Below are 57,518 nucleotides of genomic sequence, written 5' to 3'. Positions count from 1 at the left end.
CGGCGCTGCTCATCATCCGGTCGTCGGCGGCGCCGAGCAGGTCGAGGCTGCGCCGCCAGTCGCGCACCGAGTCCTCGAACTCGCTGCACCGCAGGTTGATCAGCGCCTCCACGTAGTAGGTCATGGCGTGCCACCAGCCGTGGTCCTGGCCGCCCAGGTCCTCGCGGCTGCGCCGGATCAGCGCCCGGTGCTCCTCGGGGTCGCCGCCGTACTGCCCCTCGAAGGCCACGATGATGCGGGAGACGGCGGCCTCGTGGCCGAGGCCGAGGGCGGTGAACAAGGCCAGGCTCTCGCGGGCGGCGGCCCGTGACTCGGGCGTGGGGTAGTAGACGTACAGCAGCGCCAGCCCTTGCAGCGCACGGGCCCGGGCGACGTCCGATCCGCCGCGCTCCAGCAGCGCGGTGATGGCGCGGACGCCCTCGTAGCGGGGGCCGTAGTTCCAGAACGGGACGAGGGCGGCGGCCAGGCGCAGGCCGGGCTCCGGCGGCTCGGCGGTGCGCTCGATGCAGAACTCGATGGCGGCGCGCAGGTTGTCCTGGTCCTCCACCAGGCGGTCCCACGCCGGGCCGGTGTAGCGCACGAGCGGGCCGTGCTCCTCGGCCATCGCGATGTAGTGCGCGAGGTGCCGCCGCCGGCAGTCGTCCTCCTCGCCGGCCTCGCGCAGCTTCATCCACGCGTACTCGCGGATCGTGACCAGCAGCCGGAACCGGCCGGTGCCCGGGTCGGCGGTCACCAGGGACTGGTCGACGAGGCGGAACAGCAGGTCCGCGATGTCGGCCGGCGCGCTGCCACCGAATCCGCACACCTGCTCGGCCGCGTCCAGCGTCCAGCCGCCGCGGAACACGGCCAGCCGGCGCAGCAGGCGCCGCTCGCCCTCCGGCAGCAGGTCGTGACTCCAGTCGATGGTCGCGCGCAGCGTGCGGTGCCGCGCCTCGCTGCTGCGCGGCCCGGCGGTCAGCAGCGCGAACCGGTCCCGGAGCCGGTCCGCGATCTCGGCCGGGGGCAGCGCCTTGGCCCGGGCCGCGGCCAGCTCGATCGCCAGCGGCATGCCGTCGAGCCGGCGGCAGATGGACGCGACGGCCCGCGCGGCGCCGGCGTCCAGCTCCAGGCCGGGGCGCACGCTGCGGGCGCGGTCCAGGAACAGGCGGACGGCGGGGGAGGCGGCGATGTCGTCCGGGGCGGCGGTCTCGTCCGGCACGGCGAGCGGGCCCACGGCGACCTGGGTCTCGCCGGCGACGGCCAGGGCCTCCCGGCTGGTGGCCAGCACCCGGACGCCGGTGGCGGCCTGCAGCAGGTGGTCGACGACGGTGGCGGCGGCGTCCACGACGTGTTCGCAGTTGTCCACCACCAGCAGCGCCCGCCGGTGCTGGAGGTGCTCGGCAACGGCCTCGGCGGCGAGTGCGCCGGGGCCCGGGGTCTGCACGCCGAGCTGGGCGGCGAACGCCTCGGCCACGTCGGCGTCCGGGGCGAGGGCGGCGAGCCGGATGATGTGCACCGTGTCGGCGATCGCGGGCTCGACGAGCCGCGCGGTCTCCAAGGACAGGGTGGTCTTGCCGACGCCGCCCGGGCCGGTGAGCGTGACCAGGCGGGTGGCGCGCAGCTCCTGGAGGGTCGTGCGGAGGTCCGCGTCGCGGCCGAGGAAGGACGCCAGGCGGGCGGGCACGGCCACCGACGGGGCCGGGGTCGCCGAAGTGGCCGGCATTGCCGGCGCCGCCGGGGGCGCGGACGGAATCTGCTGGCGCAGGATGGCTTCGGTCAGCGCCCGCAGGTCCGGTGACGGGTCGATGCCGAGCTCCTCGGCGAGCCGGCGCCGCAGCCGCTGCTCGACGGCGAGCGCGTCGGCCTGCCGGCCGGCCCGGTACAGCGCCAGCATCAGCAGCCGGTGCAGCCGCTCGCGCAGCGGATGCTCCGCGACCATCGACTCCAGCTCGCCCACGACCGTGGCGTGCCGCCCGGTGTCCACCAGCAGCTCCAGCCGGTCCTCCAGCGCGGCGAGCCGCAGCTCCTCCAGGCGCAGCCGCTCGGCGCGGACCCAGTCCGTCTCGCCCACGTCGGCGAGCGCCGGCCCGCGCCACAGGCCCAGCGCCTCGTCGTACGCGGCGAGCGCGGCGTCCCGGTCGGCGGCCGTCCGGGCCCGGGCGACCGCCTTGTCGAAGCGGTGCGCGTCCACCGCCTCCGGCGGCAGGGTGAGCTGGTAGCCCGGGGCGCGGGTGGTGAGCACGGACGCGTCGAGCCCGGCGGACGCCAGCACGCGGCGCAGCTTCGACACGCGGATCTGCAGCGCGTTCGCCGCGTCGGCGGGCAGCTCCTCGCCCCACAGGGCGTCGGTGAGGGCGTCCGCTGACATCACCCGCCCCGGCGATCCGGCGAGCCGGGCGAGCAGCGCGCGCACCGACGGCGCCGGGGACACCGCAGAACGGCCGGGTGCCTGGACCTCGACCGGTCCGAGCACCCGGATCAGCAGTTCTGACATGTCGCACCCATGGTGCCGACGATCATACGTGCGGCGGCGGGTCAGCCGGTTCGTACAGCAGCCCGGTCGTGCCCGGCCGCGGCGGCGGCGTGCCCGGCGATGAACTCGGCGTCGCGGCCGACCCAGCCGAGCACGGCCGAGCCGCGGGCCCGCTGCCACGGCAGCCCGACGAAGTACAGGCCGGGCCGGTCGGTCACGCCGCCGCGGTGCACCGGGGCGCCGCGGCCGTCGAGGACCGGCACGTGCAGCCACGGGTAGCTCGGCCGGAACCCGGTGGCCCACACGACCGCGGCGGCGGGGTGCCGGGTGCCGTCGGCGGCCACCAGCGCGTCCGCCTCCGCGTCGACGACCCGTCCGGTACGGCGAACGGTGCGCAGCAGCCCCCGCACGTCCGTGCCGATGATGGGGTTCTGCGCCCGGATCCGTGCGCCGATCCCGCGCTCCCCGGACAGGCCCATCGTGCCCAGCCGGGAGAACCACCAGAAGATGTCGCGGCCGAGCAGCCGCTGCGGCAACGCCGGGCCCAGCTCGTCGTAGGCGATGGTGACGCGCCGGCCGGCCGCGGCGAGCTCGGCGGCGATCTGCACGCCGGTGTTGCCGGCCCCGACGACCACGACGTCACCGTCCGGGATCCCGGCGGGGTTGCGGTACGCGCTGCTGTGCAGCTGGACGACCGACGGGGCGAGCCGGGCGGCGAGCGCCGGCACGCTCGGCGTGTGGAAGGCGCCGCCGGCCACCACGACCTGCCGCGCCGTCCACTCGCCGGTGCCCGTCTCCGCGACGAACCCGCCGTCCGCGGCCGGCCGGAGCGCGGTCACCGCGCAGCCGGTGTGCACCGGCAGCGCGAAGTGCTCGGCGTAGCCGGCCAGGTAGTCGGCGACCTCATCCTTGCCGGGGTGGCCGTCCGGGTCGCCGGGGAACGCCAGGCCGGGCAGCGCGTCGAACCGGCGCGGGGTGAACAGGGTCAGCGAGTCCCAGCGCCGCCGCCAGGCGTCGCCGACCCGCGGGTGGGCGTCGAGGACGGCGCAGTCGATCCCGGCCCGGCGCAGGTGGTAGCCCGTCGCCAGGCCCGCCTGGCCGCCGCCGACGACCAGCGTGTGCACGTCGGTGGTCATCGGGCGGCCTCGTAGCCGGCCTCGGCGATGGCGGCACGGATCGCGCCGTCCTCGCCGCCGGTGACCCGGACGGTCCTGCCGGGGATGTCGACGTCGACGTGGCAGACGCCGGGCACCGCCGCGACCTCCTGGCGGATGGCGGTGGCGCAGTGGCCGCAGGTGATGCCGGGCACGGAGAACAGCTGCTCGGTCATGGTGGCTCCTCTCGGGTGGCGCTCCGTGGCGGGGCGCCGGACGTGCCATCACCGTGCGGGCCGCCGCTGTCCGCCGGCTGTCCGTCCGCGCCCCGGTCCTGTCCAGCGCGGCCAGAGCGCGGACAGCGCGCCCCGGCAACGTCTGCGGCATCGGCCCGCGCGGCGGGCCCGACGAGGGAGGACGACATGACGACACCGACGGCGGTCTCGTGCCGGCTCGACATCGGTGGCATGACCTGCGCCTCGTGCGTGGGCCGGGTGGAGAAGGCGCTGATCCGCCTCGACGGTGTCGAGGCGGCGGCGGTGAACCTGGCGACCGAGGTCGCCACCGTCACCTACGACCCGGCCCGCGTCGGCACGCAGGACCTGGCCGAGGCGGTCCGGGCGGCCGGGTACACCGCGGCGCCACCCGCGGCGCGGCGGCCGGCCCATCAGCCGGCCCCGCGCGCCGAGGAGCCGGTCGACGACCGGGACCGGGAGCTGGCCGGGCTGCGGCGGCGCTGGCAGGTCGCGCTGCCGGTGGGCCTGGCGATGATGGTGCTGATGTACGTGCCGCTGCCCATCGACACGATGGACTGGCTGATGCCGCTGCTGCTGGTCATCGCGTCGGTCGTGCAGGTCTGGGCCGGCGGGCCGCTGTTCGCCGCCGCGTGGGCCGCCGCGAGGCACCGCGCGGTCACCATGAACACCCTGGTGGCGCTGGGCACCACGGTCGCGTACGGCTACAGCGCGTTCGTCACCCTGTGGCCCGCGACCGCGGAGCGGGCCGGCCTGCCGCTGCACGTGTACTTCGAGATCTCCGTGGTGGTGCTCGCGCTGGTGCTGATGGGCCGGTGGATGGAGGCGCGGGCGATGCGCCGGGCGGGCGCGGCGATCCGGGCGTTGATGGACCTGCAACCGCCGACCGCCCGGGTGGTCCGCGGCGGCGCCGACACGCAGGTGCCGCTCGCCGAGGTCGTGGTCGGTGACCTCGTGCGGGTCCGCCCCGGCGAGAAGGTGCCGGTCGACGGCGTCGTGACCGACGGTGCGTCCGCGGTCGACGAGAGCGTGGTCACCGGGGAGAGCCTGCCGGTCGACAAGACCGCGGGGGACCGGCTGATCGGCGCCAGCATGAACGGCACCGGATCGCTGCTGATGCGGGCCACCGCGGTCGGCGCGGACACCACCCTCGCGCAGATCGTCCAGCTGGTCGAGCGGGCGCAGGGTGCCAAGGCGCCGATGCAGCGGCTGGTCGACCGGGTGTCGGCCTGGTTCGTCCCCGCGGTCATCGCCACGGCGCTGCTCACGTTCGCCGGCTGGGCGGTGTTCGGCCCGGACGGCGAGGCGCTCACGCTGGGCCTGGGCACGGCGATCGCGGTGCTGATCATCGCCTGCCCGTGCGCGCTGGGCCTGGCGACCCCGACCGCCACCATGGTGGGCACCGGCAAGGCGGCCGAGCTGGGCATCCTGCTCTCCGGCGGGGAGGCGCTGGAGCAGGCCCGGCGGTTGACGACGGTGGTGCTGGACAAGACCGGCACGATCACCCGCGGCCGTCCGGCCGTCACCCGGATCCGCACCGCCGGCGCGCTCACGGCCGACGAGCTGCTCGCCCTCGCCGCGGCGGCCGAGACGGGATCCGAACATCCGCTGGGCGAGGCCATCGTCGCGCACGCGCGGCAGCGGGGCGGCACCGTGCCCGCGGCGCGGTCGTTCACCGCGTTGCCGGGCCACGGCGTCGAGGCACGCGTCGGGGACCGGGCCGTCCTGATCGGCAACGCCGCGCTGATGCGCCGCGACGGGATCGCGGTCGCGGCGCTGACCGCCGAGGCGGACCGGATCGCCGCCGAGGGCGGCACCCCGATGTACGTGGCGGTCGACGGCGACCTGGCCGGGCTGATCGCCGTCGCCGACACCGTCAAGCCGGAGTCCCGGGAGGCGGTCGCCCAGCTCCGGGCGCACGGCCTCGACGTGTGGATGCTCACCGGGGACAACCCGCTGACCGCCGCGGCGGTCGCCCGCGAGGTCGGCATCGAGCACGTCATCGCGGACGTGCGGCCCGAGGACAAGGCCGCGCACATCGCCCGGCTGCAGGACCGGGGCTCCGTGGTGGCGATGGTCGGCGACGGCATCAACGACGCGCCGGCGCTGGCCCGGGCCGACCTGGGCATCGCGATCGGCACCGGCACCGACGTGGCGATCGCGGCGAGCGACATCACCCTCGTCGGCGGCGACCTGCGCGGCATCGTCGCGGCGATCGCGCTGTCCCGGCGCACGGTCGCCACGATCAAGCAGGGCCTGGTGTGGGCGTTCGCCTACAACGTGCTGCTGATCCCGATCGCCGCGGGTCTGCTGTACCCGGTCACCGGGACCCTGCTCGACCCGTCGCTGGCGGCCGCCGCGATGGCGATGAGCTCGGTCAGCGTCATCACGAACGCGGCCCGGCTGCGCGGCTTCGACGCCGCCCGCACCGGCCTGTGGACCCGGCTCGGCGACTACGCCTACCTCGCCGGGATCGCCGTGCTCGCGGTGAGCCTGGGCGCCGGGCTGACCGTGCTGAGCCGCTCCGAGGCCGCCGGCCGCGGCATGAACGGCGTGCTCGCCTGGGCGCAGAACACCGGCATGCCGATGCGGCCCGCGATGAGCGTCATGATGACCACCGACACCCCGCCGCGGCCGGTGGCCGAGGACGACGTCCGGGTGCTGGTGGACGTGCCGGCCGGCACGCAGCCGGGCCGGCCCGCCACCGCGCGGATCCGGATCACCGACGCCGTGACCGGACGGCCGGTCACCGACGTCGGGCGCAGCCACGAGGCGTGGATGCACTTCATCGTCACCCGCGACGACCTGGGCACGTTCCTGCACATCCACCCGGAGCCGACCGGGACGCCCGGCGAGTTCCGGACCGAGCTGACGTTCCCCACCGCCGGCCGCTACCTGATCCACACCGAGTTCCGCCGCCGAGGGGCGATGGCCGACCTGATCGACCGGCACGAGGTCGTGGTGGACGGTGCCCGGCCGGAGCCGGCCGGGCCGGCCGGGCCGTCGCCGCGCACCCAGGTCGTCGGCGGGCTGCGGGTCACCCTGGACGGCGACGCGAAGCTGGGCGGGAACACGTTCACCTACAGGTTCGCCGACGCCGCGACCGGCGCCCCGGTGACCGGGCTGCGCCCGTTCCTGGCCGCGGCCGGGCACGTCGTGGTGATGCCGCTGGACGGCTCCGGCTTCGCCCACGAGCACGCCGAGGCCACCGACGAGCGGGGCGATCCGGTGTTCGCACTGCCGTCGGCGCGGTTCGGCCCGGACCTGACGGTGCACGCGGACCTGCCCCGGCCGGGCCTGTACCGGATGTGGGGACAGTTCCGGGACGCCTCGGGCACGGTCCGGACGACCACGTTCACGGTCGAGGTCGGGCAGTAGGTCCGACAGGCGAGGCCCTCCGGGATCCCGGAGGGCCTCGCGCGGTCGCCGCGGGCTCAGTCCGCCGGCATCAGGATGGTGCTCAGCAGCCGGCGGGTGCGGCCTTCCGGTGGCAGCTCCGCCCGCCGGGCGGCCGCCTCGCGCTGCTCGGCGATCAGGTCGGTGAGCTCCTCGTCGGTCAGGTGCAGCGCCAGCTGCCGGTAGCCGACCAGGTCGCGGCCCAGGTCGACGTCGCTGCGGGCGAGGTAGCGGTCGAAGTCGGCGAGCAGGCCGGCGGTGAAGGCGGCGAACGCGGCGCGGTGCTGCTCGACGGTCAGCCGCGTGGCCGCCTCGGGACCGACGACCATGGCCTCGCTGTGCAGCCGGTAGGTGCGCTCGGCGGCGCCGCGCACCCGGCGCTCCTCGACCACCTCCAGCACGCCGGCCTCGGCCAGGGTGGCCACCTGCCGGTAGAGGGTCGCGGTCGCCACGTCGGGGAGCAGCTCGCGCCGGCCTCCGCGGCGACGTGACCATCCCGCTCACCGCGATCACCGCCGTCGAGGTCGTGCCGGACGCCCTCGCCGCCGGGCGCGGGCTGCGCGCCCCGGGCCTGGCGGTGCCCGGCCTGCGGAAGATCGGCACCTGGCGCACGAGGGACGGCGCCGAGTTCGTCGTCGCCGGCCGCGGCCAGGCCGGGGTGCGGCTCACGCTGACCGGCCACCGGCTCGCCTCGGTGCTGCTCGGCGACGACGACGCCGAGTCCCTGGCCGAGCGGATCCGGGCCGCCCGATGACCACCCCAGTGCGCGAGGTCGAGCTGCGCTTCCCCGACGCGGACCGGGACCTCGCGGGCGCGCTGATCCTGCCCGGCGGTGCCGGGCCGTTCCCCGCGGCGGTGCCGGTCAGCGGGTCAGGGCCGGTCGACCGCGACTCGAACGCCCCGAGGCTGGCGATCGACTCCACCCGGCAGCAGGCGCACGCCCTGGCCCGCGCCGGCATCGCCACGCTGCGCTACGACAAGCGCGGCGTGGGCGGGAGCCGGCTGCTGCGCGACGGCACCGTCGAGGGCAAGGACGGCTGGATGCGGGCCGGGCTGTTCGACAACGCCGACGACGTGGTCGCCGCGTTCACCGCACTCGCGGAGCGCCCCGACACCGACGCCGGGCGGCTGTTCCTCGTCGGGCACAGCGAGGGCTCGACCCTGGTGACCATCGCCGCCGCCCGCACGTCGCACGCGCCGGCCGGCCCGCGCCCGGCCGCGGTGGTGCTGCTGGCCGGCGCCGCCCGGCCCGGCGACGCCGTGCTGCGCTGGCAGGCGGGCATGCTCGCCCCCACCCTGCCGTCCCCGTCCGCGGCCTGCTCAAGCTGCTGCGCACCGACCTGGTCCGCCAGGTCAGCCGCAACCACGACAAGATCCGCGCCACCGGCACCGACATCGCGCGCATCGGCGGCGCCCGGCTGGCCGGCCGACCAGGGCGCGGCCGCGGACAGTCACTGAACGCCGGGGCGGGGGGACAGGTGGGCGCGCTCACCCTGGGGGCCGAACATGGTGAGCAGCTCCGCGGGGTGGGGGCCGGCGCTGCCGATCCAGTGGGGGGTGCGGGTGTCGAACTCGGCGGCCTCGCCCGGGCCGAGCCGCAGGTCCTGCGTGCCGAGCACGAGCCGGACGTGGCCGTTGAGGACGTAGAACCACTCGTGGCCGTCGTGGGTCTGGAGCTTCACGGTGCGGGAGCGGCCCGCCGGCGGATAGATCACCTTGTACGTTTGGACGCCGCCGGGGCGGTTGGTCAGGGGGATCACCGTCATGCCGAAGCGGCGGACGGGGCGCAGGTGGATGCGGGGGTCGCCGGTGGGCGGCGCGGCGACCAGGTCGTCGAGCGGGACGCCGTGGGCGCGGGCCAGGGGCAGCAGCTGCTCGAGGGTGGGGCGGAGCTTGCCGGTCTCCAGCCGGGACAGGGTGCTCGCGGTCAGGCCGGTCTCGGCGGCCAGGCCGGCGAGGGTGGCGTTGCGGGAGCGGCGCAGCGCGCGCAGGCGCGGCCCGACCCCGGCGAGCACGTCGTCCTCGGCACCACCCATGCCCCCAGCATGCGGATCCGCAACAAGACTTGCAACCAGGGAACGGGCGCGGTGACGCTGGACGGCATGAGCGAGGCCGAACACTTCTGGGACGAGCACTACCGCACGCACAGCGCCCCCGGGCAGCGGGCCAACCCGCTGCTCGTCGAGACCGCCGGGCCGCGAACCCCCGGCGCCGCGCTGGACCTCGGCTGCGGTGCCGGCGGTGACACGTTCTGGCTCGCGCGGCACGGCTGGCGGGTCACCGCCGTCGACGTCTCAGGCACCGCCGTCGAGCGGATCCGGGCCCGCGCCGGCGACCTCGACGTGACCGCCGAGCGGCACGACCTGGCGACGAGCTTCCCGGCCGGGACGTTCGACCTGATCTCCGCGCAGTACCTGCAGACCCCGCTCCCGCTGGACCGCGCCCGGGTGCTGCGGACCGCGGCGGCGGCGCTGCGCCCCGGCGGGCTGCTGCTGGTCGTCGACCACGGCTCGATCGCGCCCTGGTCGTGGAACCAGGACCCGGCAACACGGTTCCCCACCCCGGACGAGGTCGCCGCCGACCTGGCGCTCGACCCGGCCCGATGGGTCAAGCGCCGGGCCGACATGCCGCAGCGGGTGGCGACCGGCCCCGGCGGGCAGACCGCCACCGTCACCGACAACGTCCTGCTGATCGAACGGACCTGCTAGCCACACGACCCGCCGGTCACATCTCGAAGTCGCCTCCGGGCGTCACTCGAGGTTGTCGCGCGACATCGGCGGGCCGATCCGCAGGTCGCGGAACGTCGCCTCGAGGCCGGCGCCCTCCGGCGAGCAGCACATGACGCCGACGTCCACCGTCTCGGGCAGGTCGAGGTGGCCGAGGCGCAGCAGCTGCCACGGCCCGTCGCCGGCGCGGCAGTGAACGGTCAGCGCGCTGCCGAAGCGGCTCACCCGCACGGCCGTCTCGGCGGCGGTACCGGCGACCGGCGCCATCGACACGTCGGAGCACCCGCGGGTGAACACGGTGCCGACGTGCAGGGCGCCCGACGTGAGCTCCACACCGGACTTCAACCAGGTGCGCTCGTCGGCGCGGACCATCATGCCGGCCTGGTCGAAGCGGGTCGTGTGCCGGGCGGACACCCGCACCTCGGCGGTGAAGTCGCCGGACACCGGCCGGTGGAAGAAGTGCCCGTTGTCGGTGGTCCAGCCGTAGAACGTCTCCCGCCAGAAGTCGGTGCGCGGGCCGGTGACGGCCCGCAGGACGCCGTCCTCGACCGACCAGCTCGGAGGCTCGTGCAGCCAGGTCATGGTGTCTAGCACAGCGACGAGCGTAACCGTCCCCCGTCGACGGCGAGGCCCCGGCGGGGAGTCACTCCTCGAGGTGGTCGCCGGAGCGCCGGGAACGGGGACGATTCAGGGCATGGGGAAGATCCTGTTCGTGATGACCGGGGCGAGCTACTGGACGCTCAGGGACGGCACCAGGCACCCGACCGGCTACTGGGCCGAGGAGTTCACGGCGCCGTACGCCGCGCTCACCGGCGCCGGGCACGAGATCGTCGTGGCGACGCCCGGCGGGGTCGTGCCGCACGTGGACGTGATGAGCCTGCGCCCGGCGATGGCCGGCGGCGAGCAGGTCGCCCTGGAGCAGGAGGGCGTGATCCGCCGGGCCGGGGAGCTGCGGCGGCCGGTCGCGCTCGCCACCGCCCGCCTCGAGGACTACGACGCGGTGTACTACCCCGGCGGGCACGGGCCGATGGAGGACCTGTGGCAGGACGCCGACTCGGGCCGGCTGCTGACCGCCGCCCTGGCCGCCGGCATGCCCCTCGCCGTGGTCTGCCACGCGCCGGTCGCCCTGCTCGCCACCCGGCGCGACGGGGTGTCGCCGTTCGCCGGGTACCGCGTCACGGCGTACACCAACGACGAGGAGGAAGCCGTCGGGCTGGCGAGCCGGGCGAGGTGGCTGGCCGAGGACGAGCTCGTCGCGATGGGTGTCGAGTTCAGCCGGGGCGAGGTCTGGAAGCCGTACACGGTCGTCGACCGCAACCTGTACACCGGCCAGAACCCCGCCTCCGCGGGACCGCTCGCGCGGCAGCTGCTCGACGGGCTTTCCTGAGCCGGTTGGAACGCCGGGGCGGCCGCTCAGCGGGCCGTCCTGAGCTTGACGAACGCCGACAGCGCCGCCGCCGTGAGGGTCGCCGCCGCCACACCGCTGGTGAGGCCGATCGCCGGGGCGGCGACCAACGCCGGCAGCAGCCGCACCGCGACCGCCCCGCCGAGCGCCCGGGTCGAGGCGCTCCACGCGAGGACCGTCGTCACCGTGCCCGGCGCGGCGTCGCGGGCGATGCGGGCGTCCATGCCGCCCTCGAACGCCGTCATCGACAGCCCCGACAGGAACTGCGCGAAGAACAGCCCGAGCAGGTGCGCCGGGGCGAGCAGCCAGCCGACCAGCATGCCGACGCCCCACAGCGGCCAGGTGACCTGGATCGGCAGCAGGAGCCGGTCGACGAGCGAGACCGCCGACGACGACAGCAGGCAGCCGGCGCTGAACGCGATCGCCGCGCCCGCCACCGCCGTGTGACCGTGCAGCTCGCTGGCGAGGGCCACGGACAACAGGGTGGGCCCGGCCGCGAGGAGCGTGACGAACCCGCCACCGGCGAGGACCGGCCACGGCAGCCGGGGGCGGCGCCGCCGGGCCCGCGTCCTCGCCGGCTCAGGACCGGCGTCGACGCCCCCCGAGTCGCGGACGCGCGCTCTGCGTGCGGTGAGGATCGTGGGGACGAGGCTCAGCCCGTACACGAGAAACACCGCCAGCTGGAAATGCCCCCGCAGCGGCAGCAGCGCCGCGACACCGGCACCCGCGGCCTCGACGGCGGCGATCGACAGCGCGTAGCGGGTCATCGCCTGCGGCCGGGCGTCGACGGCGGCGACCTCGGCGCGCATCGCGGCGAACCCGGCGTAGGCGGCGATGTGCATGACGACGATGCCCGCCGCGACGAGCTTGCCGTCCCAGCCGGCGAGCAGCGCGGCGAGCGTCGCCACCCGCAGCACGCCCTCGGTCCCGCCGGCGAGCAGCAGCAGCTTGCGCCCGTGCAGGTGCCGGGCGAGCCGGCCGGTGACGGGCGCGGACAGCACGACGCCGATGAGCATGGCGGCGTTGAACAGCCCGGCGAGGGCGAGCCCGCCGCGGTCCACGGCGACGAGGTTGAAGACGGTCCAGCCCAGCGACAGGCCGAACGAGTCGACGAGCCCGGACACCATCAGCTCGCGCAACCGCCCGGCGCGCCGGCGCCCGCCGGGGGTCACACTGCGGTGGCGGGACGGGCGCGTGGGCCGGTGCGTCCGCGGGGGCGCAACGGCCGTGGCCATCAGCTGCCGCCCACCCGGGCACCGGGCAGGTGCACCGGCACCCGGGACGGGGCGACGCCGCCGAAGAAGACGGGCTCCGGCGGCGGGAAGCCGTTGAAGTTGGAGGCGTAGCTCAGCGTGTACGCCCCGGCGGAGCCGATGTACAGCTGGTCGCCGACGTCGATCGTGGACGGCAGGTTGACACCGTAGAACATCGTGTCGGAGCTGTCGCAGGACGGGCCGGTGACGGTGAACGGCAGGTGCGGCACGAGCGCGTGGTCGGTCCGCGACGTCCACAGCGGGAACCGCCACTGCTGCACCGTCTGCTGCGTCTCCATCATGCCGTGGTAGGCGCCGATGTCGAGGTACAGCCAGTTCTCCCCGGCCCGGACCTCGCGGCCGAGCACCGAGGACACCATGACGGAGCTCTCCGCGACCAGGTGCCGGCCGGGCTCGGCGGCGAGGACCGGCGGCCGGTACGGCAGCAGCTCGTCGAGGGCCGGCACGATCGCGTCGGCGATCTGGGTCAGCGACGGCACCCGCTCGACGTACCGGGCCGGGAAGCCGCCGCCGAGGTCGAGCATCTCCAGGTGGACGCCGTCGGTGGCGAGGGCCGCCATCAGCCGGCCGGCGGCCGCGATCGCCTGCCGCCACGCGCTGGTGGTCGCGCACTGCGAGCCGACGTGGAACGTGACGCCGTACGGACGCAGACCCAGCTCCCGCGCGAGCAGCAGCAGCGCCCGGGCCTCGTGCGCCTCCGCGCCGAACTTCCGCGACAGCGGGAAGCTGCTGGTGGAGTCGTCGACGCGCAGCCGGATGTAGACGGCTGCGCCGGGCGCGAGCTGGGCGAGCTTGTGCAGCTCACCCTCGGAGTCGAAGCTGAAGCGCCACAGGCCGGCCTTGCGGGCCTCGACGATCGCGGCGGGCGGCTTGATCGGGTTGCTGTACAGGACCTCGGCCGGGTCGACGCCGATCTCCTGCAGCATCCGCAGCTCGCCGATGGAGGCGACCTCGAAGCCGGCGCCCAGCGCGGCGAGCGTGCCGAGGATGTCGGTGCTGGGGTTGCACTTCATCGCGTAGAACGTGGACACGCCCGGGATCGCGGCGGCGAACGCGGTGTACCGGTCCGCGACGGTGTCCAGGTCGACTGCCAGGAACGGCGTGGGCACGTCGAGGCCCGCCAGGGCCCGCGGCCCGAGGGCGGCCGGCCAGTGGCCGGGCAGGTCCAGACGCGCCTGGTCGGTGATGGCAGCCGTCATCAATGAGCTCCTTCTCGTGATGCCTGGTGATCGCACGTCGGGGCGCGGCGACTCGCGCCTCGCCCCACGGTGAGATCGGCACGCGCCGGCGGTTCCTGGACATGAGTGGCGTTGCTGGACGGGGGCGAACCCCACGCGGCCGCACCGGTGCGGCAACCGGGACCTCAGGCGGCGAGGGCGGCCGGGTCGCGGAGCAGGGCGCCGGCCTCGTCCGCCGGGAGCGGGCGGGAGAAGTAGTAGCCCTGGGCGAGGTCGCAGCCCATCCGGCGCAGCGCGAGGAACTGCGGGTACTGCTCGATGCCCTCGGCGACCGTCGCCATGCCCAGGCTCTGCCCGAGCTGCACGATCGTGCGGGCGAGGGCCGCGTCGGGGGTGGCGCCGCCGATGCGCTCGACGAAGGAGCGGTCGATCTTCAGCGTGTCGACGGGGAAGCGGCGCAGGTACGCCAGGGACGAGTAGCCGGTGCCGAAGTCGTCGATGGCGAGCCTGACCCCGATCGCCTTGAGGCTGAGCAGGACCGCGAGGTTCTCCTCGGTGTCGGTCATCAGGACGCTCTCGGTCATCTCCAGGCACAGCCGCTCCGGCGGCAGCCCAGTGTCGGCGAGGACGCCGGCGACGATCGCGGGCAGGTCGGTCTGGTCGAACTGGCGGCCGGAGACGTTGACGGCCATCGTCAGCACCCGGTCCGGGTCGCCGGCGCCCCACTCGACGCCCTGGCGGCACGCCTCGGCGAGGACCCACTGGCCGAGGGGGCGGATGAGGCCGGTCGACTCGGCGAGCGGGATGAAGTCGGCGGGGGAGATCATGCCCCGGACGGGGTGGTTCCAGCGCACGAGCGCCTCGAAGCCGGTGACGGTGCCCGAGCGCAGCTCGATCGTCGGCTGGTAGTGCAGGACGAGCTCGCCGGTGCCTTCGGTGCCTTCCAAAGCGCGGCGCAGGTCGGCGGCGAGCTGCAGCCGGTCGACGAGCCCGGAGTGCATCGCCGGGTCGTAGCGGGCGAAGGTGCCCTCGCCGGCGGCCTTCGCGCGGTACATGGCGAGGTCGGCGTTGCGCATGAGCTGGTCGGCGTCGGCGGCGTCGGGGCCGGTGAGGGCGATGCCGATCGAGCCCCGCACGTGGATTTCCGTATTGTCGATATCGAATTGCAGGTCGAGGGCGTCGATGATGCGGGTGGCGAGGTCGTCGGCGTCATCCGCGTTGTCCACCACGTCGATGAGGACCGCGAACTCGTCGCCGCCGAAGCGGGCGACGGTGTCGCCGGGCCGGACCGCGGCGGCGAGCCGGTCGGCGACCTGCACGAGCAGCTGGTCGCCGGCGGCGTGGCCGAGGCTGTCGTTGACCTCCTTGAACCCGTCGAGGTCCAGGAACAGCACGGCGATGTCGGCGTCGCCGCGGCGGCGCAGCGCCAGCTCGACCCGGTCCTTGAACAGGGCCCGGTTCGCCAGCTTGGTGAGGCCGTCGTGGAACGCCTCGTGGACGAGCTGGTCCTCGAGCTCCTTGCGCTCGGAGATGTCCCGGGAGTTGAGCACGAGACCCTGCACGTTGGCGTCGGCGAGCAGGTTGGTGACGGTGACCTCGGCGAGGCGGAAGTGCCCGTCGGCGTGCCGCATCGGGATCTCCACGACCCGGCTGGCGTACGGGGTGTCGGCGACCGCCCCGAACGCCTCCTCGAGACGGGCGCCGGCCTCGTCGGGCAGGAAGCCGGTGAGCCGCTGCCCGGCGACGTGCTCGCGGTCGTAGCCGAAGACGCGGGCGATCGACTCGGACTGGTAGGTGACGGTGCCGTCGACGGCGACGACGGTGACGACGTCGGAGCTGTGCTGCACGAGCGCCTGGAAGCGCTGCTCGCTGGCGCGCAGCTCGGCGGTGCGGGCCTCGACCCGGTCCTCCAGGTCGCGCGTCAGGTTGCGGTTCTCCAGCAGGGTGAGCAGCTGGCGGCCGACGATGAGCAGGATGATCGCGGACCGCGACCAGGACACGAACGGGTCGTGCGCGCCGTGCTTGAGCACCTCGAACGTGCTGGTGCACAGGGCGCCGAGGACCGCGATGTAGGGCAGCATGACGCCGAGCGGGCGGGTCAGCGCGTCGGAGTCGTCGGCCGTGTGCTGGCGGTCGGGTTTGCGGGACGCGACGAGGATCAGCACGAACCCGGCGAACCAGCCGAGGTCGAGCACGGCGCCGGAGTCGTAGTTGTCGATGAGCGTCAGGTACGCGTAGCCGCTGTCGGACACGGTGAACGCGGCCAGGCCCGTCCCGACCAGCGGCAGCGACATGGGCCGCTGCCCGCCGGCGCGCAGCCGGGCGAGCATGAACAGCACGACGGTGAGCACGACGACGTCGCCGCCCGGGTACCAGAGGGTGACCAGCAGCGCGAGGAAGCTGTCGGCGCCCTGCCGGGCGAGCGGTCCCAGGATCAGGATCCAGGTGATGAGCAGCAGCGACGCGGCGATCATGAGCCCGTCGAGGATGCTGCGGGCCTGCTGGGCGACGCTCTGCCGGCTCATCGGCAGCACGAGCAGCCCGGCCGCGGTGAACGGCATCATCCAGAAGTAGCCGGCGTCCGCGAGGGACGGGAACGGCACCTCGGTGCCCAGGATCGTCTCGTACCAGATGCAGAACATCTGGCCGACGGCCCAGGAGAACGCGCCCAGCCCGGTCAGCGCCCACGACCAGCGCACCCGGCGCGCGAAGGGGCGCTGAGCCCTGCCCAGCGACTTCGTCAGGCACCCCCACGCGGCGGCGAGCGCGGCGGCGAAGAGCGCGACGTTGGACGTGTTCTGGGCGACGATGGGCCCGCCGGCGCCGGTGACCAGCGTGACGAACAGCAGCGCGGTGACGGCGGCGGCGGAGCCGCACAGGATCGCGTACCCACGCGTCGGGACGACGTGCCGCAGCCTGCCCAGCAATGTCGCCTCCCGTCGCGGTTCCCGTCCAGTGCCGGAAAGATCGGGTGACGGGCAGGAGAGCTGAGGCGTCGCGGGGCCCGGCAACCGCACCGCACCCGGAATTACGGAATTACTGGTTACGCGAAATCCAGGGGGTCGGCGAAGAGCGGCTCGAACGCGAGCTCGGCGGCGCCGAGCAGGGCGGCGTCCTCGCCGAGGACCGGGGTCCGCAGCCGGACGTGCTCGCGGCAGGCGGGCAGCGCGTTGCGGTTGAGGCGGCTGCGCACCTGTGCGGCGGATGCGAGGTACACCTCCCGCAGCGTGCCTCCGAAGATCACCATCTCCGGGTTGAAGATGTTGACGAGGTTCGCCACGCCGAAGCCGAGCCAGTCGCCGACCTGCCGGACCGCCGCCTGCGCCGAGGCGTCGCCGCGCCCGGCCGCGTCGACGACGGCGAGGATGCCGTCGCGCCCGGACGACGGGTTGCGGCCGGCGGCGGCGAGCAGCGCGTGCTCGCCGATCTCGGTCTCCCAGCAGCCGTGGGAGCCGCAGCTGCACGGTTTGCCGGCGGGGTTGACGACCATGTGCCCGACCTCGCCGCCGTAGCCGCCGTGACCGGTGACGGGGCGCCCGGCGGCGATGATGCCGCCGCCGACGCCCGCGTCGCCGTAGAGGTAGACGACGTTGTCGCAGCCGACGGCGGCGCCGCGGGCGTGTTCGGCGAGCGCGGCCAGGTCGGCGTTGTTGCGCACCTGCACCAGCGCCCGGGTCGGCGCCGGTTCGGGACCGTCCGTCTCGCCGAAGTCCTCGTCGGTGTCGTCGGCGGCGTCGGTACCGGTGGGCTGCGCGGACCGGGTCAGCGCGCCGGACGGGTCGACCAGGTCGCGGGCCTGCGGCGTGCGCTGCGCGGGGACGATGCCCGCCGGGGCGGTGCGCACGCCGGTGGCGGGGAACAGGTCGACGCCGGTGCTGATGATGACGTCGGCGAGGGCCTCGCCGAGCGGCTGGTCGACCCAGCCGAGCTCGGGGCCGAGCCGGACGAACCCGTCCTCGCGGCGCACCATGGCGGAGACCGCCGCGGCGTTGCCGACGAGCCTCGCCCCGGGCGGGGCGGCCTTCTGCATCTTCCGGACGAAGTCCGCGATCGGCGCGACGACCTGGGCGGCGCTGCGGTCGCCGCGTTCCCGGACGGCGGCGTGCCGGTCGAGCACGACCCCGCCGAGCCCGACGCGGGCGGCGACGATCCGGTCGACCTCGACGGCGAACGCGAACACGTACACGTGCTCCGACTCGGGCCGCACGACCAGGGAGGGCCGGCCGGCGCGGCCGCGCTGCTCGCGGGGGACGCCTTCGCTGACGAGCCCGGCCGCCGCGAGGTCGGCGGTGAGCGCGCCGATCGTGCTGCGGTTGAGTCCCAGGCTCGTGGTCAGGTCGGCGCGGGACATGGCGCCGTGGAGGTGCACGGAGCGCAGGAGAGCACCGAGGTTGCTCCTGCGGATCTCCTCCTGGCTGGGGCCGACGCGCATGCTCGACTTTCTCGTTGATGGCTGCCGCTTACCGTACGGCCGTCCCGCTGGCCGGACCAGAGCCGTTCTGGCAGCTGTTCCGACCGGCGGGACGGCGCGGCTATCTCAGCCCGGCTGATGCGGCCCGGCGGCGGGACAGGGCGTCGATGCCGGCGGCGGCGAGCAGCACGACACCGGTGACGATGAACTTCTGCCCGGCGCTGTACTGCATGAGGCCCATGCCGTTCTCGATGACGGCGACGACCGCGCCGCCGAGGACGGCGTCCAGGACCCGGCCCTTGCCGCCGAAGAGGCTGGTGCCGCCGATGACGGCGGCGCCGACGGCGTAGAGCAGCACGTTGCTGCCGCCGGTGTTGGGGTCGACGGACGCCTGCCGGGACGCGGCGATGATACCGCCGACGGCGGCCATGCCGGAGCAGATGACGAAGACGGAGATGCGGATCGCGTCGACGTTGATGCCGGCCCGGCGGGCCGCCTCCTTGTTGCCGCCGACCGCGTACAGGTGCCGGCCGTAGGCGGTGCGGCTGAGCACGAACGTCCAGATCACCAGCAGGATGCCGATGAGCAGGACGACCATCGGCACGCCCTTCTGCGAGAACAGGATGTTGCGGCCGCGCTCGAGGTTGAGCACGTAGACGCCGACGCCCATGAGCGCGGCGATCGAGCCGACGCGCAGCGCGATCACCGACATCGGCTCGACGGCGAGCCCGCGGCGGGCGCGGCTGGTGCGCTTCCACAGCTGCAGCGCGGTCAGGGCGGCGATCGTCACGCCGTACAGGATCCAGCCCTGCAACGGGGTGAACCGGCCGTCAAAGTTGATCATCTTGATGGTCGGGTCGTCGACCGAGATGATCGTGCCGCCCTTGATGAGCAGCAGCACCGCGCCCTGGAAGGCGAGGAACGCGGCCAGGGTCACCACGAACGACGGGATGCCGATCTTCGACACCAGCAGGCCGATGACGAGGCCGATGGCGACACCGGTCACGACGGCGCCGAGGATCGCCACGTACCAGGGGAACCCGTGCGTGGTGAGCAGGGTCGCCAGGACCGCGGCGCAGACACCGCTGGCGTACCCCGCGGACAGGTCGATCTCGCCGAGCAGCAGCACGAACACCAGGCCCATGGCGATGACCGTGACGGCGGCGCCCTGGGAGAGCAGGTTGGCGAAGTTCGCGGCGCTGAAGAACACCGGCCGGGCGACCGAGAAGATGATCGTGAGCGCGATCAGGCCGAGGATGGCCGGCAGCGCGCCCATGTCGCCGCCGCGGACCTTCGCCAGGTACGTGCGCACGTAGAGGCCGAGGGACGCGGGCTGGCCGTCGGTCGACTTCTCCTCCGGCGGCACGGTGGACACGGTCATGCCGTCGCTCCGTTCTTGCGCAGGCCGAGGTCGCCGCTGCGACCGGCGGTGATGAGCTCCACGACCTGGGAGTGGGTCACGTCGGTCGCGCTCACCTGGGCACACATCTGGCCGAGGTACAGGGCGGCGATGCGGTCGGCGACCGCGAACACGTCGTTCATGTTGTGCGAGATGAGCACGACGGCGAGGCCGTTGTCGGCGAGGCGCCGCACCAGCTCCAGGACCTGGGCGGTCTGCGCGACGCCGAGCGCGGCGGTCGGCTCGTCGAGCACGACGAGGCGGTTGTTCCACAGTACGGCCTTGGCGATCGCGACCGTCTGCCGCTGGCCGCCGGACAGGCTCGACACGTGCTGGCGGACCGACTTGACGGTGCGCACCGACAGCCCCGCGAGGGTCTCCGCGGCGCGCTGCTCCATCGTGATGTCGTCCAGGACGATGCCGCTCTTGATCTCGCGGCCGAGGAACATGTTCTGGACGATGTCGAGGTTGTCGCAGAGCGCGAGGTCCTGGTAGACGATGTCGACCCCGAGCGCGGCGGCGTCGCGCGGCCCGTGGACGCTCACCGGCTTGCCGTCGAACAGGTACTCGCCCGAGTCGATCGAGTAGATCCCGCCGAGGCACTTGACCAGGGTGGACTTTCCGGCGCCGTTGTCGCCGACGAGGGCGGTGACCTGGCCCGCGTACGCGGAGAAGTCCACGTCACGCAGGACCTGGACCGGTCCGAAGCTCTTGTTGAGCCCACGGACCTCCAGCAGAGGTGTGTCGGTCACGATGCTCCTTCTTGCATGTCCGACGACGGTGGTGATGGCAGCGCGCAGGCCCGGTGTCCGCGCTGGGGGGAACGCGGACACCGGGCCGTTCGGCTGGGTGCTACTTGATGCCCGCCGTGGCGCACTTGGCGGCGAAGTCGCCGGTGCACAGCTCGGCGACCGTGACATAGCCGTCGTCGACGACGTCCTTCACGTTGTCCTTCGTGATCGACTTCGGGGTCAGCAGCACGGCGTCGACCTCACGCTTGCCCTCGGGGTCGGTCACCTTCTGGGAGGTGGCGCCCTTCTCGCCCTTGGCCAGGCCGATGGCGAGCTTGGCGGCGGCGTCGGCCTCCTGCTTGACGGCCTTGTAGACGGTCATGCACTGGTCACTGTTGAGGATGTTCTGCAGGCCCTGGACGGTCGCGTCCTGGCCGGTCACCGGGACCTTGCCGTTGAGCTTCTGCTTCTTGAGGACGTTGATCGCGGCGTTGCCGAGGCCGTCGTTGGCGGCCAGGACGCCCGCGATGTTCGGCGTCGAGGTCAGCATCTGCTCGAAGACCGTGCCGGCGGTGGTGTTGTCCCACTCCGCGACCCACTGGTCCGGGCCCTTCACGTACTCGGCGCTGTCGTACTTGGCCTTGAGCACGCCGTCGTAGCCCTGCTTGAACAGGGTCGCGTTGTTGTCGGTCTGGGAGCCGTTGAGCTCGGCGATGACCGGCTTGGTGGCCTTCGCGTCGGTGAGGCACTTGACGAGGCCCTCACCCTGCAGCTTGCCGACCGCGACGTTGTCAAAGCTGACGTAGTACGCCGCCGAGCCGCCCAGCGTGAGCCGGTCGTAGTCGATGGTGGCGACGCCGGCGGCCTTGGCCTTGTCCAGCACGGCCTTGCCGGTGCCGGAGTCCAGGTTGACGATCATGAGGACGTTGACGCCGCCCGTGATCATCTGCTCGGCGATGGTCTGGAACGCGGCCTTGTCGTTCTGCGCGTTCTGGATGTCGTAGTCGACGCCGGCGGTCTTGAACGCCGCCTCGAGGTATTTGCGGTCCGCGGTCTCCCAGCGGGCCGAGGACTTGCTGTCAGGCAGGATCACGCCGATCTTCGGCTTCTTGGCGTTGCCGCCGCTGCCGGGATCGGCGGCCTTGTCGTCGCCGCAGGCGGTGAGACCGCCGGTGGCGAGGACGCCGACCGCCAACAGGGAGAGGATCCCTCTGCGCATTGCACGGGTCCTTTCGGATATGCGCCTCAGGGCGCTGGGGGGTTTCGGGGGCGGGGGCACCGTCGGGGTGTCTTCGGGACGACGGTGATTGTTGTGTCCGGCAACGTATTCCTCCGTGGCCGGTGGGCACAAGTCCACTGCGATTTCGAAAATGTTGTTGGCGGTAACAATTGCGCAACGTCGACGCAACCGCTCCCGCCGACATGATCATCTCCGGATTCGGTTGCCAACTGGTTGCGTAGATCGTGAAACCTGAGCGTTGTTTCCGCTTCGCTCCATTCGCCGTGGCTATCCTCGAGATCATGATCACTCCGCCGTTCGCGCCGGAGATCCTTGCCGAGTTCCCGGAGCTGACCGCGCTCGGCCGGACCGCGACCCGCCTGCACCCGCGCCGTGCCACCGCCGGCCCGCCCGGTGCTGGTTCTTGGGCGCCTGGCGCCGCTGCCCGCCCGGCCGGCGCCCCTTTCGGTGTGGCCGACGCCGGCGCGCCGCACGCCGCCAGGGTGCCCGATGCCGCCGTCCACCCGCCCAGGGCGGGGGACAGCCACGTCGGCGGGCCCCTGGTGTGGCCGGCGGACGAGCCGTGGCCGCTGTGCACGCATGAGCTGCGCGACGGCCGCCCGCACGCCCGGCCGAACCCGCTGGTCCCGCTCGCCCAGCTGTGGGCGTCGGACGTCCCCGACCTGCCCCGCACCGACCCGCACGGCGACACCTTCGACGTCCTGCAGGTCCTGTGGTGCCCCGTCGAGCACCTGCGCAACGCCGCCGGCCCCGCCGTGCAGATCCGCCACCGGCGCGCCGCCGACCTGCCCGCGGACCTGCTGACCGACCCGCCGCAGGGCGACGTCCAGCACGCCGGCTGGCTGCCTGCGCCGTGCCTGCTGCACCCGGAGCAGGTCACCGACTACCCGTGCGCCGACGCGCTGCCGCCGGCCGTCCGCGACCGCATGCCGCCGGGTGTCGCGGCCGGGTTCGTCGCGCCCGGCTGGAAGGTCGGCGGCTACCCGCGCCGGGCCGGCGAGTTCCCGTGCCCGCACTGCGGCACCCCGAGCGACCTGCTCCTGGTCATCTCCGATCACGAGTACGACGACGAGTCGTTCCACTGGATCCCCATCGAGGAGCAGGACCTGGACTGGTCCGCCCCCGACGGCGACGCGCACGAGCGCCCGACGGGCCTGCGCCTCACCACCGACGTGCACCTCTTCGCCTGCCCCGGCTGCGGCACCGCCCACGTGAGCTGACCGGTTCAGTACCGCGACAGCTGGCCGGTCGGCGACAGCACGATCCGCGGGTTCGCCGCCGGGTTCAGCCACCGCAGCAGCGCCACCAGGTCACCGGTGGGCAGCGCGACGCAGCCGAGCGTCGGGTTGCCGTTGGTGACGTGCAGGAAGATGCCGGACCCGCGGCCCGGCGTCGCCGGCATGTTGTAGCGGATCACCGCGAAGTGGTTGTACTGCGGGCTGATCTGCCACAGCGGCTCGCTCGGCCCGCCGGGGTTCGCGCCGTGGTGGAACGTGTTGTAGCCGGGGGAGTCGCTGTTCTCGTCCCACCAGTCGTCCTGCACGACCCGGTGGTAGGTGTACTTCACGCCCGGGTTGGCGGAGATGCCGTACATGGTGCCGTCGAAGCCGAACACGCCGGTCGGGGTCGTCTTGTCGCCCTCGCGCTTGGCGCCGCTGAACCCGTTGGCGCCGATCTTCGCGGTCATCGCCGGCAGCGCCGGCTGCCACGCCCCGCCGGTCTTCGCGTAGGCCTGCAGGCTCGCCGTGGTCGCGGAGGCGCTCGCCGCCTGCACGATCACGACCTGTGTCGTGCCGGACGGCAGCGTCTTGAGCCGCGACGCGTCGTTCGCCGCGACCGCCGCGGCGGCGGTCTTCGACGGCGACGGCTTCTTCGACACCGACGCCGACGGTGACGCCGGTACCGACGGTGACGCCGCCACCGGTGCCGTCTCGGCCTCCAGGGGCGGCTCTGCGGCCTCCGACGCGGACGGGCTCGACTCCGGCTGCGCGGACCGGGAGGGCTTCCCACCGCACGCCGTGAGCACCAGCACCAGCGTGGCGAGCGTGAGCAGGGCCTTTGGGGCGCGTCGTCTGCGCTGGTCAACCGGCACGACACATAGTATCGGCCGCATGCGCACCCGTTCCCGCACCCGCCCGGTCGCCGCCGCCGTGCAGTCGGCGCTGGCGTCGGCGCTGGTCCTGGGCGTGCTCGCGGGCTGCGGCGGCGGCTCCGGGGGCACCGCCGCGAGCGGTGCGCCGCCGTCACCGGCCGTCGCGGCGAGCCCGTCGACCGCCGCGCCGTCTGCCGCGTCGCCGAGTGCCGCCGGTACACCCGCCTTCGTCGGCACGGTCGAGGTGCTGTCCGCCGAGGCGCGGCAGCGGATGACCGGTGTGTCGTGGCGGCCCGGCTGCCCCGTCGGCCTCGACGACCTGCGGCTGCTGCGCCTGTCCTACGTCGGCTTCGACGGCACCGCCAGGGTCGGTGAGCTGGTCGTGCACCGCGCGATCGCCGACGCGGTCGTGCGGGTCTTCGGCCGGCTCTACGCGGCGCGGTTCCCGATCCGGAGCATGCAGACGATCGAGGCGTACGGCGGCAGCGACGACGCGTCCATGGCGGCGGACAACACGTCGGCGTTCAACTGCCGCAACGTCCCGAACACCACGCACTGGTCCAACCACGCGTACGGCCGCGCGATCGACGTCAACACGGTGGAGAACCCGTACCTGCCGGGGAAGCAGATCATGCCGTCCGCCGGCAAGGAGTACCTGGACCGGCGTAATGTCAGACCCGGCATGATCGTGGCCGGCGACGTGGTCGTGACCGCGTTCAAGGCGGAGGGGTTCGCCTGGGGAGGCGCCTGGAAAACCGGCGTGGATTACCAGCATTTCGAAAAACCGCAATGAGGGTGCCCCGGGGGTGAGGCCGGTGGCACGGATCCCATAGCGCCGTTCGGGGGAGCCGCACATGGCGGTCGATCGACATACTGGCGCAATGTCACGTACGGCGGCCTTCCGCCTCTCCATCGCTGCTGCCCTGGCCCTGGTTGTGGGTGGGGTCGCCACCGCCGCGTACGCGCTGCGCGACACCGCGTCCGAGACCCCGGACGTGACCGCGACCGGCGCGCCCGCCGAGCCGGCGTCCCCGTCGCCGGCGAAACCGGCGTTCACCGGCTGGTCGGACCCGGCGATGGTCGGCAAGCCGTACGGGACGAAGGTGCAGGGCCTGCTGACGTTCCGCGGCAACCCGACCCGCACCTACTACGGGCAGGGCCCGGTGCCGCGGGAGATGCCGGTGCACAAGTGGCAGTTCCCGAAGACCGGCGGGCTGTGCCGTATGTCGGAGGACAAGGGCAAGACGACGCAGTGGTGCGGCAACGGCTGGACCGGCCAGCCCGCCGTGTTCGAGAAGGACGGCCGGACGTGGGTGGTGTTCGGCGCGTACGACGGCGCCATCCACTTCCTGGACGCGACCACCGGCGAGCGGATCATCCCGGACTTCCAGACCGGCGACATCATCAAGGGCACCGTCACGATGGACCCCGACGGCTTCCCGCTGCTGTACTCCGGCTCCCGCGACAACTACTACCGGGTCATCGCCCTGGACCGGGGCAAGCCGACCGAGCTGTGGAAGCTGTCGGCGAACGCGGTGAAGCCGACGATGTGGAACGACGACTGGGACGGCTCCGGCCTGATCATCGACGACTACCTGTTCGAGGGCGGCGAGAACAGCCAGTTCCACATCGTGAAGCTCAACCGCGGATACGACGCCAACGGCAAGGTCACCGTCGACCCGAAGCTGGTGTTCAACACCCCCGGCTGGGACCAGCAGCTGCTCAAGGACTTCGGCGACACCAACGTCTCGATCGAGAACTCCGTCGCGATCTACAAGGACGTCGTGTACTTCGCGAACTCGGGCGGGCTCGTGCAGGGCTGGGACATCAGCGGCCTGAAGTCCGGCAAGACCCCGACCCGGGTGTTCCGGTTCTGGACCGGTGACGACACCGACGCCTCGATCGTCATCGACGAGGACGGTTTCCTGTACGTCGGCTCGGAGTACGAGAAGGGCAACGCCCGCTCCAAGCAGGTCGGGCAGATGCTGAAGCTCGACCCGTCGAAGCCCGACAATCCCGTCGTGTGGGCGGTCAAGGACCAGGGCAGCAAGCCGGCCGGCATCTGGGGCACGCCGGCGCTGTTCAAGGACATCGCCATCTTCGACACGACCGGCGGCGACGTCATGGGCCTGGACCGCGCCACCGGCGCCGTGCGGTGGAAGTTCCGCGTCCCCGGCAACGAGACCTGGCAGTCCCCGGTCGTCGTCGACGACACCCTGTTCATCGGCGACTGCTCCGGCATCATGCACGCCTACGACGTCAAGGACACCAACGCCCAGCCGAAGCTGCTCTGGGAGCTGAAGATCGGCGGCTGCATCGAGTCGACCCCCGCAGTCTGGAAGGGCGCCATGTACTTCGGCACCCGAGCGGGCGCCATCCACTCCCTGTCGGTCTCCTGACCCAGTATCCTAGGACGCCTTACGCGACGTGCGCGCCGTCGTAGGGTGCGGGCCGTGGATCTTGACTACCGCACCCGGATGCGGGACGGCTGCATTCCGCCGGAGCTGGTCGCCCGTCTGGTGGAGCTCGGTCACGCCGGAGAGGTGGAGCTGCAGGCGGGGCGCGGCGAGTGGTTCTGCGCGCTGCACCTGGCCCGGGACCTCGCCGGGCAGGACCGGCAGGAGGAGGCCCTCGCGGTCCTTGCCCCGTTCGTGGCCACGGGCTGGTGGGTCGCCGCGGAGACCGTCGCGGGGCTCCTCGACGGCTGGGGACGGGCCGAGGAGGCGGTCGCGCTGACCCGGCCGTACGCGTCCGGCGTCGGACTGTCGTTCGTCGCCCGTCTCCTCGCCCGGCACGGCCGCGGCGAGGAGGCGTTCGACCTGCTGGTGCCGCACATCGCGGGCTGGGTCGCAGCCGAGGCGCTCGTCGACGTCGCCGAGGTGGTGGGCCGGGACGAGGAGGCGGCCGTCCTGCTGACCGCCCGCCTCGAGACGCCTGGCCGTTCGGAGTGGGGCCGCCCGCGGGTGGAACCCGACAATGCGGTGGAGCTGCTCGCCGCGATCCGGGAACGGCAGGGCCGCGTCGACGAGGCGGTCGCCCTGCTGCACACCGCGGACGTCCCGCCGGGCGTGCTGGCCGACCTGCTCGCCCGCCACGACCGGGTCGAGGAGCTGCGGGCGTACGCGGCCACCGAGGTTCTGGGCCACGCCACGGACCGGCTCGCGGCGCTGCTGGAGGAGCGCGGCGACGTGGAGGGCGCGGTCGGCGTGTACCGGCAGTCGCTGGAGGGGCCGGGTTGTGACGTCCGGCTGTCGCTGGCGGAGCTGCTGCTCCGGCACGGCAGGGGCGACGAGGCGCTCGAGGTGCTGCACGCACTCGCGGACGGCCCCGGCGGCACGGAGGACGTCGTCGTCTACGCGGTGTGCGGCTACCACACCGACCGCGGCCGCCCGGACGAGGCGCTCGCCCACCTGGACCGGCTCAAGACCCGCGTCGGCGGCGAGGACTGGCAGTGCTTCGGGCTGCGGCTGCGCCTGATGGCCAGGTGCGGCCTGCTCGACGAGGCGGTCGACCTGGCGCGGACCGACGCTCCCGAGCGGGAGCCGTGGTTCGCGGTGATGACGGTCGCCGCCATCTTGGCCGACGCGGGCCGCACGGAGGAGGCCCTCGCCGTGCTGGAACGGGACGCGCCGGACCTCGTCCGCGACCGGGCGACGCTGCTCATCGAGCTCGGCCGGGTCAAGGAGGCCGTGGCGCTGCTGCAGGCGCCCGTACCGCAGCCGACCTGGCCGGAGCCGGACGGGCCGGTCGACGAGCCGCCCTTCTGACCGGCCGAACTACAGTGTCCGCCGTGGATGCCGAGGATCTTGACTACCGCACCCGCACGCAGTCCGGCTGCATCCCGCCGGACGTGGTCACGCGCCTGATCGAGCTCGGTCATACCGGCGAGGTGGAGCTGCAGGCAGGCCGCGGGGAATGGTTCTGCGCGCTGGAGCTGGCCCGCAGGCGGCCGGAGCAGGCGGCGGCGCTGCTCGCGCCGTTCGTGGCGACGGGCTGGTGGACGGCGGTCCAGTCCATGGCGGAGCTGCTGGAAGGGCAGGGCCGGATCGGCGAGGCGATCGACCTGGTCCGGCCGCTCGTGGCGGCCGGGAACGAGCACGCGCTGCGCTTCCACGGCGGCCTGCTGACCCGGCACGGGAGGGCGGGGGAGGCGTTCGCGTTGCTCGCGCCGCACGTCGCCGACTGGTACCTGGCCGGCGTGCTGGTCGAGGCCGCCGCGGCCGCGGGCCGGGACGAGGAGGCAGCGGCGCTGCTGACGGCCCGCATCGAAGCGGGCGCCGGTCGGCCGCAGCACCGTATGGAGCCGTTCACCGCGTTCAACCTGCTGGCCAGGATCCGAGAGCGGCAGGGCCGGGTGGACGACGCAGTCGCCGTGCTGCGCACGCGCGAGGTCACGTCGATGAACAACCGCGACGCGCTCGCCGAGCTGCTGGCCCGGCACGACCGGGTCGAGGAGCTGCGGGCGTACGCGGCGACGGAGTATCACGGGAACGCCGCGCGGCGCCTCGCGGAGCTGCTGGAGGAGCGCGGTGACGTGGAGGGCGCGATCGCCGTCTACCGCAACCCCGGCGACTCGGAGACCCGGCGGTTCCATGGCGCGTCGTCTCTCGCGGAGCTGCTGGTGCGGCATGGCCGTTCCGACGAGGCGACGGAGGTGCTGCGAGAGTTCGCCTCCACGTCTCGGGACGACTGGATCGTCGACACGCTGTGCACGCACTACGCGGCTCAGGGGCGCGCCGGGGACGGCCTGGCCTTCCTGGATGCCCTCGGCCTCGACGATTGGGACTTCTTCAGGATCCGGCTGGAGCTGATGGCCGGCTGCGGCCGTCTCGACGAGGCCCTCGAACTGGCGAGGGCGCACCCCGAGGGTGACACGCGCTACGCGGCCGGGACCGTCGCCGGCCTGCTCGCCGGTGCCGGACGCACGGAGGAGGCGGTCGACGTCCTCGAGCGCGACGATTCCGGTTGGGGGTCTCACGCCCTCGCGGGCTACCTGCTCGACCTCGGCCGGGTGAAGGACGCCGTGGTGGTGCTGCAACGGCCGGTGCCCAGGCCGACCTGGCCGGTTCCGGTGGGGCAGGTCGATGAGCCCCCGTTCTGAGCGCCGCGTCCTAGGCTGTAGTAGGTGACAGCACGAGGCGGTGCGCAAGCTGTCACTTCGCGCCGTACCCTGTGCGAAAAGTTTGAGGGGTCCAGCAGCAAACCTTCCGACCGGACGGTAGGCTCTGGGCTCCGCAGCGATACAGGAGGCCGTAAATGGCTCGTGCGACGTCCGACCGGCCGGAGTCGACCCGCCGCCGGCAGCGGTGGCCGGACGGGTACGACCCGGAGAACACCCGCAAGTCGCTGATCACGAGCGCGCTGGACCTGTTCGAGAAGCGCGGCTTCGACCGCACGTCGGTGCAGGAGATCGCGGACCAGGCGCAGCTGACGAAGGGTGCGTTCTACCACCACTTCGAGAGCAAGGACGACCTGCTGCGACACATCCAGGAGGAGTACCTGGAGGCCCAGCTCACCGCGATCCAGCAGATCGAGGCCGGCAGCGACGACCCGGCGGTGCGGGTGCGCGAGCTGATCCGGTTCAGCCTGACCAGCGTGGCCGAGTACCGGGCGCACGTGACGATCTTCTACCAGGAGCGGCGGTACCTGACCGGGGAGCTGTTCGCGGAGGTGACCCGCAAGCGGGACCTGGTCGAGGCGGCGTTCGCCGGGATGGTGCAGGACGGCGTCACGCGGGGTGTGTTCCGCGCGGACGTCGACGCCCGGATCGCCACGTTCGGTCTGGTCGGCATGTGCGCGTGGGCGTACCAGTGGCTCAACCTGAGCGGCCCGCTGAGCGTGGACGAGGTGGCGCGCCAGTTCAGCGCCATGGTCCTGGAGGGCCTGTACGCCTGATGGGCAGGGCGAACCCTTGAGGGGGCCGCTCCCGGTGTGATAGATACCTTCCAGTCGGAATGATTGGAGGGTCCATGACTCGGGCGGTTCGGGCAGGCATGGACTTCGTCACCGCGCTCGACCGGGGCAGCCTCGGCGGCCTCGCCCGGCTGTGCGCGCCCGGCGCGACCTGGTGGGTCGACACCGGACCGGACCGCCGCGGCGGCGACCCGGCGGTGTCGCCCGGCGGCAGCGGCCGGTTCCCGCTGCACGGGCTGATGCGCATGGACGACAAGCTCGCGCTGATGCGGTCGCTCGGCCCGACGGCGTTCCCGACCGGCTGCCGGCAGATCCCGCGGCGGGTGATCGCCGGGACCGACGTGTGCGTCATCGAGGTCGAGGGCCACGGGCTGCACGCCTCGGGCCTCGAATACGCCAACCGGTACGCGTTCGTGTTCGACGTCGACGCCGCCGGGGCGATCGTGTCGGTGCGCGAGTACCTCGACACCATCCACGCCCAGCACGTCGTCGGCGCCGGCGCCCCGGTGCCCCGCACCACCCTGGACCACGTGCCCGGGCCCGGCGGGCAGCAGCCGCGGAGCCGGGCGGAGGAGCTGGCGCTCGCGCTGTGGCCGCCCCTCGCCCGAGGCGACGTCGACGCCTTCGCGGCGCTGTTCGGCGCCGGCGCCACCTGGTGGACCGACTCCGGCCGGGACCGTGGGCGCGGGCGGCTGCACCGTACCGGCGACATCACCGCGAACGGTCCCTTCCACGGCACCGTCGCCATCGCCGACAAGCTCACCGCCATGCGCGCCAGGATCGCGTCCGGCGCCTACGCCTCCGCCGCCGTCACGGTCACCCCGCACCGGTGGGTCGCCGACGACACCCTCGTGGCGATCGAGGCGAGCGGCGACGCGACCCTGGGCAGCGAGCACAGGTACCAGAACCGGTACCTGTGGGTCGTGGACACCGCCCCGGACGGGATCACCCAGGTCCGGGAGTACTGCGACACCCTGCACATCGCCGACCTCATGGGCTACGACGCGGAGGTCGGAGCATGACCGGGCTTCCCTTCACCGACCTCAACCACGTCCTCACCACCACCCGGTCGGTGCGGCTGCGGCTGGACTACGACCGGCCGGTGCCCCTCGACGTGATCGGCGAGTGCCTCCAGCTGGCGGTGCAGGCCCCGACCGGCGGCGCCGCCGAGGACTGGCGCTGGGTCGTCGTCGGCGACCCGGACCGCAAGGCCGAGCTGGCCCGCCTGTACCTGGACGCCTACCTGGAGTACGTGCACAAGCCGCTGCACAGCGCCGAGGGCGCCGAGAGCCGGATCGTGCGGGGCCGCCTCGGCGGGGTCGACGAGCACGGCGCGGTCAGCGCCCGGACCGCGCGGATCCTCGGCGGCGCCGAGCACCTCGCGCACCACATCGGCCGGGCGCCGTTCCTGGTCATCCCGTGCGCGACCCGGCCCAACCCGGCCAGGGGCGGCCCCGGCACGCACTCGGCCGTCTACGGGTCGCTGTATCCGGCGATCTGGCAGTTCAACCTCGCGCTGCGGGCCCGCGGGCTCGGCACCGTCATCACCACCCTGCACCTGCACCACGCCGCCGCCGCGGCCGCGCTGCTCGGCATCCCCGACGACGCCCTGCAGATCACCATGCTCCCGATCGCGTACACCCAGGGCACCGACTTCAAGGTCGCCGCCCGCAAGCCCGTCAGCGACGTCGCCTTCCTCGACCGGTGGGGCGACCCGCTGCCCTACGAGGACAAGCCCGTCGACCGCCTGACGGGAGAGGACACCGCATGAGCGTCCCCGCTGTGATCACCGACATCGACGAGGTCCTGACCACCACCCGCGCGGTGCGGCACCGCATGGACTTCACCCGGCCCGTCGACCGCGCCGTCGTCGAGCACTGCCTGCGGCTGGCCCAGCAGGCGCCGATGGGCTCCAACCTCGAGGACTGGCGCGTCGTCGCGGTCGACGACCCGGCGCTGAAACGCCGCATCGGCGCGCTGTACACCGAGGTGTGGCACCAGACCGTCGAGGGGCCGCTCGCGGGCGGTGAGGCGGCGACGACCACCCGGCTGTCGCCGTCGGTGCGGCCCGACCCGGCGGCGCAGGCCCGGCAGGCGCGGATCCTGACCGCGGTCAAGTACCTGGTCGACCACCTCGAGGAGGTGCCGGTCCTGGTCGTGCTGTGCAGCACCAAACCGGTCCCGCAGCGCCCGCTCGGCGGCACCGCGTCCGGCTACTACGGCTCGATCTTCCCGTTCGCCTGGTCGTTCCAGCTGGCGCTGCGCTCCCGCGGGCTGGGGTCGGTGATGGCGACCGCGCTGGCGCACAAGGCGACGCAGGTGCAGGAGGTGCTCGGCCTGCCCGGGGACTGGCGGCCGATCACGCTGCTGCCGGTCGCCTACACCAAGGGCCTCGACTTCCGGCCCGCCGCCCGCGCCGACCTCGCCGACGTGACGTTCTGGAACGGTCCCACCGAGCGGGCCGGGTCCGCGTGAGGGCCGCCTACGTCACCGAGCCGTCCCCGGCCGACCCGGTCGCCGCGATCCGGGTCGGCGACCTCGACACCCCCGTGGTCCCCGACGGCTGGGTCCGCGTCGACGTGCGGGCCGGCGCGCTCAACATGCACGACCTGTGGACGCTGCGCGGCGCCACCCGGCAGCCGGGCACCGGCCCGCACGTGCTCGGCAGCGACGCCGCCGGGGTCGCCGACGGCCGGGACGTCGTCGTCTACCCGGCGCTGCCCGCGACCGGCGGGAACGGCGGGCGGGCCGTCGCGCACGCGACCCTGCTGCCCGACGCCGGTCACGGCGTGCTCGCCGAGCACATCGCCGTCCCCGCCGCACACGTGCTGCCCCGCCCGGCGCACCTGGACTGGGCGGAGGCGGCGAGCCTGCCGACGGCGTGGCTGACCGCGTACCGGATGCTGTTCACCAAGGCCGCCCTCGCCCCCGGGCAGGTGGTGCTGGTGCAGGGTGCCGGCGGCGGCGTGGCGACCGCCGCGGTCAGCCTGGCCGTCGCGGCCGGCGCCACCGTCGTCGTCACCTCCCGGTCCGAGCAGAAGCGGGAGCGGGCCCTGGCGCTCGGCGCCGCCGCGGCCCTCGACACCGGCGCGCGGATCCCGGAGCCCGCCGACGTCGTCGTCGAGACCGTCGGCGCCGCGACGTTCGAGCACTCGACCCGCTCCACCCGCGTCGGCGGGACGATCGTCGTCTGCGGCGGCACCAGCGGCTTCACCGCGAAGCTCGACCTGACCCGGCTGTTCGCCCGGGAGATCACCGTCCACGGGTCGACGACGGGGTCCCTGGCGGAGTTCCGGGCGCTGCTCGACTTCGTCGCCGAGCACCGGCTCCGGCCGGTCGTCGACAGCACCGTCGACCTCGCCGACGTCGCCACCCAGGCCACGCGGATGCTGTCCGGCGCCGCGTTCGGCAAGCTCTGCGTGAGCGTCACATGACCGGGCCGGTGGTGGTGACCCGGCGGGGGCCGGCGTTGTGGGCGCGGATCGACCGGCCCGGCGCCGGCAACGCGTGCAGCTCCGCGGTCATGGCCGGCCTGGAGGAGTGGCTCGCCGCGGCCGACGAACCCGGCATCCGCGTCCTCGTCCTCACCGGCACCGGACGCAGCTTCTGCGCCGGCGCCGACCTCACCGAGGCGACGGCGCTGCTCCGGGACCTGACCGCGCTGCGGAAGTTCCTGGACCGGGGCCGGAGGCTGGTCCGTGCCGTCATGGCTGCCGGTGTACCGACGATCGCCGCCGTCAACGGTGCCGCGTTCGGCGGCGGCCTCGAACTGCTGCTCGCCTGCGACGTCGCCGTCGCCGCGGACACCGCCCGGATCGGTGACCGGCACATCGCCGTCGGCCAGGTCCCCGGCTGGGGCTCCAGCGTGCTGCTGCCGCTCGCCGTCGGGCCGGCGGCCGCCCGGCGGCTGCTCATCGCGGGCGAGACCTGGACCGGCGAGGAAGCCGCGCGCCGCGGCCTGGTCAGCGAGGCGGTCCCCGCCGCGGACCTCGACCGGCACGTCGACACCCTCGCCGAGCGGATCGCCGCCCTGGACGAGGCGGCGGTGCGGCGGATGCTGCGGGTCGCCCGGCCGGTCGTCGCCGCCGACGCGTGGGACCGCGAATGGACCACCCTCACCGAGCACGTCACCGCCCTCGCCACCCAACCGGAGTGACCATGCGACCCGTCCGTCTCACCACCGTGCCCGCCCCCGACGACCTGCTCGGCCTGGTCGGCCACGACCTCGGCGCCAGCGAGCCGCAGGTGGTGACCCAGGAGCAGGTGGACCTGTTCGCCGACGTCACCAAGGACCACCAGTGGATCCACGTCGACGTGGACCGCGCCCGTTCCGGGCCGTTCGGCACCACGATCGTGCACGGCTTCCTGACCCTGGCCCTGGTGCCGCGGCTGCTCGCCGACATCCTCGAGGTGGAGACCTACTCGATGGGGGTCAACTACGGCCTGGACCGGGTCCGGTTCGTCAAGCCGCTCCCGCCCGGCGTGCAGATCCAGGGCGCCGCGACCCTGCTGTCGGCGAAGCCGATCGACGCCGCCGCCGGCCAGCCCGCCGGGGTGCAGGCCAAGGCGTCGGTGGTGGTGGAGTTCGCCGAGAGCGGCGAGACCTGCTGTGCCGCGGAGATCCTGTTCCGCTACTACAGCTGACCCGCCGCACGCGAAACGGCCGGCGCCCCGCGGGGCGCCGGCCGTCTGTCGTTGCCGCTATTCGGTGGGGCCGGTGGGGGCGACGAAGCGGCCGCGGTAGAACGACAGGGCCGGAACCTTCGTCGGCTTCAGGTGCACGTGGTCGACGTCCACCAGCACGATGACATGGTCGCCGCTGGTGATCACCTCGTCGCGGACCCCGGCCAGGATCGCCGGGGTGCCGGGCAGCAGCGGCACGCCGTCCGGGCCGGGCGCCCAGGACACGCCGCTGAGCTTCTCCGCGCCGGACAGCCCCGAGGTCGCGAACCGCCGGGCGATGTCCTCCTGGTCCTGGCCGAGGATGTGGATCGCGATCCGGTCCGCCGCGACGAGCACCTTGAAGCTCGACGACGACGTCGCCACGCAGAACAGCACCTTCGCCGGGGACAGCGACACCGACGTGAACGAGTTGACGGTCAGCGCTGCCACGGCGCCGCCGGCCGCCGTCGCGGTCACGGCCGTGACCCCGGTGGGGAAGTGGCCGCAGACCTGGCGGAACTCGGCGGAGTCGAACAGGGGCTCGGTCGTCATCGGTCCACCGCCGGGGGAGAGGAGTTGGGAGCGTCGGGGCGCAGGCCGCCTTCGAGCTGCACCAGGCACAGGGTGTGTCCACCGGGGTCCTTCACCAGGTGGAGCCGCCCGTGCGGGCTGTCGACGGGGCCGACGGTCGGCGTGCCGCCCAGGTCGGACACCCGCGCCAGCGCGTCGTCGAGGGAGCCGGCGTTGAAGTACGTGATCCACTTCGACGGGATGATGTTCGGCCACTCGTTGTCCAGTTCCAGGACGCCGGCGACGGGCACGTCGCCGAGCATGAGGACCGTGTACGGGCGGGCGGTCGGCGAGTCGTCGCGCTGCTGGGTGGCGTAGCCGAACAGGTCCTGGTAGTAGGCGACCGAGCGTTGCGGCTCGCCGGTGTCCAGCTCGTTCCAGCACAGGGCGCCGACGGTGTTGAGCGTCTGCACCCCCGCGCGGGACTCACCCTGGTACAGGCCGAACGCCGCGCCGAACGGGTCGACGACCACGGCGCCGGTGCCGGCCGCCGGCAGGTAGCGCGGCGGGGTGACGAGCTCCCCGCCGAGGGTGACGGCCTGGTCCGCGGAGCGTGCGACGTCGTCGACGGCGAAGTAGGCGATCCAGCCGCGGGGGCGGCCGCCGTGCAGGCCCGTGGCGTCGGAGATGCCGGCGACGTCGTGCCCGTCGACGCTGCACATCCGGTACGTGGTCGCGCCGAGCTGCTCGTGCCGCACGGTCCAGCCGAGCAGCGCGCGGTAGAAGTCCTCGGCCTGCTGCGGGTCGGTGGTGCACAGCTCCACCCAGACGGCCTCGCCGGCCTGGAACGGCGGGTTCACGCGGTCACGCTCGCGACGATCGTGCGGGCGGAGACCTCGTAGGCGTGCTCCGGGGAGCCGGTGGCGAGGCTCGACTCGACCACCTCGACGACCGCGCGCAGGGTGTGCGGCGGCACGGCGGCGAGCGCCTCGACGAGGGCGTCGACCTCGCTGTCGAGGTCGTCGTCGGCGACCACCCGGGCGACCAGGCCCCAGCCGAGCAGCTGCTCGGCGGTCGCGGTGCTCGCGCCGGTCGCCAGCGCGTACGCGTGCGGGCGGGGGAGGGCCTGGGCGATGGTGTGGCCGACGCCGGCGGGGGCGAAGCCGAAGCGGGCCTCGGGCAGCGACAGTCGGGCGCCGGCGGCGGCGACCGGCAGGTGGACGGCGCTGAGCAGGCCGGCGCCGAAGCCGATGACGTGCCCGCGGACCGCGCTGACCACGGGCACCGGCAGCCGTCTGATGCGGTGCAGCGCGGCGTCGCTGTCGCGCAGTCCGGCGGCGACCGCCTCCTGGGTGGTGCCGGCGAGCGCGGCGAACGACGTGGTGTCCCAGCCGCCGCAGAAGTGCCGGCCCGCCATGTCCAGCCGGATCACGGCGCAGGTGCCGTCCGCGGCGGCGGTCTCCATCGTGTCGACGAGCCCGGCGAGGGCGCCGTCGTCGAAGCAGTTGCCGCGGGCCGCGTTGTCGTAGCGGACGCGGGCGACGCGACCGTCGTGTTCGCGGGTGAGGGTGATGGCCACCGCCGGATCATACATACCAGTCGGTATGAAGACAACGATGCTGGCAGGCGGGGGTGTGTCACGCGGTCGTTACGGACCTGACACCAGTTGGACCTGTTGACTTGATACCGGCTGGTCGGTACTTTGTGGCCAGCGTCACGGCCGCGGCTCGCGGCGACATGACGGGTCCATCGTTGTGAAGGACGTCCATACATGCTCATGAACTCCTTGCGATCCCGGCGGCCTCTGGCGCTGGTCGCCTCCCTTGCCCTCGCCGGCGCCGGCCTCGCCGCCTGTGGTGACTCGCAGCCCGGCACCGCCCAGTCGGCCGGCCCGTTCACCGTCCGGGCGCTGCTCGCGGCCCAGCCCGCGACCCTCGACCCGATCGTCGGCGCACGGTCGGCCCAGATCGTCTGGGCCACCATGCTCGAACCGCTGATCAACACCGACGCCAGCCTCAAGGCCGTCGACACCGGCCTCATCACCAGCTGGACCCGCACCGACGCGACCACCTGGACGTTCAAGGTCCGGCCCGACATCAGCTTCAGCAACGGCGAGAAGGCCGACGCTGCGGCGGTCGCCAACACCCTCACGCTCACCCGTGACACCGCGGCGTCGCAGCTCAAGTCGTACTTCACCAACGTCGCCGACATCGCGGCGCCGGACGCCACCACGGTCGTGGTGAAGACCAAGACCTCCCAGTACAACTTCGCGGACCTGCTCACCACGGTCTACCTGGTGCCGCCGAAGTACTACCAGGAGAAGGGCTCGGCGGGCTTCGCCGCGGCGCCCGTCGGCACCGGCCCCTACGTGTGGGCCGGCTCGAACGCGGGCCGCGACATGTCGGTCAAGAAGAACCCCGACTACTGGGGCCCGAAGAAGGCGATCAACGACGGCATCACCTTCACCTGGGCCAACGAGGCCGCACAGCGGCTCGCGCTGATCCAGAGTAAGAGCGTGGACGTCTCGTTCGACCTCCCGCCGGCCCAGGCCACCACGGCCAAGAAGGCGGGCATCACGGTGACGAGCACCGAGACCGCCATCAAGATCATCGCGTTCCTCGACTCGACCAAGCCGCCGTTCGACGACCCGAAGCTGCGCGAGGCGGCCGCCCTGGCCATCGACCGGGACGCGATCGTCAAGGGCATCTTCGACGGCCAGGCCGTCGCCGACGCCGGGCTGCTCAACGTCAGCCCCGGCCAGAAGCCGGCGCAGAGCGTGACCGCCGACCCGGCCAAGGCCAAGGAGCTCGTCGGTGCCGCCGCCCCGGCCGTGCAGATCCACTACCCGGCGGCGCAGTACACCAACATCGAAGAGGTCTCCCAGGCCGTCGGCGGCGCCCTCGAGAAGGCCGGCTTCAAGGTCACGTACGTGCCGATCGACTACGGCACCCTCGTGAAGCGGGTCGTCGGCCGTCAGGTCCCCGGCATCTCGATCTTCGCCGGCGTGCCCAACGTCGCCGTCCCGGACTTCTTCGCCAGCGGCTTCATGAAGGCCAAGTCGATCACCGGCAACTGCCCGGACCCGAAGATCGACGACCTGGCCCAGAAGGCCCTGGAGCAGACCGACGCCGCCGCGGCCGCCCCGATGTACGAGGAGCTCAACACGATCGGCGTGGTCGAGAAGCACTGCTACGTGCCGCTGTACCGGCAGGTGTTCAACTACGCCACCGCCGGCGGCGTCAAGGGTCTGGTGTTCGGCCCGCTGAACACCGTCGACTTCACCCAGACGACCCACTGACACATGTCCGACGTCGTGCAGAACGGGATGCCGGGCGGCGACGCCCGGCACCCCCACGCCCTGGAAAAGACCCCGGACAAGACCCCGGATCGGGGTGCGCCGGTGCTGGAGGTCGACGACCTGGTCGTCGAGCACCGCAACCGGCGCACCGGCGAGGTGTTCCGGGCCGTCGACCACGTGTCGCTGCGCATCGGCGCCGGCGAGAGCGTCGCGGTCGTCGGCGAGTCCGGCTCGGGCAAGACCACCCTCGCGATGGCCGCGACCGGGCTCGGCACCCGCGGCGAGGGCGACATCCGGCTCCTCGGGCACTCGCTGTCCTCGGTCGGCCGCAAGCAGCTGCGCCGGCTGCGGCCCGAGGCGCAGGTGGTCTTCCAGGACCCGCACGGCTCGCTCGACCCCCGCCAGTCCGTGCGGTCCGGGCTGCGGGAGCTGCGCTCGCTGCAACCGGAGCGCACCTCGTGGATCGAGGACACCGCCCTGCTCGAACGGGTCAGGCTCGAACCGTCGATCCTCGACCGCTACCCGCACCAGCTCTCCGGAGGGCAGGCGCAACGGGTCTGCATCGCCCGGGCGCTGCTGATGCGGCCCCGGCTCATCGTCGCCGACGAGCCGACCTCCGGCCTCGACGTCTCCGTGCAGGCCGACGTGCTGGCCCTGCTCAAGGAGATCCGCTCGACCACCGGCGCGGCCCTGCTCATGATCAGCCACGACCTGGCCGTGGTCCGCTCGGTCTGCGACGTCGTGCACGTCATGTACCACGGCCGGGTCGTCGAGTCCGGGCCCTGCGAGACCGTCTTCGCCCGGCCCCAGAACGACTACACCCGCGAGCTGCTCGCCGCGATGCCAGGAGCGCGATGGAGGTCACGGCAATGAAGACCAGCCCGGTCCCGGCGGCGAACAACGTCACGCCCCCGCTGACCAAGGCCGGCATGCCGGCCGCGCCGCCCGGCGGGGCGACCCCGGCGAAGAACGGCCGGTCCAGGCGGGCCGGTGCGCTGCGCCGCGCCGCCGCCCGGATCGCCGCCCTGCTGGCGTCGCTGCTGATCGCGCTGAGCATGGCGTTCATGCTCGGCCGGCTGTCCGGCGACCCGACCACGACCATCCTCGGCCCGATGGCGACACCCGAGCAGCGCGAGGCCCTGCGCCACGAGCTCGGCCTCGACCGGCCGCTGCTGGTCCAGTACCTCGACTACCTCAAGGGCGTCTTCACCGGTGACCTCGGCCAGTCGCTGCAGTTCTACCAGTCGAACACCTCGATGATCATGGACCGGTTGCCGTTCACGCTGCAGCTCGTCGCGGCCGGCATGGCCCTCGCCATCCTCGTCGGCGTCCCGCTCGGCGTGCTCGCCGCCACCCGCGAGGGCACCTGGTGGGACCGGGCCGCGTCCACCGTCGCGCTGCTCGGCCAGTCCGTGCCGGTCTTCTGGTTCGGGATGATGCTGGTGGTGCTGTTCGCCGTGAACCTCGGCTGGCTGCCGGCCGGGCAGTCCGGCACCCCCGCGCACCTGGTGCTGCCGGCGCTGACGATGTCGGTGTACCCGATGGCGCAGATCGCCCGCCTCACCCGCGCCTCGATGAGCGAGGCCCTCGCGGAGCCGTACATCGACGCCGCCAAGGCCCGCGGCATCCTCGGCCGCCGGGTGGTGTGGCGGCACGCGTTCAAGAACGCCATGATGCCGATCCTCACCATCGTCGTGCTGCAGACCGGCATCCTGCTGTCCGGCGCGGTCGCCGTCGAGTACGTGTACTCCTGGCCCGGCCTCGGGCAGCTCGCCCTGCAGGCCATCCAGTTCCGCGACTTCCCGCTCGTCCAGGCGATCGTCGTGTTCGGCGCGCTGGTCTTCGTCCTGCTCAATCTGCTCGTCGACGTCATCCACTCGATCGTCGACCCGAGGGTGAGGTGACAGCGTGAGCGAACTGGAGCTGCAGCTCAAGACCAGCGAAGGCGCGGTCGCGCAGCCGCGCCGGTCCAAGCGGACGTCGGCGTTCTGGCTGGCGGTGCCGATCGCCGTGGTCGCCGTCGCCGTGTTCGTCCTGCCGCTGACCGGACTGCTCCCCGCTGCCGGCCAGGACCTGAACGCGACCCGGCAGCCGCCCGGCTTCCTGTCCGGCGGTTCCTGGTCGCACCCGCTCGGCACCGACAAGCTCGGCCAGGACCTGCTCACCCAGTTCGTCGAGGCGGGCCGGCTGACCATCATGATCGGCCTGGTCGGCGCGGTCGTCGCGATCGGCCCCGGCACCCTGCTGGGCCTGCTCGCCGGGTACTTCCGCGGCTGGGTGGACCGGGTCATCTCCGTGCTCATCGACGCCCAGCTCGCGCTGCCGTTCATCCTCGTCGCCCTGGCGATCATCGCGAACCGGGGCAGCTCCCTGCCGGTGCTGTTCCTGGTCCTCGCGCTCACCGGCTGGGCCGTCTGCGCCCGGGTCACCCGCTCGGCGACCCTCGCGATCCGGGAACGCCAGTTCGTGCTCGGGCTGCGCGCCGCCGGCGCGTCGGAGCTGCGCATCGTGTTCCGGCACATCCTGCCCAACCTCGGCGGCACGATCGTCGCGCTCGGCACCCTCCAGGTCGGCACCGCCATCCTGATCGAGAGCGCGCTCAGCTTCCTCGGCCTCGGCGTGGTGCCCCCGATGAACAGCTGGGGCTCGCTGCTGGCGGCCGGCCAGGACGAGCTGAGCACGGCCTGGTGGATCGCGTTCTTCCCCGGCCTTGCGGTCACCGTCCTCGTGCTGCTGGTCAACCTGCTCGGCGACGCCATGCTCACCCACTACGACCCCCGCAAGAGGCGCCGATGACCAGCCTGCTGCACGTGTCCGGCCTGTCCATCACGGCCCGGCTCGCCGACGGGCACCTCCGGCTGCTCGACGGCGTCGACCTCGACGTGGGCCGCGGCCAGATCGTCGGCGTCGTCGGCGAGTCCGGCAGCGGCAAGACCACCCTCGCCCGCTCCGTCGTCGGCCTGCTCGAACGCAACGTCACCGTCGAGGCCGGCGCCGTCGAACTGGCCGGCGACGTGGTGGTCGCCCCCGGCGTCGACCGCACGGACCGGATCCGCGGCACCGCCGTCGGCATGGTCTTCCAGGACGCGTCCCGGTCGCTGAACCCGCTGATGAAGGTCCGCACCCACCTCGGCGAGGTGCTGCGCCGGCACGTCCGCGGCATCGGCAAGGCCGACGTCGAGCGGCGCTCCGTCGAGGTCCTCGAACAGATGCGGATCAGCGACCCGGCCCGGGTCCTGGACAGCTACCCCCACCAGCTGTCCGGCGGGCTGCGCCAGCGGGTCGCGATCGGCCTCGCCGTCGTCACCCGCCCGGCGCTCGTCATCGCCGACGAGTGCACCACCGCGCTCGACGTCACCACCCAGACCAAGGTCGTCGCGCTGTTCCGGACCCTGGTCGACGAGCTCGGCATCGGCCTGCTGTTCGTCACCCACGACCTGATGCTCGCCAGCGACCTCTGCGACCGGATCGCGGTGATGAGCCGCGGCCAGGTGGTCGAGCAGGGCGGCGTCGAGGACGTGCTGGACCGGCCGCGGCAGGACTACACCCGCCGGCTGCTCGCCGCCATCCCCTCGTGGACCTGACCGCTGTGGACCCGACCTCCGTGGAGCCATCCTTGACTGACCAGGGTATCGACGCGTACGCGGCCTACCTGCCCGCCTACGTGCTCACCGACAACCGCCTCGACCCGGCCGGCGGGCCCGCCCCGGCCAAGGGCCCGGCCCGCAGCGTCGCCGGCTACGACGAGGACGTGATCACGATGGCCGTCGAGGCGCTGCGGCACCTCGCCGCCGCCACCCCGGCCGGACGGCACCTGCTGCTCGCCACCACCAGCGCCCCCTACGAGGCGAAGACCTCCGCCGGGATCGTGCACGAGGCGCTCGGGCTCGACCCCGGCGTCAGCGCCGTCGACCTGCGCGGGCACCGCTCCGGCGCGGCCGCCCTGGACCTCGTGGTCCGGGCCGGAGCCGTCGCCGCCGCCGCCGACCTGCGCACCACCCGCCCCGGCGCCCCCGACGAGCTCGCCCAGGGCGACGCCGCGGCCGCGTTCGCCGGCGGCACCGGGCACGCCGCGGTGCTGCTGGCCCGCGCCGGGCACACCACCGAGATCCTCGAACGGTGGCGGCTGCCCGGCGAACGCCACGACCGGGTCTGGGACGAGCGGTTCACCGCCGAGATCCTCGCCGCCGCCGGCCTCGACGCGGCCCGCCGCGCCCTCGCCGAGGCGGCCCTGGACGCCGTCGACCACGTCGTCGTCTCCTCCTCCAACCCGCGGGCGGCGGCGGCCCTGCGCCGGGCGCTGCGCGGCACGGTGCCCTCCCAGCAGGACGCCGCCCTGGAACGGGCCACCGGGTTCACCGGCGCCGCCCACCCGGGGCTGCTGCTCGCCGCCGCGCTCGACGACGCCGAGCCGGGACAGACGATCCTGCTGCTGTCCGCGACCGAGGGCGCCGACGCGTTCGTGTTCCGCGCCGGCGACCGGGTCCGCGAGGCCCGCAGCGGCCCGTCGGTGCGCGACCAGCTCGCCGCCCGGCAGGTCCTCGGCTACGGCCGGTACCTGCGCTGGCGCGGGCTGCTGGACGTGCAGGGCCCGGCCCGCCCCGCGGCACCGGCCCCGGCGGCGCCGCCGATGCACCGCCGGGCCGGCTGGAAGTACCGCCTCGAGGGCAGCCAGTGCGGCGCCTGCGGCCGGGTCACCACCCCGCCGAGCCGGGTCTGCGCCGCCTGCGGCATCGCCGGGGCCGGCGAGGCGAAGGTCTCGCTGCGGGACCGGACCGCCCGGGTCGTCTCCGTGACCCGCGACCACCTGACCACGATGCCGGAGCCGGAGGTCGCCGTCGTCATCGCCGACGTCGACGGCGGCGGCCGGCTCAGCGCCTACGCCACCGACGTCCCGCCCGGCGACGTCACCGTCGGCATGCCCATGACTCCGGTGTTCCGCCGGCTGTGGACCACCGACGCGATCCACAACTACTTCTGGAAACTCCGCCCGGCGCCGCTTACGGAAGGTCAGTGATGGGCAGCAGACGCACCACGCACGACGTCGCGATCATCGCGATGGGCTGCACCCCGTTCCGCGACCACTGGCACTCCTCCGCCGACGACCTGCTCGTCGACGCCGTGCAGGAGTGCGTCGGGTCGCTGCCGTCGGTCACCCTCGACGACGTCGACGCGTTCTGGGTCGGCACCCAGGGCTCCGGCATGTCCGGGCAGACCCTGGCCCGGCCGCTGCGGCTGACCGGCAAACCCGTCACCCGGGTCGAGAACTACTGCGCCACCGGCTCGGAAGCCTTCCGCAACGCCGTGTTCGCGGTCGCCTCCGGCGCCTACGACATCGTCATGGCGACCGGCGTGGAGAAGCTCAAGGACTCCTCCTTCTCCGGACTGTCGGCGGTGTACCCGCCCGACGACGGCACCGCCGTGGACTGGACCGCACCCGCCGGGTTCTCCCTGTTGGCCCCGGCCTACCAGGAGGCGTACGGCGTCGACGCCCGCGACATGCGCAGCGCCCTGACGAAGGTCGCGATGAAGAACCACGCGAACGGCGCCCTCAACGAACGCGCCCAGTTCCGCAAGGCCGTCACCGTCGAGACCGTCGAGAACTCCCCGCGCATCGCCGGGCCGCTCGGGGTCATGGACTGCTCCGGCGTGTCCGACGGTGCCGCCGCCGCCATCATCGTGCGGGCCGAGGACGCACACCGGTACACCAGCAAACCCATCTTCCTGAAGGGGATGAGCTTCGTCGCCGGGTCCGGTGCGGGGCTGGCGTCCGACGGCTACGACTTCACCAGCTTCCCCGAGGTCGTCGCCGCCGCCCGCCAGGCATACGAGCAGGCGGGCGTCACCGACCCGGCCGCGCAGATCTCCCTGGCGGAGGTGCACGACTGCTTCACCCCGACGGAGGTGGTGCTCATGGAGGACCTCGGGTTCTCCGAGCGTGGCAAGGCGTGGCGGGACCTGCTCGACGGCCGCTACGACCTCGGCGGCGCGCTGCCGGTCAACACCGACGGCGGCCTGAAGTCCTTCGGCCACCCGATCGGCGCGACCGGGCTGCGGATGATGTTCGAGTGCTTCACCCAGCTGCGGGGCGAGGCCGGGGCCCGACAGGTCCCCGGCGCGAAGCTCGCCGTCGCCCAGAACCTCGGCGGCCAGCCCGGCTCCTGCGTCGCGTTCGTCGCGGTCCTCGGGAGCGAGCGATGAGCGGGCCGGAGCGAAGCGGAGAGGCCGCTCATCATGGGCACAGTTTGGAGCTCAGGCGCACGGAGCGAAGCGGAGGGCGAATGAGCGCGGTCAGGCTGGACGGGCGCGTGGTGATCGTCACCGGCGCCGGCAACGGCATCGGCCGGGCGCACGCCCTGTCCCTCGCGGCGCACGGCGCGTCCGTCGTGGTCAACGACCTGGGCGGCGGCGTCGACGGTACGGGCACCGGCGGCGCGGCGGACAAGGTCGTCGACGAGATCCGCGCGGCGGGCGGCACGGCCACCGCGTCCACGGACTCCGTCGCGACACCGGCGGGCGGGGCGGCCCTGGTGCGGACCGCGGTCGACGCGTACGGCAAGGTCGACGCCGTCATCCACAACGCCGGCATCCTGCGCGACCGGACCCTGGCGAAGCTCACCGACGACGACGTGCAGGCCGTCCTCGACGTGCACCTCACCGGCGCGTTCAACGTGCTGCGCCCCGCCTGGCCGGTCATGGCGGCGCAGGGGTACGGCCGGGTCGTGCTCACCAGCTCGTCCTCCGGGCTGCTCGGCAACTTCGGCCAGTCCAACTACGGCGCCGCGAAGGCCGGCCTCGCCGGGCTGATGCAGGTGCTGTCCCTGGAAGGCGCCCGCCGGGGCATCCTGGTCAACACCATCGCCCCGACCGCCGCGACCCGGATGACCGACGGCCTGCTCGGCGAGCTCGCCGACCGGTTCGACCCGCGGCACGTCGCCGCCGTCGGCACGTTCCTCGCCTCGGAGCAGTGCACCCTCACCCGGCACATCCTCACCGTCGGCGGCGGCCGCGTCGGCCGGATCTTCTTGGGGGTCACCCCCGGCTGGTACGGCGGCGAAACCCCGGCGACCCCCGACGACATCCTCGGCGCGCTCGACGAGATCTGCTCCCTGGACGGCTTCATCGTCCCGGACAGCGGCGCCGACGAGGTCGAACTGATCCAGCAGGTACTTTCCGGAAAGTGAGCGATTGATGCCGGTCAGCGAAGTGCATCACGTGGCCATGACCGTGTCCGACGTGGACCGGGCCGCCGACTTCTACGAGCAGGCCCTCGGCTACCGCAGGACCTTGCGCAGCGACGTCGGCGGGCCGGGGATCGAGGTGTCCCTCGGCCTGCCGCCCGGCACCACCGGCAAGGTGCAGTACATGCAGGGGCCGAGCAAGATCGGGCAGCTCGAGCTGATCGAGTGGAACGGCACCAAGACCAGGACCGCGACCGCCGGGCACCTGGAGCTCGGGACGTTCCTGCTCAGCTTCGAGGTGCCCGTCGAGGAGATCGGCGACCTGCACCGGCGGATGACCGAGCTCGGCGCCGAATGCCTCGGCGAACCCAACCGGGTGCTGCTGGAGAACTACGGGTACATCACCGCGTTCGCGGCCCGCGACCTCGACGGCAACCTGCTGGAGTTCGTGTCGCTGCCCAGCCGGGAGGAGATCCTGGCGTACCGGAACGGAACCGCGAACTGATGGGCGCCGCCAACTTCGCCGAGACCCTGCGCCGGCAGGCACTGCGGCGCGCGGACCGGGAAGCGCTCGTCGACGGCGCCGACCGCTGGACCTACGCCCAGCTCGACGCCGACGTCGACCGGCACGCCGCGGCCCTGCTGTCCGCCGGCATCGGGGCTTCGGACCTGGTCGGGGTGCTCGGCCGCAACACCGCCACCTACGTGCTGGAGCTGCTCGCCCTCGCCCGGATCGGCGCGATCTCGGTGCCGCTGAACTGGCGGCTGCACGCCAGCGAACAGACCTACGTCATCAACCAGGCCGGCATCACCTGCCTGCTCTACGACGACGACTTCGCCGACACCGCCGCGGAGCTCTGCGCCAAGACCGGCATCGCGACCGCGGTCGCCAACGGCACGCAGGTGGTCGGCGACGCGCACCTGCTGTCCGTGCTGCTCGACCGGCAGCCCGCCGGGGTCCGGGTCCCCGACGCGGAGAAGTCACCCGAGGACATCCACCGGCTGCTGTACACCTCCGGCACCACCGCACACCCGAAGGGCGTCATCCACACCTGCGGGAACCTCACCGCGAACCACCTCGCCCAGGTCCTCGAACTGGAGCTGACCCAGCACGACCGGATCCTGATCTCGGCGCCGCTGTTCCACGTCAGCGGCCTGGAGGCACCCGGCCTGGCGATCTTCACGGCCGGCGCGACGATGGTGCTCACCCCGACGTTCAAGGCCGCCGACATCGCCCGGATCGCGGCCGGGGAACGCATCACCGGCATGGTCCTCGCCGCGCAGATCCTGTTCGGCCTGCTCGACCTGCCGGAGCCGCCGGACCTGTCGGCGCTGCGGTACCTGCTGTTCGCCGGGGTCGCGCCCACCGTACGGCGGGACGTGAAGCGGCGGCTGCCGCACGTCCGGCTCATCGACACGTTCGGGATGACCGAACTGTGCAACGGCGTCTGCTACATGGACGCCGCGCACGAGGAGAGCAAGATGGGCGCGCTCGGCGCCCCGTTCCCCGGTGTGCACATCAGGATCGTCGACGAACAGTTCCGGCAGGTCCCGCCCGGCACCGAAGGCGAGATCATCATCCGCGGGGCGAAGATCTCACCCGGGTACTGGAACGACGAGGAGGCCAACCGGCGCACCCGCCGCGACGGCTGGTTCCTCACCGGCGACGTCGGCCGCGTCGACGAGGACGGCTACCTGTGGTTCGTCGACCGGCGCACCGACCTCATCAAGTCCGGCGGGGAGAACGTCGCCGGCGCCGAGATCGAGCGGGTCATCGCGCAGCACCCGGACGTCGCCGAGGTCGCCGTCATCGGCGTCCCGGACCCGCAGTGGGACGAGGTGCCCAAGGCGTTCGTCATCCTCCGCGACGGCGCGACGAGCACCGGCGAGGACATCCGGTCGCACTGCCGCGCCAACCTCGCCGGGTTCAAGGTGCCCAAGTACGTCGACGTGGTGGAGTCGCTGCCGCGCAACGACTCCGGCAAGGTCCTCAAGCGCGAGCTGAGGTCGGCATGACGACCGCGAACATCGCCGCGATGGTGGGCGGCAACGCGCTGCGGTTCGGCGACGCCGACGCGCTCGTCTTCGAGGGCCGGCGGTGGACCCACCGGCAGCTCGACAAGGACGTCAACGCCCTCGCCGCGGGCCTGACCGGCGAGGGCGTCGGGCACGGCAGCCGGGTCGCGATCGTGGCCAACAACGTGCCCGAGTTCCTCATCCTGTCCCTCGCCCTGTCGAAGCTCGGCGCCGTGTTCGTCCCGCTCAACTACCGGCTCACCGCGGGCGAGCTGGCCCAGCTGCTCGGCCACGCCCGGGTGCAGTCGGTCGCGACCGTGCCGGAGTTCGCCGAGCTGGCCACCGCCGCGATCGCCGACCTGCCCGGCGTGCGGAAGCTCGCGCTGGAGCCGATCGACGGGTGGATCGACCTGCGGGCGCTCGTCGAGGCGCACCGCGGCGCACGGGTCGCCGACGCCGAGCTGGCCGACGACGCCCTGCAGCGCATCATCTACACGTCCGGCACGACCAGCCTGCCCAAGGGCGTCATGCTCACCCACGGCAACGTGAACATGAACATGCACGCCCAGATCGTCGAGCTCGGCCTGCGCCCGACCGACCGGATCCTCAACTTCGCGCCGCTGTACCACGTCGGCGGCACCGACCTGCCCGGCTACGGCATCTGGCACGTCGGCGGCTGCATGGTGCTGCAACGCCGCTTCGACCCCGCCGCGGTGCGGCAGGCCATCGAGTCCGAGCGCATCACCGGCATGGTCATGGCCGCCACGATGCTCGACATGGTGCGCCGCTCGGACACGCCCGCGGACCTTTCGTCGGTGCGGTGGCTCATCTACTCGCAGGTGACCTCGGCGCTGTACGCGGTGGCGCGGGAGCTGTTCCCCAACGCCCGGCTGATCGAGGGCTACGGCCTCACCGAGACGTGCAGCGGCCTCACCTACCTCGACCACGCCCACATGGAGTCCAAGCAGGGCTCCGTCGGGATTCCGGTGCCGTGGGTCCAGGTCCGGGTCGTGGACGCCTACGACAACGACGTGCCGGTGGGGGAGAACGGCGAGGTCGTCGCCCGCGGCCCGAAGGTCAGCCCCGGCTACCTCGACGACCCGGAGGCCACCGCGCACGCGTTCCGCGGCGGCTGGTTCCACACCGGTGACGTCGGCTGCTTCGACGCCGACGGCTACCTGTACATCCGCGACCGCCTCAAGGACATGATCCGCAGCGGCGGCGAGAACATGGCCAGCGCCGAGATCGAGAACGTCCTCGCCGACCACCCGCTCGTCCTCGCCGCCTCGGTGATCGGCGCGCCGCACCCGAAGTGGCAGGAGGTCCCGGTCGCGTTCGTCATCGGCCGGCCCGGCCTCACCGCGGAGTCGCTCATCGACCACGCCCGGCAGCGCCTGGGCAGGTTCAAGGTCCCGAAGGAGATCTACCTCGTCGACGAGTTCCCGACCAACCCGTCCGGCAAGGTCCTCAAACGCACCCTCCGCGACCAACGCCCCACGCTGCGCCCCGACTGGACGTACGAGGCGCTTCCACCCGACTGACAGCCATCAACTGCGGGCCGGTGCCGGCGTCAGGGCATGGCCTCATCCGGCGGCAGTACACTCGACGGGGAGATCATCTTTGATGGGTCGCATCTCATGGGCGTGCGGAGCGGGTGCCGGTTGTACCGGGATCTGCCTGGCCTGGTAGCGGCCTCCTACCTGCCCGGCGGCGACCTCGCCGACGCTCTTCGCGGCGCGGAGGGCCGGTCGGCCAGGACGAAGATCTGCCTGTCGTTCCTCGCGCGGGTGCGGCTGGCCCCGCTGTACGTGCTGATCGTCATCGGCGTCAACGTCGTCCTGAACCACGCCGTCAGTGCGGAGGTCCGGACCCAGATCGTCCTCGCCAACTCCACCAACGTGGCCAACCTGCAGGACCACCGGATCTGGACGTTGGTCACCAGCGCCTTCGTGCTCGACGAACGGGTTGGCGTGCTGGCGCTGATCCCGCTGCTGCTGCTCCTGTCGGTGGCCGAGGTGCTGTGGGGGTGGCGGCGGCTGCTCGTGGTGTTCTTCGGGTCCAACGCGGTGACGAGCTGCCTCGTGTACGGGCTGCTGCTGGCCGGCGTCCGCGGCGGCTGGTTGGGCGGCGCGATCACCGTGGCCAGTGACGTGGGCACCAGCTACGGCTCGCACGCCGTCGGCGGCGCGCTCGCGCTCACCCTGCCCGTGCGTGCACGGCGGTACCTGGTGCCGCTGGCGATCGCGGTCGTGGTCGTGCCGTTGCTGAACGGCGGCACCTTCACCGACGTCGGGCACCTGCTGGCCGTCCTCCTGGGCTTCCTGGCCGGTTGGCAGATGCGGCGGCGTCCGCTGGCCGGGCGCCTGCGCCGCCCGGCCCTGCTGCGCGCGGACCAGACCGCGGACCAGACCTTGGCCTACTCGTTCGACGACGTGGCGGGGGCTCGCGCAGCACTGATCACCGCGCTGCGCCAGCACCGTCCGGTGCGCCTCGACGACGCCGTGGTCGCCTGGTCCGACCAGGCGGACCGGATACACGTGCAGGAGACCCGGGACATGGACGCGATCGACGGCACCCTCGCCGGCGGCGCCTGGGGGGTGGTGCTGGGCACGTTCGTCGGCCTCCCGATCACCGGTCTGGTCATCGGCGCGGGTGCGGTCGCGGTGGCAGCACGCAGGCACGACGCCGGCCTCAGCGACACCACCGTCGAGCGGACGATGCGGGCCGTGCCGAAGGGGCGCGGCGCACTGCTGCTGCTGGCCGATCCGGCCGGCCAGCCGGCACTGACCTGCGCGCTCACCCGGACCGGTGGCACCCCGGTGCCCGATGTCGCCCAGTCCTGACCAGTGGTGGTACTCGATCGTCACGGTGCGTCACGCTCCAGCGGGACGGCGAGTTCGGGCCGTTCCCGGTCGAGCGCGGAACGTACCCGTTCGCTGTCCACGGCCACGCTGACGGCGTAGGCGAAGATCACGAGGCTGAAGGCGATCACCACGAGCAGGTCGATCCAGCCGGGCAGCCACAGGCGTGCGCCGCGCCCGTACCGGCCGAGGAACCCGATGAGGGTGAGCCCGATGAGCCAGGGCCAGATCCACGACGACGCACGCCAGTCGATGATGGGCCGGGCTCGGTCGGGGGTGTGCGCCACGGTGATCGCGAAGAGTGCCAGCCCTGCGCCGATCGCCAGCACGAGCTTCCAGGTCGCCTCGAAGCCGCCCCAGTAGATCACCAGGTTCGCCGCGACGAAGGCCGCGGGTGCGGCGACCCCGGCGGCGGGCAACCGGTACGGGCGGTGATGCCGGGGATCACGCCGGCGAAGCGCGGTCAGCGACACGGGCGCGAACGCGTACATGATCGCGGTCGCCGACGTGACGAGCCCGACGAGCGACTGCCAGCTGGGGTACGGCAGGAAGGCCAGCTCTCCCGCGACGAACGCCAGCGCGATCGAGTACACCGGCACGCCGCGGCGGCTGACGTAGCTCAGCGCCGCCGGCAGGGTGCCCTGCCGGGCCAGCGCGTAGGACAGCCGAGCCGAGGCACCGAGGTAGACCAGCCCCGTCCCCGCGGGTGAGACGAACGCGTCGGCGTACAGCAGCGCGGCCAGCCAGCCGGCGCCCGCCGCGGCGGCGATGGTCGCGTACGGGCCGAAGTCCCCGGCGCCCACCGGATGCGTCCACCCGTCGGCGAGGTTGCGCGGGTCCAGACCGCCGATGAAGACGATCTGCAGCAGGATGTACAGCACTGTGCCGATCAGCATGGCCAGGATCACGGCGCGGGACAGGTCCCGCTGCGGATCGCGCGCCTCCCCGCCCAACTGGATCGCCTGTTCGAAGCCCTGCAGGGAGAAGACGACACCGGCGGGCAGCGCGGCGAAGATGCCGTGGGCGCCGTACGGGCTGAACCCTCCGCCCGCGGTGAAGTTGGACGGATGGAAGGTCAGCGCGGCGACGACGATGACGGTGAGCACCGGGACCGCGAGCTTCCAGAGCACGACGGCGGCGTTGCTCCGGGTGAGCCGCCGAACCCCCAGCACGTTGATCACGGTGAACAGCAGCATGAGCAGGGTGGCGAAGCCCAGCCCGGCCGGTGACAGCGTGCCGTCGGCGTGCAGGAGGCCGAGGTGGCCGCGTACCCATGCGATGTTGTTGAGGTACTGCAGGCTCGCCTCCACCTCGATCGGCGCGATCGTCACGGCCTGCAGCCAGGCGGCCCAGCCCGCGGTGAGTCCGGCGAGCGTGCCGAACGCGAACCCGGGGAACCGCGCGGTGCCGCCGGCGACCGGGTAGGAGGTGCCGAGCTCCGCGTGGACCAGGGCGAGCAGCGCGAGCATCCCACCGGCCAGCAGCCAGGAGATCAGTGACGCGGGCCCGGCGGCCTGTGCCGCGGTCAGCGCGCCGAGCAGCCAGCCGGAGCCGATGATCGAGCCCAGCGACACGAAGGTCAGGCCCCACAGCCCCACTTCGCGCCGCAGGGAGCCGGAGCCCACGAGCATCCGGCCGGCCGTGCCGCCCGCATCCTGCACGGCGCACCTCACCAGGTCGGCGGCGGGCCGTGACACCGCGCCAGCCGGCGGGGTCGGCCGGCCCGTTCCGGGCCAGATACCGCGGTTCCGTCCACCCGAAACCCAGGCCTGGCGGGAACTTCTACGGTGGTCACCCGATCCACCGGTGGGGCAGCGGCCAGCCGCAGGGCGAGCGGGACCGGCAGCGTCGCGACGGCGTCCGCGGCGAACAGGTCAGCACGGCACGGCGGGGCAACCGGGAGCGGGTGGTGCGGGTCTATCTCACCGATGGTCATGTACGTTGCGGGCCGGAGGGTGGATGCGCGGGATGGCTCGTGGCGGGTGGCTGTCGCTGGCGCCGTGGCGGCGGGCGCCGTTGTTGCTGCTCCGGCGGCCCAGTGTGGCCGTCGCGGTCGCGGTCGCGACGGCGGTGGCGGTCCTGCCGGCGGCGGCCGGGCCGTTGTTCCTGTCGTCGGCCGGCAGCGCGACGCTCCGGGCGAGGACCGCCTCGGTGTGCCCGGCGGCCCTCGGATCGCAGGTGATCGCCCCGGAGCGGCCCGTCGACCCCGGCGTGCTGGCGGCGGCGGTGACGCAGGAGGCGGAGGCCGCGGCGGACGGGCTCGGCGACCCCGCTGTGACCCTGGTCAGCGCGGGGGTGGCGGTCGGCGACAACAGGGTCAACATCGCCGGGCGGAGCGGCTTCGAAGGGCACGTCCAGCGGATCGCCGGCGGTCCCGGCCACGGACTGTGGCTGCCTGACCGGTTCGCGGCCGAGCACGGGCTGCGGCCCGGGGACACCCTCACGATCTCCCCGAACGTCGAGGCGTGGACCGCCGACGGCCGGCGGCAGGTCTGGCAGCCGACGGCGGTGCCGGTCGTGGCGATCTACCGGGACCTGCGCGACCGGTCCGGCGACGACCCGTTCTGGTGCGGCATCTCGACGCTGTACCGCGGCGACCCGGCCCAGCAGGCGGGCGGCCTCGGCAGCGACGTGCCGGTGCTCGACCTGCTCCTCGCCGACCGGGCGACCATGCTGGCGGTCGCGAGCGGCGCGCACATCCAGACCGCCCAGCGCATCGAGCGGGCCCCGGCGACGATCGACCTGACCGCGCCCGAGGCGACCCGGCTCGCCGCCGGCATCACCGGCATGCACGACCGCCTGCGGACCACCGCGTACGACGGCCGGATCCTGTACCGCACCGCCCTGCCACCGCTGGCGGGCCGGGCGGCGCTGGTCGAGCGGGAGCTGCGCGGGACGGTGCTGCCGATCAGCGCCGGCGGGCTGCTGGTCGGCCTGTCGGTCGTGATGGCGGCCGGCGCGTTCTGGGTCCGCCGCCGCGAGCGGGAGCTCGTCGTCCTCGCCACGTTCGGCGCGACCGCGCGCTGGCTGGGGGTCAAGGCCGCCCTGGAGGCGTTGCCCGCCCTCGCCGCCGGCGCCGCGGGCGGCTGGGCCCTGGCCTGGCTGCTGGTAGCGCAGGTGGGGCCGAGCAGTGACGTGTCGGGCGCGGCGCTGGTGCAGTCGCTGATCGCCGCGGTGTCCGGGTTCCTCGTCGCGACGGCGGTGCTGGGCGTGACCGCGGGCGTCGCCTGCCGTCCCCTGACCGGCGCGCCCACTCCCAGAGCCCGGGTCCGGCGGCGGCTGGCCGCGGCGCCGTGGGAGCTGCTGCTGCTCGCCGCCGCGGCCGGGTACTGGTCCACCGGCGGCGACCGGTCCATGGTGCGGCTCGGCAGCCAGTACGGGACCATGGTGCAGATCCCGGCGAAGCTGCTCGTCGTGCCGATGCTGGCGATCCTGTGCCTCTGCGTCGTCGGCGCGCGCCTGGCGACGGCGGCCGTCCGGCGCCGGACCCGCACGACGACGGCGGCGCGGTCGGCGGTGCGGCTGCTGTACCGGCGGCGGCTGCGACACTCCGCCGCGGCGGCGGTGACCCTCGCCCTCATCACCGCGGTGCCCGTCGCGGTGGCCGTCTACGGCGCGACGGCGACCGGGACCGTCAGCGCCACGCTCGCCGCGCAGGCCAGGCTCGGCGCCGGCAGCGACGTGGTGATCACCCTCGCCGAGCCGGGTGCGGTCCCCGCGGCCCTCGCCGGCCGGGCCACGCCGGTGCTGCGCCTGGACTACGTGCAGCTCGACGACCAGCAGGTGTCGCTGCTGGCGGTCGACCCGGCGACGTTCGCCCGCGACGCGTACTGGGATGACCGCCTCGACGACACCACCCTCGCCGAGGCGACCCGCGCGCTGCGCGCACCACCCGCCGGCGGTCTCGCCGCGGTCGCGTCCGCGCCGGTGCCGGACGGCGTGGCCACGATGACGTTCGGCGGCGACGCGCCGGTCGAGCTGGACGTCACGTCCCTGGCGGCGCTGCCCGCCCCGCGCGGCGGGTATCCGGTCCTGCTCGTCGACCGGGCGGCGCTCGGCGAGGAGGCGCTCGCCCGGGCCGTGCCGCAGCTGTGGGTGCGCGGCGACCCGGCCCCGATCCGCGCGGCCGTCGACGCGGCGGGCCTGCGGGTCGCGGTGTTCTCCGTCGCCGACGACCGCCACGCGAGCACGTTCTACCAGCCGGTGACGTACACGTTCGCGTACCTGTCCGCGCTGTCGCTGCTCACCGCGACGGTGGCGATGGTGGGGTTCCTGCTGTACCTGGAGTCGCGGCTGCGGGTGCTGCGGCGCGGCTACGTGATGCTCCGGCTGATGGGGCTGCGCTCCGCGGTGCAGGGGTGGCTGCTGCTGGCGGAGTTCGCCGGCTCCCTCGTCGCCGGGTGCGCGGCGGGGCTCGGCCTGGCGGTCACCGCCGCCGTGACGGTCCGCGACCAGCTCAACGTCGACCCCGCCGCGGCGCCGGGCACCGTGCTGTCCTTCCCCTGGTCGGTGATGGCCGGCCTGCTCACCGCGGTCGGCTGCTTCGCCGTCCTGGTGGCGGCGGTGACCCACTGGCGGCTCACCCGCAGCCGGACCTCGGAGGTGCTGCGTGACATCGACTGAACAGGGCGCCGGCTGCGTCGGGGTGTCCCGCTCGTACCGGGTCGACGGCCATCTGGTGCCCGCCCTGGTGGACGTGGACGTCAGCGCCCCCGCCGGCATGATCACCGCGGTGATCGGCCCGTCGGGCTCCGGCAAGTCGACCCTGCTGCGCCTGCTGACCGGCATGGACAGCCCGGACGAGGGCACGGTCACGATCGCCGGGCAGGACCTCGGCACACTGCCGGCGGCCGGCCGTGCCCGGCTGCGCCGTGAACGGCTGGGGCTGGTGCGCCAGGACCCCGGCGACAACCTCCTCGCCTACCTGACGGTCCGCCAGCATGTCCGGCTCGCCGCGCAGATCCGCGGCGTGCCGGAGGCGACCGGCGAGGCGCTGCTGGAGCCGCTCGGCATCGCCGGCAGGGCCGACCACCTGCCGCACCAGCTGTCCGGCGGCGAGCGGCAACGGGTCGCGATCGCGTTCGCCGCCGTCGGTCCGTCGTCGGTGCTGGTGGCGGACGAGCCGACCGGCCAGCTCGACCACGGCAACGTCGACGCGGTCGTCACCGCCCTGCGGGTCATCGCCGACGCGGGCGTGGCGGTCATCGCGGCCACCCACGACCCGGCCGTCTGGCAGCGCGCCGACCGGGTGGTCCGGCTCCAGGCCGGCCGGGTCGTGCGGGAGATGCCGTGGTGACGCCGGTGGTGACGACCCACGCGGTCACGCGCCGCTACCCGGGCGCGGGAAGGGTCACCGCGCTCGACGGGGTCTCGGTGGAGATCCACGCCGGCGAGCTGACCGTCGTGGCGGGCCCGTCCGGCTCGGGCAAGACCACCCTGATCAGCGTCCTCGCCGGGCACGAGCGGCCGGACACCGGCACGGTGCAGACGCGGCTCGGCAGCCGGTGGCACGAGACGAGCTTCGTGCCGCAGTCCCTCGCCCTCCTGCCGGAGCTGAGCATCCGGGAGAACGTCGAGCTGCCCGCGCTGCTGTCGGACCGCACCGGGTCCGACACCGACGAGCTGCTGCGGACGCTGGACCTCGCCCACCTCGCGGACCGGCTGCCCGCGCAGGTGTCCGGCGGGGAGCAGCAGCGCGCGTCCCTGGCCCGGGCCCTGCGGCTGTCGCCGGCGCTCCTGCTGGCCGACGAGCCGACCGGCCACCAGGATCCCGCCCGCGTCCAGCTGCTCCTGGACGTGCTGCGGGCACACGCCCACGCGGGCAACGCCGTGGTCGTCGCCAGCCACGACGAGCAGGTGATCGCCGGCGCCGACCGGGTCCTGACCCTGCGCGACGGCCGGCTCGCCGCCGACACCCGCCCCGCCGCCGGAAACCCGGCCGGCACGCCACGACCACGGTGACGCCGGCCCCGCGCGGCTGACGGCGGCCAGCGCCTTCGACCGGGCTGGACAGGCCCGCCGGGCGGCGCAACGATCGGGGGGATGGTCGAGCCGGATGTCTCGCAGGCGCTGCGGACCGGGCCGTTCGCCGTGGCGTTGGACGTGGCGGTCGAGGCGAGCGGGCTGACCCTGGAGCGGCTCGCCGTGCTGCTGGCGGCAACGCCTGCAACTACGGGCCGGGCGGGCAGATCCCGGAAGGGGTGCAGGTCGGCAACGCCACCTCCGGCGACACGAAGGCCGGCGACTCCAACTACGGCACCTGCATGGACCTGTTCGCGCCCGGCAGCAACGTGCTGTCCGCATACCACACGTCCGACACCGCCAGCACCACGATGTCGGGCACGTCGATGGCGGCGCCGCACGTCGCCGGCGCGGTCGCGACCTACCTGACCGGTCACCCGTCCGCCACGCCGGCGCAGGTCCACGCGTGGGTGACGGACAACGCCAGCACCGGCAAGATGTTCGGGCTGCCGGCGGGGACGCCGAACAAGCTGCTGTACGTCCCGGCCGCCGCCGGCCCGCCGCCGACCGGCGACTACACGCTGTCGGCGAGCCCGGCGTCGGCGACGGTGCAGGCCGGCGGCTCGGCCACCAGTACCATCGCCGCGACCGCGACCGGGACCGCCGTCCCCTCCGTGGTCGGCGGGCAGCCCACCACGGTCGAGCAGCACCCGTTCATGATCTCGCAGCGCCGCGAGGGCAGCAGCTTCCCCGGCCAGCAGTCGTGCTCGTCGACGCTGATGGGCCCGCACACCGTCTACACCGTCTACACCCGGGTGTCGACGTACGCCGCCGAGATCGCGGCGCAACTGCCGGGCGGCAACCCGCCGCCGGGCAGCGACATCACCCTGTCGGCGACCGGCCTGCCCAGCGGCGCGACCGCGTCGTTCAGCCCCGGGACCGTCAGCACCGGCGGCACGGCCACGCTGACCGTCACCACGTCCGCCGGCACGCCCGCCGGCACCTACCCGATCACGGTCACCGGGACGAAGGGCTCCACCACCGCACAGACCACCTTCACCCTCACCGTGCAGGGCGGCGGCACCCCGGGCCCGCTCGCGCTGACCAACCCGGGCACGCAGAACTCCGTCGCCGGCAGGCCGGCCGCCCTGACCCTGCGGGCGCAGGGCGGCACCACCCCCTACCGCTTCACGGCGTCCGTGCTGCCCGCCGGCCTCACCCTGAACCCGTCCACCGGTGTCGTCAGCGGCACCCCGACGACGTTCCAGACCTCGAACGTCACCGTCACGGTGACCGACGCGGCCGGCCGCACCGCGCGGGCGACCTTCTTCTGGTTCGTCATGCCCTTCTGAACCACGCCGGCGGGCCCCCGCCCCCCCCCCCCCGCCCCCCGCCCCCCGGCGTGGCGTCGAGAGCGGCCGGGGGGCCCCGGAGGGGAGCCCGGGGGGCGCCCCCCCCCCCCAC

At 73.6% G+C, this 57,518-nt stretch carries 51 protein-coding genes (1 of these 51 running past the window's edge); 33 read left to right on the top strand and 18 right to left on the bottom strand.

Annotated elements, in window-relative coordinates:
* The 3 genes in view from AB0J72_RS50005 to AB0J72_RS49995 are tightly spaced (at most 41 nt apart) and all read right to left on the bottom strand, a layout consistent with a single transcriptional unit that may run on beyond the window.
* Positions 1-2,473 carry the 5' portion of a BTAD domain-containing putative transcriptional regulator gene (locus AB0J72_RS50005; protein ID WP_363413300.1) on the bottom strand. Its footprint begins 395 nt before the window's first position, so 2,473 of the gene's 2,868 nt are visible here — the first part of the coding sequence; it begins with the start codon at positions 2,471-2,473; its stop codon lies beyond the left edge, outside the window.
* 41 nt (positions 2,474-2,514) lie between these two features.
* The gene (locus tag AB0J72_RS50000) at positions 2,515-3,588 is read right to left on the bottom strand and encodes an NAD(P)/FAD-dependent oxidoreductase (protein WP_363413297.1); all 1,074 of its coding nucleotides are present in this window, start codon (positions 3,586-3,588) and stop codon (positions 2,515-2,517) included.
* On the bottom strand, positions 3,585-3,782 hold the full coding sequence (locus AB0J72_RS49995) for a heavy-metal-associated domain-containing protein (RefSeq protein WP_363413294.1): 198 nt from the start codon (positions 3,780-3,782) through the stop codon (positions 3,585-3,587). The genes AB0J72_RS50000 and AB0J72_RS49995 overlap by 4 nt, the downstream gene beginning before the upstream one ends.
* A gap of 186 nt (positions 3,783-3,968) precedes the next feature.
* On the opposite strand from AB0J72_RS49995, the gene AB0J72_RS49990 reads away from it, so the two are divergent.
* Positions 3,969-7,178 carry a heavy metal translocating P-type ATPase gene (locus AB0J72_RS49990; protein WP_363413291.1) on the top strand — a complete coding sequence of 1,070 codons (3,210 nt, stop codon included), beginning with the start codon at positions 3,969-3,971 and terminating at the stop codon, positions 7,176-7,178.
* 56 nt (positions 7,179-7,234) lie between these two features.
* Here the strand turns inward: AB0J72_RS49990 and AB0J72_RS49985 are convergent, their stop codons facing one another.
* Entirely contained in the window at positions 7,235-7,648 is a 414-nt protein-coding gene (locus AB0J72_RS49985; RefSeq protein ID WP_363413288.1) for an ArsR family transcriptional regulator, read from the bottom strand.
* Positions 7,649-7,683: 35 nt separating this feature from the next.
* Between AB0J72_RS49985 and AB0J72_RS49980 the strand changes: the two genes are divergently transcribed.
* Positions 7,684-7,950 carry a hypothetical protein gene (locus AB0J72_RS49980; protein ID WP_363413285.1) on the top strand — a complete coding sequence of 89 codons (267 nt, stop codon included), beginning with the start codon at positions 7,684-7,686 and terminating at the stop codon, positions 7,948-7,950.
* Complete coding sequence (locus AB0J72_RS49975) at positions 7,947-8,654, top strand: alpha/beta fold hydrolase (protein WP_363413282.1); 708 nt, start codon at positions 7,947-7,949, stop codon at positions 8,652-8,654. The genes AB0J72_RS49980 and AB0J72_RS49975 overlap by 4 nt, the downstream gene beginning before the upstream one ends.
* Here the strand turns inward: AB0J72_RS49975 and AB0J72_RS49970 are convergent.
* Positions 8,648-9,232: an XRE family transcriptional regulator gene (locus AB0J72_RS49970; RefSeq protein WP_363413279.1), complete on the bottom strand. Its 585-nt coding sequence runs from the start codon at positions 9,230-9,232 to the stop codon at positions 8,648-8,650. The genes AB0J72_RS49975 and AB0J72_RS49970 overlap by 7 nt on opposite strands.
* A gap of 66 nt (positions 9,233-9,298) precedes the next feature.
* Here AB0J72_RS49970 and AB0J72_RS49965 point away from each other — a divergent pair, with 66 nt between their 5' ends.
* Positions 9,299-9,904, top strand: coding sequence for a class I SAM-dependent methyltransferase (locus AB0J72_RS49965; RefSeq protein ID WP_363413276.1), 606 nt, complete (start codon positions 9,299-9,301; stop codon positions 9,902-9,904).
* 42 nt (positions 9,905-9,946) lie between these two features.
* On the opposite strand, the gene AB0J72_RS49960 is transcribed toward AB0J72_RS49965, so the two are convergent.
* Complete coding sequence (locus AB0J72_RS49960) at positions 9,947-10,516, bottom strand: DUF1349 domain-containing protein (protein ID WP_363413273.1); 570 nt, start codon at positions 10,514-10,516, stop codon at positions 9,947-9,949.
* A gap of 100 nt (positions 10,517-10,616) precedes the next feature.
* Here AB0J72_RS49960 and AB0J72_RS49955 point away from each other — a divergent pair, with 100 nt between their 5' ends.
* Positions 10,617-11,309 (top strand): type 1 glutamine amidotransferase domain-containing protein, encoded by a 693-nt coding sequence (locus tag AB0J72_RS49955; protein WP_363413270.1) that lies wholly within the window; start codon positions 10,617-10,619, stop codon positions 11,307-11,309.
* A gap of 26 nt (positions 11,310-11,335) precedes the next feature.
* On the opposite strand, the gene AB0J72_RS49950 is transcribed toward AB0J72_RS49955, so the two are convergent.
* The 7 genes from AB0J72_RS49950 to AB0J72_RS49920 all read right to left on the bottom strand — a co-directional run bounded on the left by AB0J72_RS49950 (position 11,336) and on the right by AB0J72_RS49920 (position 21,539).
* A complete protein-coding gene (locus tag AB0J72_RS49950; protein WP_363413267.1) occupies positions 11,336-12,499 on the bottom strand; it encodes an MFS transporter in 1,164 nt (387 codons plus the stop codon).
* Positions 12,500-12,561: 62 nt separating this feature from the next.
* On the bottom strand, positions 12,562-13,800 hold the full coding sequence (locus AB0J72_RS49945; RefSeq protein ID WP_363413264.1) for a type III PLP-dependent enzyme: 1,239 nt from the start codon (positions 13,798-13,800) through the stop codon (positions 12,562-12,564).
* A gap of 164 nt (positions 13,801-13,964) precedes the next feature.
* Entirely contained in the window at positions 13,965-16,706 is a 2,742-nt protein-coding gene (locus AB0J72_RS49940) for an EAL domain-containing protein (RefSeq protein WP_363413261.1), read from the bottom strand.
* A 116-nt stretch (positions 16,707-16,822) separates the two neighbouring features.
* Positions 16,823-18,211 carry an ROK family protein gene (locus AB0J72_RS49935; protein ID WP_363413259.1) on the bottom strand — a complete coding sequence of 463 codons (1,389 nt, stop codon included), beginning with the start codon at positions 18,209-18,211 and terminating at the stop codon, positions 16,823-16,825.
* 100 nt (positions 18,212-18,311) lie between these two features.
* A complete protein-coding gene (locus AB0J72_RS49930; RefSeq protein ID WP_363413256.1) occupies positions 18,312-19,571 on the bottom strand; it encodes an ABC transporter permease in 1,260 nt (419 codons plus the stop codon).
* Positions 19,568-20,341, bottom strand: coding sequence for an ATP-binding cassette domain-containing protein (locus AB0J72_RS49925; protein WP_363413253.1), 774 nt, complete (start codon positions 20,339-20,341; stop codon positions 19,568-19,570). The genes AB0J72_RS49930 and AB0J72_RS49925 overlap by 4 nt, the downstream gene beginning before the upstream one ends.
* Positions 20,342-20,441: 100 nt before the next feature.
* On the bottom strand, positions 20,442-21,539 hold the full coding sequence (locus tag AB0J72_RS49920; RefSeq protein WP_363413251.1) for a substrate-binding domain-containing protein: 1,098 nt from the start codon (positions 21,537-21,539) through the stop codon (positions 20,442-20,444).
* 302 nt (positions 21,540-21,841) lie between these two features.
* Here AB0J72_RS49920 and AB0J72_RS49915 point away from each other — a divergent pair, with 302 nt between their 5' ends.
* Positions 21,842-22,780: a hypothetical protein gene (locus AB0J72_RS49915; RefSeq protein WP_363413248.1), complete on the top strand. Its 939-nt coding sequence runs from the start codon at positions 21,842-21,844 to the stop codon at positions 22,778-22,780.
* Between the two features lie 5 nt (positions 22,781-22,785).
* Here the strand turns inward: AB0J72_RS49915 and AB0J72_RS49910 are convergent, their stop codons facing one another.
* On the bottom strand, positions 22,786-23,652 hold the full coding sequence (locus tag AB0J72_RS49910; protein ID WP_363413245.1) for a L,D-transpeptidase family protein: 867 nt from the start codon (positions 23,650-23,652) through the stop codon (positions 22,786-22,788).
* A gap of 19 nt (positions 23,653-23,671) precedes the next feature.
* On the opposite strand from AB0J72_RS49910, the gene AB0J72_RS49905 reads away from it, so the two are divergent.
* From AB0J72_RS49905 to AB0J72_RS49855, 11 genes are all read left to right on the top strand, one after another.
* Positions 23,672-24,445, top strand: a complete 774-nt coding sequence (locus AB0J72_RS49905; RefSeq protein WP_363413242.1) for a M15 family metallopeptidase — start codon at positions 23,672-23,674, stop codon at positions 24,443-24,445.
* A gap of 88 nt (positions 24,446-24,533) precedes the next feature.
* Positions 24,534-26,051, top strand: a complete 1,518-nt coding sequence (locus AB0J72_RS49900; RefSeq protein ID WP_363413239.1) for a PQQ-binding-like beta-propeller repeat protein — start codon at positions 24,534-24,536, stop codon at positions 26,049-26,051.
* Positions 26,052-26,105: 54 nt separating this feature from the next.
* Positions 26,106-27,419 carry a hypothetical protein gene (locus AB0J72_RS49895; protein WP_363413236.1) on the top strand — a complete coding sequence of 438 codons (1,314 nt, stop codon included), beginning with the start codon at positions 26,106-26,108 and terminating at the stop codon, positions 27,417-27,419.
* 23 nt (positions 27,420-27,442) lie between these two features.
* Positions 27,443-28,753, top strand: coding sequence for a hypothetical protein (locus AB0J72_RS49890; RefSeq protein ID WP_363413233.1), 1,311 nt, complete (start codon positions 27,443-27,445; stop codon positions 28,751-28,753).
* Positions 28,754-28,908: 155 nt separating this feature from the next.
* Positions 28,909-29,547 (top strand): TetR/AcrR family transcriptional regulator, encoded by a 639-nt coding sequence (locus tag AB0J72_RS49885; RefSeq protein WP_363413230.1) that lies wholly within the window; start codon positions 28,909-28,911, stop codon positions 29,545-29,547.
* A gap of 74 nt (positions 29,548-29,621) precedes the next feature.
* Positions 29,622-30,587, top strand: a complete 966-nt coding sequence (locus tag AB0J72_RS49880; protein ID WP_363413227.1) for a hypothetical protein — start codon at positions 29,622-29,624, stop codon at positions 30,585-30,587.
* Complete coding sequence (locus tag AB0J72_RS49875) at positions 30,584-31,336, top strand: nitroreductase family protein (RefSeq protein ID WP_363413224.1); 753 nt, start codon at positions 30,584-30,586, stop codon at positions 31,334-31,336. The genes AB0J72_RS49880 and AB0J72_RS49875 overlap by 4 nt, the downstream gene beginning before the upstream one ends.
* Positions 31,333-32,040 (top strand): nitroreductase family protein, encoded by a 708-nt coding sequence (locus AB0J72_RS49870; protein WP_363413221.1) that lies wholly within the window; start codon positions 31,333-31,335, stop codon positions 32,038-32,040. The genes AB0J72_RS49875 and AB0J72_RS49870 overlap by 4 nt, the downstream gene beginning before the upstream one ends.
* Positions 32,037-32,999: a zinc-binding dehydrogenase gene (locus tag AB0J72_RS49865; RefSeq protein ID WP_363413218.1), complete on the top strand. Its 963-nt coding sequence runs from the start codon at positions 32,037-32,039 to the stop codon at positions 32,997-32,999. Before AB0J72_RS49870 ends, AB0J72_RS49865 begins: the two co-directional genes overlap by 4 nt.
* Positions 32,996-33,721, top strand: coding sequence for an enoyl-CoA hydratase/isomerase family protein (locus AB0J72_RS49860; protein ID WP_363413215.1), 726 nt, complete (start codon positions 32,996-32,998; stop codon positions 33,719-33,721). The genes AB0J72_RS49865 and AB0J72_RS49860 overlap by 4 nt, the downstream gene beginning before the upstream one ends.
* A gap of 2 nt (positions 33,722-33,723) precedes the next feature.
* The gene (locus tag AB0J72_RS49855; RefSeq protein WP_363413212.1) at positions 33,724-34,209 is read left to right on the top strand and encodes a MaoC family dehydratase; all 486 of its coding nucleotides are present in this window, start codon (positions 33,724-33,726) and stop codon (positions 34,207-34,209) included.
* Positions 34,210-34,266: 57 nt separating this feature from the next.
* Here the strand turns inward: AB0J72_RS49855 and AB0J72_RS49850 are convergent, their stop codons facing one another.
* From AB0J72_RS49850 to AB0J72_RS49840, 3 genes are read right to left on the bottom strand one after another with little or no spacing between them, the layout of a single operon-like run.
* Positions 34,267-34,779, bottom strand: a complete 513-nt coding sequence (locus tag AB0J72_RS49850; protein WP_344504988.1) for a flavin reductase family protein — start codon at positions 34,777-34,779, stop codon at positions 34,267-34,269.
* Complete coding sequence (locus tag AB0J72_RS49845) at positions 34,776-35,597, bottom strand: VOC family protein (protein WP_363413208.1); 822 nt, start codon at positions 35,595-35,597, stop codon at positions 34,776-34,778. The genes AB0J72_RS49850 and AB0J72_RS49845 overlap by 4 nt, the downstream gene beginning before the upstream one ends.
* Positions 35,594-36,316, bottom strand: coding sequence for an enoyl-CoA hydratase/isomerase family protein (locus AB0J72_RS49840; protein WP_363413206.1), 723 nt, complete (start codon positions 36,314-36,316; stop codon positions 35,594-35,596). Before AB0J72_RS49840 ends, AB0J72_RS49845 begins: the two co-directional genes overlap by 4 nt.
* Before the next feature lie 198 nt (positions 36,317-36,514).
* Between AB0J72_RS49840 and AB0J72_RS49835 the strand changes: the two genes are divergently transcribed.
* The 12 genes from AB0J72_RS49835 to AB0J72_RS49780 all read left to right on the top strand — a co-directional run bounded on the left by AB0J72_RS49835 (position 36,515) and on the right by AB0J72_RS49780 (position 50,075).
* Complete coding sequence (locus AB0J72_RS49835; RefSeq protein WP_363413203.1) at positions 36,515-38,035, top strand: ABC transporter substrate-binding protein; 1,521 nt, start codon at positions 36,515-36,517, stop codon at positions 38,033-38,035.
* Between the two features lie 3 nt (positions 38,036-38,038).
* Entirely contained in the window at positions 38,039-38,908 is an 870-nt protein-coding gene (locus AB0J72_RS49830; RefSeq protein ID WP_363413200.1) for an ABC transporter ATP-binding protein, read from the top strand.
* A complete protein-coding gene (locus tag AB0J72_RS49825; RefSeq protein WP_363413198.1) occupies positions 38,890-39,939 on the top strand; it encodes an ABC transporter permease in 1,050 nt (349 codons plus the stop codon). Before AB0J72_RS49830 ends, AB0J72_RS49825 begins: the two co-directional genes overlap by 19 nt.
* Before the next feature lie 4 nt (positions 39,940-39,943).
* Positions 39,944-40,831, top strand: a complete 888-nt coding sequence (locus tag AB0J72_RS49820) for an ABC transporter permease (RefSeq protein WP_363413195.1) — start codon at positions 39,944-39,946, stop codon at positions 40,829-40,831.
* Entirely contained in the window at positions 40,828-41,619 is a 792-nt protein-coding gene (locus AB0J72_RS49815; RefSeq protein ID WP_363413192.1) for an ABC transporter ATP-binding protein, read from the top strand. Before AB0J72_RS49820 ends, AB0J72_RS49815 begins: the two co-directional genes overlap by 4 nt.
* Positions 41,620-41,651: 32 nt before the next feature.
* Positions 41,652-43,052, top strand: coding sequence for a zinc ribbon domain-containing protein (locus tag AB0J72_RS49810; RefSeq protein WP_363413189.1), 1,401 nt, complete (start codon positions 41,652-41,654; stop codon positions 43,050-43,052).
* Positions 43,052-44,236 carry an acetyl-CoA acetyltransferase gene (locus AB0J72_RS49805; RefSeq protein ID WP_363413186.1) on the top strand — a complete coding sequence of 395 codons (1,185 nt, stop codon included), beginning with the start codon at positions 43,052-43,054 and terminating at the stop codon, positions 44,234-44,236. Before AB0J72_RS49810 ends, AB0J72_RS49805 begins: the two co-directional genes overlap by 1 nt.
* Before the next feature lie 80 nt (positions 44,237-44,316).
* Positions 44,317-45,219, top strand: a complete 903-nt coding sequence (locus AB0J72_RS49800; RefSeq protein ID WP_363413183.1) for an SDR family NAD(P)-dependent oxidoreductase — start codon at positions 44,317-44,319, stop codon at positions 45,217-45,219.
* 7 nt (positions 45,220-45,226) lie between these two features.
* Entirely contained in the window at positions 45,227-45,721 is a 495-nt protein-coding gene (locus tag AB0J72_RS49795) for a VOC family protein (RefSeq protein ID WP_363413180.1), read from the top strand.
* Positions 45,721-47,232, top strand: a complete 1,512-nt coding sequence (locus AB0J72_RS49790; RefSeq protein WP_363413177.1) for an AMP-binding protein — start codon at positions 45,721-45,723, stop codon at positions 47,230-47,232. The genes AB0J72_RS49795 and AB0J72_RS49790 overlap by 1 nt, the downstream gene beginning before the upstream one ends.
* Complete coding sequence (locus AB0J72_RS49785; protein ID WP_363413174.1) at positions 47,229-48,773, top strand: AMP-binding protein; 1,545 nt, start codon at positions 47,229-47,231, stop codon at positions 48,771-48,773. Before AB0J72_RS49790 ends, AB0J72_RS49785 begins: the two co-directional genes overlap by 4 nt.
* A gap of 120 nt (positions 48,774-48,893) precedes the next feature.
* Positions 48,894-50,075, top strand: a complete 1,182-nt coding sequence (locus AB0J72_RS49780; protein ID WP_363413172.1) for a rhomboid-like protein — start codon at positions 48,894-48,896, stop codon at positions 50,073-50,075.
* Between the two features lie 20 nt (positions 50,076-50,095).
* Here the strand turns inward: AB0J72_RS49780 and AB0J72_RS49775 are convergent, their stop codons facing one another.
* Positions 50,096-51,754, bottom strand: coding sequence for an APC family permease (locus tag AB0J72_RS49775; RefSeq protein ID WP_363413170.1), 1,659 nt, complete (start codon positions 51,752-51,754; stop codon positions 50,096-50,098).
* A gap of 307 nt (positions 51,755-52,061) precedes the next feature.
* Between AB0J72_RS49775 and AB0J72_RS49770 the strand changes: the two genes are divergently transcribed.
* From AB0J72_RS49770 to AB0J72_RS49755, 4 genes are read left to right on the top strand one after another with little or no spacing between them, the layout of a single operon-like run.
* Complete coding sequence (locus tag AB0J72_RS49770) at positions 52,062-54,716, top strand: FtsX-like permease family protein (RefSeq protein WP_363413168.1); 2,655 nt, start codon at positions 52,062-52,064, stop codon at positions 54,714-54,716.
* Positions 54,703-55,389: an ABC transporter ATP-binding protein gene (locus AB0J72_RS49765; protein ID WP_363413166.1), complete on the top strand. Its 687-nt coding sequence runs from the start codon at positions 54,703-54,705 to the stop codon at positions 55,387-55,389. Before AB0J72_RS49770 ends, AB0J72_RS49765 begins: the two co-directional genes overlap by 14 nt.
* Positions 55,390-55,394: 5 nt before the next feature.
* Positions 55,395-56,054 (top strand): ABC transporter ATP-binding protein, encoded by a 660-nt coding sequence (locus AB0J72_RS49760; protein WP_363413164.1) that lies wholly within the window; start codon positions 55,395-55,397, stop codon positions 56,052-56,054.
* A 44-nt stretch (positions 56,055-56,098) separates the two neighbouring features.
* The gene (locus tag AB0J72_RS49755) at positions 56,099-57,406 is read left to right on the top strand and encodes a putative Ig domain-containing protein (protein WP_363413313.1); all 1,308 of its coding nucleotides are present in this window, start codon (positions 56,099-56,101) and stop codon (positions 57,404-57,406) included.
* Positions 57,407-57,518 lie beyond the last annotated feature (112 nt).

Source organism: Dactylosporangium sp. NPDC049742, from assembly GCF_040674675.1.
GTDB lineage: Bacteria > Actinomycetota > Actinomycetes > Mycobacteriales > Micromonosporaceae > Dactylosporangium > Dactylosporangium maewongense.
This window is presented reverse-complemented; position numbering and strand designations above follow the sequence as displayed.

Bases quoted from the DNA above. Each gene is read 5' to 3' on its own strand.
- AB0J72_RS49995 (WP_363413294.1), bottom strand. From the start codon at position 3,782: ATGACCGAGCAGCTGTTCTCCGTGCCCGGCATCACCTGCGGCCACTGC.
- AB0J72_RS49880 (WP_363413227.1), top strand. From the start codon at position 29,622: ATGACTCGGGCGGTTCGGGCAGGCATGGACTTCGTCACCGCGCTCGAC.
- AB0J72_RS49815 (WP_363413192.1), top strand. From the start codon at position 40,828: ATGACCAGCCTGCTGCACGTGTCCGGCCTGTCCATCACGGCCCGGCTC.
- AB0J72_RS50000 (WP_363413297.1), bottom strand. From the start codon at position 3,588: ATGACCACCGACGTGCACACGCTGGTCGTCGGCGGCGGCCAGGCGGGC.
- AB0J72_RS49860 (WP_363413215.1), top strand. From the start codon at position 32,996: ATGACCGGGCCGGTGGTGGTGACCCGGCGGGGGCCGGCGTTGTGGGCG.
- AB0J72_RS49975 (WP_363413282.1), top strand. From the start codon at position 7,947: ATGACCACCCCAGTGCGCGAGGTCGAGCTGCGCTTCCCCGACGCGGAC.
- AB0J72_RS49795 (WP_363413180.1), top strand. From the start codon at position 45,227: ATGCCGGTCAGCGAAGTGCATCACGTGGCCATGACCGTGTCCGACGTG.
- AB0J72_RS49990 (WP_363413291.1), top strand. From the start codon at position 3,969: ATGACGACACCGACGGCGGTCTCGTGCCGGCTCGACATCGGTGGCATG.
- AB0J72_RS49850 (WP_344504988.1), bottom strand. From the start codon at position 34,779: ATGACGACCGAGCCCCTGTTCGACTCCGCCGAGTTCCGCCAGGTCTGC.
- AB0J72_RS49930 (WP_363413256.1), bottom strand. From the start codon at position 19,571: ATGACCGTGTCCACCGTGCCGCCGGAGGAGAAGTCGACCGACGGCCAG.
- AB0J72_RS49965 (WP_363413276.1), top strand. From the start codon at position 9,299: ATGAGCGAGGCCGAACACTTCTGGGACGAGCACTACCGCACGCACAGC.
- AB0J72_RS49855 (WP_363413212.1), top strand. From the start codon at position 33,724: ATGCGACCCGTCCGTCTCACCACCGTGCCCGCCCCCGACGACCTGCTC.
- AB0J72_RS49835 (WP_363413203.1), top strand. From the start codon at position 36,515: ATGAACTCCTTGCGATCCCGGCGGCCTCTGGCGCTGGTCGCCTCCCTT.
- AB0J72_RS49920 (WP_363413251.1), bottom strand. From the start codon at position 21,539: ATGCGCAGAGGGATCCTCTCCCTGTTGGCGGTCGGCGTCCTCGCCACC.
- AB0J72_RS49905 (WP_363413242.1), top strand. From the start codon at position 23,672: ATGCGCACCCGTTCCCGCACCCGCCCGGTCGCCGCCGCCGTGCAGTCG.
- AB0J72_RS49790 (WP_363413177.1), top strand. From the start codon at position 45,721: ATGGGCGCCGCCAACTTCGCCGAGACCCTGCGCCGGCAGGCACTGCGG.
- AB0J72_RS49935 (WP_363413259.1), bottom strand. From the start codon at position 18,211: ATGCGCGTCGGCCCCAGCCAGGAGGAGATCCGCAGGAGCAACCTCGGT.
- AB0J72_RS49875 (WP_363413224.1), top strand. From the start codon at position 30,584: ATGACCGGGCTTCCCTTCACCGACCTCAACCACGTCCTCACCACCACC.
- AB0J72_RS49970 (WP_363413279.1), bottom strand. From the start codon at position 9,232: ATGGGTGGTGCCGAGGACGACGTGCTCGCCGGGGTCGGGCCGCGCCTG.
- AB0J72_RS49900 (WP_363413239.1), top strand. From the start codon at position 24,534: ATGTCACGTACGGCGGCCTTCCGCCTCTCCATCGCTGCTGCCCTGGCC.
- AB0J72_RS49785 (WP_363413174.1), top strand. From the start codon at position 47,229: ATGACGACCGCGAACATCGCCGCGATGGTGGGCGGCAACGCGCTGCGG.
- AB0J72_RS49870 (WP_363413221.1), top strand. From the start codon at position 31,333: ATGAGCGTCCCCGCTGTGATCACCGACATCGACGAGGTCCTGACCACC.
- AB0J72_RS49955 (WP_363413270.1), top strand. From the start codon at position 10,617: ATGGGGAAGATCCTGTTCGTGATGACCGGGGCGAGCTACTGGACGCTC.
- AB0J72_RS49915 (WP_363413248.1), top strand. From the start codon at position 21,842: ATGATCACTCCGCCGTTCGCGCCGGAGATCCTTGCCGAGTTCCCGGAG.
- AB0J72_RS49805 (WP_363413186.1), top strand. From the start codon at position 43,052: ATGGGCAGCAGACGCACCACGCACGACGTCGCGATCATCGCGATGGGC.
- AB0J72_RS49945 (WP_363413264.1), bottom strand. From the start codon at position 13,800: ATGACGGCTGCCATCACCGACCAGGCGCGTCTGGACCTGCCCGGCCAC.
- AB0J72_RS49800 (WP_363413183.1), top strand. From the start codon at position 44,317: ATGAGCGCGGTCAGGCTGGACGGGCGCGTGGTGATCGTCACCGGCGCC.
- AB0J72_RS49830 (WP_363413200.1), top strand. From the start codon at position 38,039: ATGTCCGACGTCGTGCAGAACGGGATGCCGGGCGGCGACGCCCGGCAC.
- AB0J72_RS49825 (WP_363413198.1), top strand. From the start codon at position 38,890: ATGGAGGTCACGGCAATGAAGACCAGCCCGGTCCCGGCGGCGAACAAC.
- AB0J72_RS49770 (WP_363413168.1), top strand. From the start codon at position 52,062: ATGGCTCGTGGCGGGTGGCTGTCGCTGGCGCCGTGGCGGCGGGCGCCG.
- AB0J72_RS49885 (WP_363413230.1), top strand. From the start codon at position 28,909: ATGGCTCGTGCGACGTCCGACCGGCCGGAGTCGACCCGCCGCCGGCAG.